We start from the raw sequence: 57,671 nt of genomic DNA on the forward strand, positions 1-57,671 counted from the left end.
GTGAGGAAAACCCAGGCGACCGTCCACCAGTACCGTACGATGAGACCCCGGAAAACCCAAGTGATAACCCACCATTGCCACATATCCCTGGCTACACACCGAAAGATCCAGACGGTAACCCATTGAAACCGGTTGATCCAGATGATCCAAGCAAGGGCTACGTCCCACCTTCTATCATCGATCCGAATGACCCAGGTAAGGATACTCCAGTTCCTTATGAGAAGGATCCAGTACCGGAAGTGAAAAAAGGTAAGGTTGTTGTTCATTACAAGGATACTAAGGGTAATACCATCAAGGATGATTACACAGATACACCAGAGTCTCCAGTCGGTACAGACTACAATACGGGTGAAAACGACAGTGAGAAGCCAACCATCATCGAAAAAGATGGCAAGAAGTACAAGCTCATTCCAGAGCGGACCGAAGGTCAGGAAACTGGTCAGGTAGGGGAAGGTACTACTGAAGTCACCTACGTCTACCGTGAGCTAGGCAGCTACCTACCATATGTTCCGGGTGAGGAAAACCCAGGCGACCGTCCACCAGTACCGTACGATGAGACCCCGGAAAACCCAAGTGATAACCCACCATTGCCACATATCCCTGGCTACACACCGAAAGATCCAGACGGTAACCCATTGAAACCGGTTGATCCAGATGATCCAAGCAAGGGCTACGTCCCACCTTCTATCATCGATCCGAATGACCCAGGTAAGGATACTCCAGTTCCTTATGAGAAGGATCCAGTACCGGAAGTGAAAAAAGGTAAGGTTGTTGTTCATTACAAGGATACTAAGGGTAATACCATCAAGGATGATTACACAGATACACCAGAGTCTCCAGTCGGTACAGACTACAATACGGGTGAAAACGACAGTGAGAAGCCAACCATCATCGAAAAAGATGGCAAGAAGTACAAGCTCATTCCAGAGCGGACCGAAGGTCAGGAAACTGGTCAGGTAGGGGAAGGTACTACTGAAGTCACCTACGTCTACCGTGAGCTAGGCAGCTACCTACCATATGTTCCGGGTGAGGAAAACCCAGGCGACCGTCCACCAGTACCGTACGATGAGACCCCGGAAAACCCAAGTGATAACCCACCATTGCCACATATCCCTGGCTACACACCGAAAGATCCAGACGGTAACCCATTGAAGCCGGTTGATCCAGATGATCCAAGCAAGGGCTATGTCCCACCTTCTATCATCGATCCGAATGACCCAGGTACGGATACTCCAGTTCCTTATGAGAAGGATCCAGTACCGGAAGTCAAGAAGGGTAGCGTCATCGTCCACTATAAGGACACCGAGGGTAATACCATCAAGGATGACTATACAGACACTACTGACTCTCCAGTCGGTACAGACTACAATACGGGTGAAAACGACAGTGAGAAGCCAACCATCATCGAAAAAGATGGCAAGAAGTACAAGCTCATGCCAGAGCGGACTGAAGGTCAGGAAACTGGTCAAGTGGTAGAGGGCAACACAGATGTCACCTACGTCTACCGTGAACTAGGCAGCTACCTGCCATACGTTCCGGGTGAGGAAAACCCAGGCGACCGTCCACCAGTACCGTACGATGAGACCCCGGAAAATCCAAGTGACAACCCGCCATTGCCACATATCCCTGGCTACACACCGAAAGATCCAGACGGTAACCCATTGAAGCCGGTTGATCCAGATGATCCAACGAAGGGCTACGTCCCACCTTCTATCATCGATCCGAATGACCCAGGTAAGGATACTCCTGTTCCTTATGAGAAGGATCCGGTACCGCAACCGACTCCGACTCCAACTCCAATTCCAACCCCAGCTCCAGCACCGACACCAGAACCAAGTTCTCAAGTTATGAAACCAAGTTCTGGTACGCAGGAACTTCCTCAGACTGGTGAAGATTCATCAGTAGCGCTTGCAGCGCTAGGAGGAGCGATGTTGCTGACTGCGGCTGGTTTGACAGCTAAAAAGCGTCGCGAGGAAGAGTAGAGAGAATCTTCGGTCGAGCGATTGAAATCTCGAGGATCTACAAGCCTTGTCCCTGATAGGGGCAAGGCTTTTTATAGAGTATAAGGAATATTAAGGGCGACAGTTGAGGGAGATTATGGTATAATAAGGAAGATTTTATAGTCGTTTAGTTTATCTTTTATTACTTCGTTAACTCACTTTGCCGTACTCTAAGTACAGCCTGCAGCTCGTTGCCTAGTACTAAAAGCAAACTAAAAGACTATACAAAGGAAGTGACAGAATGAATATTCAACAATTACGCTATGTTGTGGCGATTGCAAATAGCGGGACCTTTCGAGAAGCGGCAGAAAAAATGTTTGTGTCGCAGCCGAGCTTATCCATTTCTGTTCGTGATTTGGAAAAAGAGTTGGGATTTAAGATTTTTAGTCGCACCAGTTCAGGCACGTTTTTGACCAGACGAGGAATGGAATTTTATGATAAGGCTCAAAGTTTGGTCAAGGGATTTGATAGCTTTGAACATCTCTACTTGCAGGCAGATGATGGGGAGGTGGAATTTTCGATTTCCAGTCAACACTACGATTTTCTCCCCCCTCTCATCACGGAATTTTCCCAGCAATTCCCGGAATATCCTAAGTTTCGTTTATTTGAATCAACGACCGTCCAGATTTTAGATGAGGTGGCGCAGGGGCATAGTGAGCTAGGGATTATTTATCTAAACAACCGCAATACCAAAGGGATTATGCAAAAACTGGAAAAGCTGCGCTTGGAAGTGGTTGATCTGATCTCTTTTCAGACCCATATCTACCTTCGGAAAGGGCATCCTTTGGCGCAAAAAAAGGAGATTGAACGGGCAGATTTAGCAGGGCTTCCGACCGTTCGCTTTACTCAGGAAAAGGATGAGTACCTCTATTACTCTGAGAATTTCTTTGATACGTCAGATTCATCGGTCACTTTCGATGTGACCGATCGTGCCACTTTAAATGGTATCTTAGAGCGGACAGATGCCTATGCGACAGGCTCTGGTTTCTTGGATAGTGCCAGTGTGCATGGCATCACCGTGATTCCCTTCAAGGAGGGAAGGGGCAATCGCATGGTTTATATTAAGCGGGAAAATAGCGACTTGAGCCAATGTGCCCAAGACTTTATCCACGTGATGGAGGGCTACTTTGCCAAAAAGAAAGGATAGTATGAGAAAAATTGGATTTCCGTTAGGAATAGCAGGACTCATCGTTTTGGATCAATGGGTCAAGGCCTGGACAGTGGCGAATGTTCCCCTACATGGTCAGCAACCCTTTATTCCAAAGCTGGTCAATCTCTATCACCTGCGTAATTATGGGGCGGCCTACTCCATCCTCCAGAATCAGCAGTGGTTCTTTACCATCGTGACGGTGATTGTGATGGTAGCGGCTACGTGGTATTTCATCAAGCACATTCAGGATAGTTTGTGGCTATTAGCTAGCTTATCACTCGTGATTGCAGGTGGACTGGGAAACTTTATCGATCGCATGCGGCTAGGCTATGTTGTCGACATGTTTCAGCTTGATTTTATCGATTTTCCTGTCTTTAATGTCGCTGATATGTGCTTGACGCTAGGAGTTGCAGTCCTGTTTATTTGTATAATGAAAGAAGAAAAAAATGATGGAAGTAACAGTTGAAGCAGGAGGTATTCGCTTAGATAAGGCGCTAGCGGATCTAACCCCCCTATCACGATCGGTGGCCCAGGAGCAGATAAGGGCTGGCCTAGTTCTGGTCAATGGCCAAGTAAAGAAAGCCAAATATACCGTCCGTACAGGAGACTGTATCCAGTACGATATTCCAGCAGTAGTAGAAGTCGACTATATAGCAGAAGCCATTCCGCTTGAAATCGTCTATGAGGATGCAGATGTTGCGGTGGTCAATAAGCCGCAGGGAATGGTGGTACATCCTTCGGCAGGTCATCATTCGGGTACCTTGGTCAATGCCCTTTTGTACCATGTCAAAGATTTGTCTGGTATCAATGGGGCTATGCGACCTGGCATTGTCCACCGGCTGGATAAGGATACCTCTGGCTTATTGATGGTGGCAAAACACGATGAGGCTCACCAGAAACTAGCAGAAGAATTAAAGGCCAAGAAGTCCTTGCGTAAATATGTCGCCATTGTCCATGGCAACCTGCCCAATGACCGTGGCGTGATTGAAGCACCTATCGGACGATGTGAAAAGGATCGCAAGAAGCAGGCAGTGACAGCAAAGGGCAAGGAGGCTCTGACACGCTTTCAGGTGTTGGAGCGCTTCGGTGATTATACCTTGGTAGAATTAACCCTTGAAACAGGTCGGACACATCAGATTCGTGTTCATCTAGCCTATATCGGGCATCCGGTAGCAGGTGATGAAGTCTATGGCCCACGAAAGACCCTGAAAGGGCATGGGCAGTTCTTACATGCTAAGACCCTTGGCTTCACCCACCCACGGACAGGAGAAATCGTCACCTTCACGGCAGAAGAGCCGACTATCTTCCGTGAAACCCTAGAAAAACTGCGAAAAAGCTAGCTTGCTCATTTTTTCCTAACATGGTATACTGGTTAGGTTAATAAAAGAAGAGGAGTTATCATGGAAACCTTACCAAATTGTCCAAAGTGTCAATCAGAATATGTCTATGAGGATGGAGTATTGCTCATCTGTCCAGAATGTGCCTTTGAATGGAATCCTGCCGAAGTAGTAGAGGAAGAGGGAATCGTAGCCCTTGATGCAAACGGTAATCGTTTAGCCGATGGCGACACCGTCACCTTGATCAAAGATTTGAAAGTTAAAGGCGCGCCGAAAGACCTGAAACAAGGTACGCGCGTCAAGAATATCCGAATCGTTGAAGGAGATCACAACATCGATTGTAAGATTGATGGGTTTGGCGCAATGAAATTAAAATCAGAATTTGTGAAGAAAATCTAGTAGGATAGATTGGGAGTAAGGAATCGCATTGGATTCCGCTCCCTCTTCTTATTTTAGGAGGAATACATTGAAGTATCAAAATAAGTTGTTTTACTCGCGTTGCCTGCTGGCTCTGCTGGCTATTATCGGAACAACGCTGGAGATTCTTAAATATGGAGTCGGCATGTTGCTCTATTATACGGTGCAATCCAATCTTCTAGTAGCACTCTTTGCAACCTATATGGTCTATGCCATGTATCGCAAGCAAGACTTACAGCACCGAGGGTTTCTGCGCTTAAAAGCAGCTGTGACGATGTCGATTATGATTACCTGTGTCATCTATCATTTTATGCTAGCCCCTCTTGCGACAGATTTTTGGCGGGTGGAAAACCTGCTCTGCCACTATATCGTCCCCCTCTATTTTCTGCTGGATACCCTGCTTATCGATCAGAAAAAGCAGTACAAATGGTTCGATCCTATCTGGTGGACTGCTCTGCCAGTTGCCTATCTAGCCTTTGCCTTACTCAATGGTCTGGTCATCCAGCTACCGATTCCTGATGCCAAAGATAGCCCGTTTGCTTATTTCTTCTTAAATGTGCCAAAATATGGTTGGGCCTATGTCTTAACCTATGCCACAAAGATTTTCCTTGCCTATCTTTTGGCGGGCTATGGCCTGCTCTTGGTCAAGTCAGTCGCATTCCCAAAGAGAGAGGGAGTCAAGAGACGATTGTGAGGATGTATAGTCGTTTAGTTTATCTTTTATTACTTCGTTAACTCACTTTGCCGTACTCTAAGTACAGCCTGCAGCTCGTTGCCTAGTACTAAAAGCAAACTAAAAGACTATATCAGGAAAAGCAGACACGATTGAAAAGACAGACGAATGTCGTCACTACTACATTGGAGAGTCCGTAGACAACAATCAGAAATTGTGATAGAGTCTGCTGAAATCATAGGAGATTCCCTACTTCTAACATAGGAAGTAGGGTTTTCTTACATCTTTATGTTATAATATGCGAAAATTCTGAAAATTATTTGTATAAAAATACAGACACAGTGAATATTTTATGGTACAATACAGAAATAGACCGAGAAATCATGGTCTGAGACTAAAGAAATAGTTGAGGTAGGATTTTTATGAAAAAGACTAGCAAATTAGCTTCGTTAGCCGCAGTAACACTATTGTCAGCTTCTGTACTAGCAGCCTGTGGCAAGGGGTCGTCATCAGCTGAACAGGCAAATTTGAGCTTTCCAGGTGAAGTGACACATGATGGTTCTGCGATTAAGGGCGGACAATTTAAGTATGCTATTGTGGCAGCTTCATCAGCGACGGGTCTCTTGATTGACGAATTGACAGAGAATACGATTGATTCAACCTTTGGAGCCTTGGTCGATGAGGCAATGTTTGGTTACGACGGTGACCGTAAACTCGATGATTCAGGTCTTGCTAAAGTCGACTTTGATGTAAAGGGCAAGAAGGTCACTGTTAGTCTGACTGGTAAGGACTACAAGTGGTCAGATGGCCAGCCTTTCACGATTGATGACTATATCTTTACGATTGAAAAGATGGCGGACAAGGGCTATACAGGTGTGCGTTTTGATGAAGGATTTAAGAATATCGTGGGGATGGATAAGTTTGTAGCAGGAACTGCAGATAGCATCTCTGGTATTGAAAAAGTAGATGATTATACCGTTATCCTACATGTGAAAGAAATGACTCCTTCTATGCAGTATGCGGGTGGAGATATTCCAGCTTATGTCACACCAAAACATATCTTTAAAGACATTCCAGTAGCCGATTGGGAAAAGAGTGAGTATGCGCGTGCGACACCAAAATTTGTCGGTCTAGGAGCCTTCAAAATCAAAGAAGTGGTCAGCGGTGAGTCGGTCACCTTTGTGCCGAATGAACACTATTTTAACGGGAAGGTGAAGTTGGATAGCCTCAAGATGGATATCGTTTCGCCTGACACGATTGTCTCAGAGATGAAAGCAGGTCACTATGACTATGCAGAAATGCCAACCGATCAGTTGGATAGTTTCAAAGATGCTTCAAATATGACTGTTCTGGGAACCATTGCCTCTGCCTACGAGTATCTATCATTTAATCTAGGGAAATATGACAAGGATACAGGAAAAAATGTCATGGACCCGAATGCTAAAATGAATGATGTCAAATTGCGTCAGGCGATGGGATATGCTCTTGATACCAAGACTGCTGGTGATAAACTGTACAATGGCTTGTACCACCCAGCGACCTCACTCGTTATCTCTTTCTTTGGTGACTTGCATGATGCAGACCTAAAGGGCTATACCTACGATCCGGATAAGTCAAAAGCCTTGCTGGATGAGGCGGGTTACAAGGATGTGGACGGTGATGGCATCCGTGAAGATAAAAATGGCAAGTCATTTAAGATTACCCTAGCGGCACGTAAGCGGACAGAAGCCAATGAAGCCCTCATCCAGCAATATCAGAACTGGTGGAAGGAAGTTGGTCTAAATGTCGAACTCTATACAGGTCGGACCATGGAGTTGAATTCCTTCTATGATACGATTGGGGCAAACGATGCCAACATCGATGCCTACGTAGCGGGTTGGTCAACTGGCTATGATCCAAATCCAGTCGGACTATGGGGACCAGAAGCAAAATTTAACTACTCGCGTTACGTATCAGATGAAAATACCAAATTGCTCGAAGCACTTGGTTCAGAAGAGTCGTTTGATGAAAAGAAAAATCTTGAAAACTACAAGAAGTGGCAGGAAAATGCTGAGAAAGAAGCCTTCGCCATTCCATTGTTTGAATCTGAAAAGTTGGTTGCCGTCAACAAGCGTGTCAAATACTTTGATACCAAGTACGGTTCAGCTTCTCAATCAAAATGGACTAATATTGAGTTGACGGCTGAAACAGGAATAGCAGAGAAATAATCAATGGGAAAAGGATTGGACAAAGCGCCAGTCCCTTTCTTTATTCTAGGAAATGAGTGTATTGATTTTTCCTTCGCTTTTTGTAGCCTTTAAAAATCAAGGAAAATAGGAAAATGGGAAAATAGACGGTTCATTTTGACCTACTATTTGTCTTTTTAGAAAAAATCTGCTATACTGATGAAAATAAATCCTTTAAGGACTGTTCCGTGAAACAGGCAAGGAGTATCAGTTAAAAACAGGTTGGATGAAAGGCTCAATAATGCCTCACTCGTCAACTCTTGAACCCCAACTAATGGTCATTTGGCAGGGGATTCAGAGGTAAGGGAGGGGCTGTGGAGGACGATTCTACCCTTATTTTCTGAAATCTCCTTGTGCCAAGGAGATTTTTTTATGCTATATGGCAAGGAAGGGGTCATCATGAAAACCAAGGAAATAGTCGATGAAATGACGATGAAGCGTGCGATTACGCGGATTACGTATGAGATTATCGAGCGCAATAAAAATTTGGACAATATTGTCCTAGCAGGGATTAAGACGCGCGGAGTCTACATTGCCAAGCGCATCCAAGAACGCTTGCAGCAGTTGGAAGGTATCGAGGTTCCACTTGGAGAACTGGATACCAAGCCCTTCAGAGATGACATGAAAGTAGAAGAAGATACAACGACTATGACAGCTGATGTCAATGACCGCGATGTGATTTTGGTCGATGACGTGCTGTATACAGGTCGCACTATTCGGGCGGCGATTGATAATATTGTCTCTCTCGGTAGACCTGCTCGAGTTAGTCTAGCTGTCTTAGTCGATCGAGGACACCGTGAGTTACCGATTCGGGCGGACTATGTCGGTAAAAATATTCCGACCAGTCGAACGGAAGAAATCATCGTCCACATGGTCGAGTCAGATGGCAAAGATTCTGTTTTGTTGTTAGATACTAATGAGGCGAGATAAGAGGTAGGAGTGAGATGCCAATCATCGATGAAAAAGTGTCACTCCAGCACGTAGTGACCATGGAAAGTCTCTCCACTGAAGAAGTGATGGGATTGATCAAGCGGGGCTTGTCCTTTAAAAGGGGAGAGGCGGTCGCTCTTCCGCAAACTGGCTATGTGTCCAATCTCTTCTTTGAGGATTCAACGCGGACCCATAAGTCATTTGAAATGGCAGAGCTACGCCTCGGTCTGAGCATGATTGATTTTGATGCCAAGACCAGCTCGGTCAACAAGGGGGAAACGCTCTACGATACGATTTTGACCATGAGTGCCTTAGGAGTGGACATCTGTGTCATTCGCCATTCAGAAGTGGAGTATTATCAGGAGTTAATCGATAGTCCAACGATTACGGCTTCCATCGTCAATGGAGGGGACGGTTCGGGGCAGCACCCTAGTCAGTCTCTTTTAGACTTGATGACTATCTATGAAGAGTTTGGTCATTTTGAGGGCTTGAAGATTATGATTGCAGGGGATTTGGCCCACTCACGTGTAGCTAAGTCCAATATGCAGATGTTACAACGCTTGGGAGCCCATCTCTTTTTTGCAGGTCCTAGCGAGTGGTACACAGAAGAATTTGCAGCTTATGGTCAGCATGTCTCTTTGGATGAGATTGTAGAAGAGGCGGATGTCTTGATGTTCCTACGTGTTCAGCATGAGCGTCATGATGGCAATGAAAACTTTTCCAAAGAGGACTATCACCGCCTGCACGGTCTGACACAGGAGCGCTATGAGCGGATGAAAGATACTGCGATTATCATGCATCCAGCTCCAGTCAATCGCGATGTGGAGATTGCAGATGAATTGGTGGAGGCACCAAAATCACGAATTGTCCGACAGATGCAAAATGGTGTCTTTGTCCGTATGGCGATTTTAGAAGCTGTGTTGCACGCAAGAGCCAAGAAGTAGAGACGTTAACAAGCTCCAGAGAGAGCAGACGAGGAGGAAACGATGGCAAGAAGATTGTTAATTTTAGAAGATGGAACGATTTTTGAAGGCGAAGCCTTCGGGTCAGACATCTCGGTGACAGGAGAGATTGTCTTTAATACAGGAATGACGGGCTATCAGGAGTCTATCACCGACCAGTCCTACAATGGGCAAATCCTGACCTTTACCTATCCTTTGGTAGGAAACTATGGAGTAAACCGTGATGACTATGAATCTATTTCCCCGACTTGTAAGGGAGTAGTGGTCCGTGAATGGGCCCGTCGTGCTAGCAACTGGCGCAACCAGCTGACCTTGGATGAATTTTTAAAGGCCAAGAAAATTCCAGGGATTTCAGGAATTGATACGCGGGCGCTGACAAAGATTATCCGCAAGCACGGAACCATGAGAGCAACGCTGGCAGATAAGGGGGATTCGGTGGAACACTTGTCTGATCAGCTGCGGGCTAGCGTGCTACCAACCAATAATATTGCCCAGGTCTCTACCAAGACAGCCTACCCTGCACCAGGGATTGGACGCAATATCGTCTTAGTTGACTTCGGTCTGAAGCACTCCATTTTGCGTGAGCTATCTAAGCGAGACTGCAACATCACCGTAGTGCCGTTTGATACGACAGCTGAGGAAATTTTGAATCTGGCACCAGATGGTGTGATGCTCTCAAATGGCCCAGGGGATCCAGATGATGTACCAGAGGCTCTCGAGATGATTCGTGGTATTCAAGGGAAAATCCCTATTTTTGGCATCTGTATGGGACATCAACTGCTGGCTAAGGCAAATGGTGCCAACACCTACAAGATGAAATTTGGACATCGGGGCTTCAACCATGCGGTTCGAGAAATTGCAACGGGTCGTGTGGACTTTACCTCACAAAATCATGGCTTTGCGGTATCGCGGGAAGATTTACCAGACTGCTTGATGATCACCCATGAAGAGATCAACGACAAATCAGTCGAAGGAGTCCGCCATCGCTACCAACCAGCCTTTTCTGTCCAATTCCACCCAGATGCAGCGCCTGGACCACATGATGCCAGCTATCTATTTGACGATTTCATGGAACTGATCGATGCCTTTCAAGCGGAACAAACACGTTTGTAAGATTTAGAACCGGCATTCACAGTCTACGCTAAGTTCTATAGTGCTTGGCTGTCCATACACTAGCTAGTTATAGGGAAACGTGTTGTTTTGTGATAACTAGCTTCGGAGACTTATTTAATGCTATGCGGAGACATAGCGAATAGAAAGGAGAGAATACACGTTCAAGTAACATTCAGCTCGTTTGTTTATTTGAACACAGGCTAAAAGACTGTAAAAAGGTAGGCAGCTGTTTCGGCTTTAGCCGATTACAGATGAGATTGAAACAGTTCAGTGAACTGTTTCAACTGGTCACCCAGAAATCAGAAAGTGACCACAGGAGAACGGGGAACTGTTTCAACTGCTCACCTAGAAATCAGAAAGTGACCACAGGAGAACGGGGAACTGTTTCAACTGCTCACCTAGAAATCAGAAAGTGACCACAGCAGAACGGGGAACTGTTTCAACTGGTCACCTAGAAATCAGAAAGTGACCACAGCAGAACGGGGAACTGTTTCAACTGCTCACCTAGAAATCAGAAAGTGACCACAGCAGAACGGGGAACTGTTTCAACTGGTCACCCAGAAACACGAAAGTGACCACAGAAGCCCGAACTTATACTCAATAAAAATCAAAAGTAGACTAGGAAACGAAGACGAAGGTAGAACTCTGTTCCATCCTATTTCAAGGGAACAGGCTGAAAACCTCCACTGGAGCTTTTCACTCACCAAGGCAAGTTGACGACGTATCCTTTTGATTTTTAAAGAGTATTAGAAATTAAAATCTGTTGGCTTCTGCATTCATCTCCTATTTTTATACAGATTTCTAAAGGCCTTTTGTATCATATATTATGCCAAAACGTAGTGATATTAAAAAAATTATGGTGATTGGTTCTGGTCCGATTATTATTGGTCAGGCGGCAGAGTTTGACTATGCAGGGACACAGGCCTGCCTTGCTTTGAAGGAAGAAGGCTATAGTGTGGTGCTGGTCAATTCCAATCCAGCGACCATTATGACGGACAAGGAAATCGCAGACAAGGTGTATATCGAGCCGATTACCTTTGAATTTGTGTCCCGGATTTTGCGTAAGGAGCGTCCTGATGCGCTTTTACCTACCTTGGGTGGTCAGACAGGCTTGAACATGGCTATGGAACTGTCTAAAGCAGGACTGTTAGAGGAGCTAGGGGTAGAACTCCTAGGAACGAAACTATCCGCCATCGACCAAGCAGAAGACCGCGATTTATTTAAGCAACTGATGGAGGATTTGGGACAACCCATTCCAGAATCTGAAATAGTCAATACTGTTGAAGAAGCTGTCCGCTTTGCGAGTGGGATTGGGTATCCGGTCATCGTACGTCCCGCCTTTACCCTTGGGGGAACAGGTGGCGGGATGTGTGCCAACGAGGAAGAACTGCGTGAAATCGCAGAGAATGGTTTGAAATTATCCCCAGTAACCCAGTGTTTGATTGAGCGTTCTATCGCTGGATTTAAGGAAATCGAGTACGAAGTTATGCGCGATAGTGCCGACAATGCCCTCGTCGTGTGTAACATGGAAAACTTTGATCCTGTCGGCATTCATACGGGCGATTCGATTGTATTTGCGCCGACACAGACCCTATCGGACATTGAAAATCAGCTCTTGCGGGATGCCAGCTTGAGCATTATTCGAGCGCTCAAGATTGAGGGAGGCTGTAATGTCCAGTTGGCACTAGATCCGCATAGTTTCAAATACTACGTTATAGAGGTTAACCCGCGCGTATCCCGTTCCTCTGCCCTTGCTTCAAAAGCAACGGGCTACCCGATTGCAAAACTAGCAGCCAAGATTGCAGTTGGTCTGACCTTGGATGAAATGATCAATCCCGTAACAGGATCGACCTATGCCATGTTTGAGCCTGCCTTGGACTATGTTGTGGCCAAAATTCCCCGCTTCCCATTTGATAAATTTGAAAAAGGTGAGCGCCGTTTGGGAACGCAGATGAAGGCAACAGGTGAGGTCATGGCGATTGGACGCACGATTGAAGAAAGTCTCTTAAAGGCCTGCCGTTCGCTAGAAATCGGTGTTTACCACAACGAGATGAAAGACTTGGCTGAGGTGACAGATGATGTCCTGATTGAAAAGATTGTAAAAGCCCAGGATGACCGTCTCTTTTACGTATCAGAAGCACTTCGTCGTGGATTTACGGTGGAAGAACTTGCCAATCTGACTAAAATTGATGTCTTTTTCCTCGATAAGTTGCTCCACATCATTGAATTAGAACAAGAAGTGACAGCAAATGTCGGAAATGTAGCCGTCTTAAAGACAGCCAAGCAAAATGGCTTTGCAGATCGTAAGATTGCAGAATTGTGGCAGCAGACTGCAGACCAAGTCCGTCAGTTCCGCTTGGAAAATGGGATTCTTCCAGTCTATAAAATGGTTGATACCTGTGCAGCTGAGTTTGAGAGTGCAACTCCTTATTTCTATTCGACCTACGAGTGGGAAAATGAGTCGATTCGTTCTGAAAGAGAGTCTGTCCTCGTCTTGGGGTCCGGGCCTATTCGGATTGGGCAAGGGGTCGAATTTGACTATGCGACGGTTCACTCCGTGAAAGCCATTCAGGCCGCAGGCTACGAGGCTATTATCATGAACTCAAACCCAGAGACGGTGTCTACGGATTTCTCTGTCTCAGATAAGCTCTATTTTGAACCCTTGACGGTGGAAGATGTCATGAATGTGATAGAGCTAGAGCAACCGATCGGTGTCATTGTCCAATTCGGTGGACAAACAGCTATTAACTTGGCAGAACCTCTGTCAAAAGCAGGAGTCCGAATTATCGGTACCCAAGTGGCAGACTTAGATCGTGCTGAGGATCGTGACTTGTTTGAAAAAGCCCTGAAAGATTTGGGGATTCCCCAGCCACCAGGGCAAACGGCAACCAATGAGGAAGAAGCGATTGAGGCAGCCCATAACATTGGTTTCCCTGTCCTTGTGCGTCCCTCCTACGTTCTCGGTGGACGGGCTATGGAAATCGTTGAAAATGAGACTGACTTGCGCAGTTACATGCGGACGGCTGTAAAGGCAAGCCCAGAGCATCCAGTTCTGGTGGACTCTTACATCGTGGGACGTGAGTGTGAGGTCGATGCCATTTCCGACGGTAAAGATGTCCTTATTCCAGGTATTATGGAGCATATTGAGCGAGCAGGAGTCCATTCAGGAGACTCGATGGCGGTCTATCCTCCCCAGACTCTTTCAGCAGAAATTCAAGCGACCATTGCAGACTACACCAAACGCCTAGCGATTGGACTGAACTGTATCGGGATGATGAACATCCAGTTTGTCATCAAGGATGAAACCGTCTATGTCATTGAGGTGAATCCACGCGCCAGTCGCACAGTACCTTTCTTGTCAAAAGTGACAGACGTTCCAATGGCTCAGGTAGCCACCAAGCTCATTTTAGGTCAGACCCTAGCAGCATTAGGCTACGAGGATGGCCTCTACCAAGAATCAGCCAATGTCCACGTCAAAGCACCAGTCTTTTCCTTTACCAAATTAGCCAAGGTAGATAGTCTCCTAGGACCTGAAATGAAATCGACTGGAGAAGTGATGGGAACAGATAAGACCCTTGAAAAAGCACTTTACAAAGCCTTTGAAGCCAGCCATTTCCACTTGGAGGAGTTTGGAAATGTGGTCTTTACCATTGCAGATGAGACCAAGGAAGAAGCCCTCGGATTGGCGAAGCGCTTTGAAGCGATTGGCTACGGTATTTTTGCGACAGAAGGCACAAGTGAGTTCTTCAAGGCCAATGGGATTGAATCCATTTCGGTCAATAAATTGGGCGAAGATGGGGAAAACGACATTCCGACCCTTGTCCGTAAGGGGCAGGTTCAAGCCATCATCAATACGGTAGGTACCAAACGGGTCGCAGAAGGGGACGGACAAATTATCCGAAGTTCAGCCATTGAAACAGGTACCCCCCTCTTTACAGCCCTTGATACAGCAGACGCCATGCTACAAGTGCTTGAAAGTCGTAGCTTTACAACAAATGCCATTTAGGTTATACTAGAACATGATAAAACAAAGTGAGGTAGGATAAATGAAAGTGACTGTAATGAGTCCGATTGGACAAATGAAGCAAGTGCCTGTCGGCTTTTCCTGGACGGCTCTCCTTTTTGGCTTCTTTGTTCCCTTGTTCCGTCAGGACTGGAAATGGGCCGGCATCATGCTTGGTGTAGGGATAGTATTAGGAGCCTTGAGCAATAGCTTAAACATCCCTTATTCAGTGCTTGGAGTCGGGGTTGTCTGGGGAATGCTCTACAATAAACTCCATATCAAGGAACTTCTTGCAAAGGGATGGACACCAGCGACGGACCTCGATGCTGAGATCATTCGTACGAAAGCCAGCCTATAATGAAAGCTACAAGATGACTTCGCTGGAAGTCGTCTTTTTTGGTGCGATGATAGGTTCTATATCGGAATGGTAAATATAAGCGAACTAAGGTAAATGCCATATTAGACCAGTTACATAAAGCAGGATATGTCCACAAGGTAAAAAAATCCCCTACTATGTATGAGATAGACCAAAAATTATTGAAAGATTTAGCCTAGTATTGCTAGTCTTTTGCCCCTATTCTCTCAGGAGGTCAATCGATAGTTGGTCACTCCCTCTCTTTCTCCGATTCCAGGGTCATGTGCAGATGACTGATTTATGCTATACTAGCACTATGAAATGGATTGTTACAACAAGTCTCGGTATGGATGACAGGGTGGTAGCACGTGCCAAGGCTCTTGCCCAGTCTTTTGGCGTTGCCTATGTGGAGCGCCAAAAACATTCTATCAAAAAACTTCAGGCCCAGTATGGACATATCTTGGTGGTGTATCAGGATAAGATGGTCTTGGAGCAGCTAGGAGGGGAACGTTTCTTTTTTCACCCAGATACAGCCCTCTTACGAATCATATCAGAGCGAGATCCCTTGCTTGAATTGATTGGTAAAGACACCAAAACGATTTGCGATTGTACCATGGGATTAGCCTCAGATAGTATTGTCATGGCAAGTGCAGGCCATCAGGTCACTGCGGTAGAATCTTCGAGTCTTATTGCCCTGATTGTCAGTCAGGGATTGAAAGATTTGGATACAGGAAATAGCAAGCTAAATAGAGCGATGCGGTCGATTGAGGTGGTGGAAATGGATAGTCTATCCTTTTTGCGCCAGCAGCCCAGTCAAGCATTTGATATTCTCTACTTTGATCCCATGTTTTCCGAAGTGATCCGTGAGTCACACAATTTGTCCGGTCTGGCAGGATTAGCCAATGCTAGCCCCTTGACAGAAGAGATGTTGGCAGAAGCTAAGCGGGTGGTAAGGGAAAAAATTATCCTGAAAGCCCACTTTAGAGATGGGATTTTTGAAGAGTTAGGCTTTACCCGCTTGGTCCGCCCCAATCAGAAGTTTCACTATGGGGTATGGCGGAAGGGCTAATGTCTATCACGGTTCTAGACTTGTCTACGGCATCGTTTCCGCGTCTTGCCTGCCTCCAGTACTCCCTGTGGTTTCTTGTCCATTAAAGAAGCTGTATTCACCAGTCAAGTGCGTTTATACAAGATATGGAAGTGCTGGACTGTGAATGCAGGTTCTAATACTCTTAAAAAGTCAAAAGGGAGTAGCTCTACCAGTACCGTCGGAATGTCAGTATCCTTACAAAATACTGACATTTTATTTATTTTGCAAAAAAGAGTATAATAATATAGACAGAAAGGAGATTCATTATGGAATGGATTAAATTAGTCGGAATTGTCATCATCGTTTTAGGCTTTGTCTTAAAATTTGATGCGATTGCGACCGTTGTTGTGGCAGGTCTTGTGACTGCCCTTGTTTCTGGAATGTCACTGGTTGAGTTCCTGACCGTTTTGGGAGAAAATTTCACCTCTCAACGGGTGGTAACGATTTTCTTGTTGACACTTCCTTTGGTTGGCTTGGCGGAAAAATATGGCTTGCGCCATCGTGCCATTCAAATGATGAAGTCTATCAAATCCCTAACAGCAGGTTCTTTTTATAGCCTCTATGTCTTTCTTCGCTTGGTCTGCGGTCTCTTTTCGATTCGCCTGGGAGGTCATCCACAATTTGTCCGTCCTCTGGTTGAACCGATGGGACAGGCAGCAGCGCAAGCTAAATACGGTGACTTATCAGATGATGAAGTTGAAGAGTTGAAAGGGCGGGCGGCAGCCAGTGAGAATTTTGGTAATTTCTTTGGTCAAAATACCTTCGCAGGTGCAGCAGGAATCTTGCTGATCAGTGGAACCTTAGTCTCGTTAGGGTATGAGGATGACAAGGTGGGGCTTGCCTTGACTTCTTTGATTATTGCAGGAGTTGCCTTTGTCGTCGTTCTTATTTCCAACTATGTGTTTGATAAGAAACTACAGAGAAAGCGTCAGAAGTAGGAGGTAGTCATGGAAAAATTTGTACCAATTTTATTAGAAATTGCCTATATCATCATGGGGCTACAATTACTCTATACCGCCTATTGTACTTTTAAAGATGACAGCAATGACGTCCGCATTGGGACGAGTCTCTTTTGGGGAACCTTAGGAGTGATTTTTGTTGCAGGAAGCTACATTCCCTCCCTTGTAACCGGTATTCTAGTCGTTTTTCTTGCTATCCTTACTCTCTTTAAGCAGGTGAAGATTGGACGTTTACCGGCATTTTATGAGGAAAAGGCAGAAGAGGCTTCGCAAAAATTGGGGCTGTCTATCTTCCTTCCCGTCATGACCCTAGCGATTGTTGCCTTTTTAGTAGCAAAATTCTTTCCAAAACTTAGCGCTGTATCCTTGGGAATTGCAGCACTTGTCGCTACGATTGTCATCATCTTGATTACCCGAGCTAAGCCCAACGAATTATTGGCGGAAAATAATCGTATGATTCAGATGACTTCAACCAGCAGTATCCTGCCTCAGTTGTTGGCAGCTCTGGGCGCCATCTTTACCTTAGCAGGTGTAGGGACAGTCATTTCAAACTTTATCAGCAGTTTTGTGCCAGATGGCAACCAATTCTTTGGTGTCGTGGCCTATGTTCTTGGAATGGTGATATTCACAATCATCATGGGGAATGCCTTTGCAGCCTTTACTGTGATTACAGCAGGTGTGGGTGTGCCATTTGTCTTTGCATTAGGAGCAGATCCGATCATTGCGAGTGCCTTTGCGATGACAGCAGGCTACTGTGGGACCTTGTTGACTCCTATGGCAGCGAACTTTAATGCCTTGCCTGCGGCTCTTCTTGACATGAAGGATAAGAACGGCGTTATCAAAGTACAAGCACCCGTTGCCCTGATCATGATTGTAGCCCACATTATTTTAATGTATTTCCTGGCCTTCTAAGGTGATGGAAGGTCAAAAAGAGAAAGGAGTATCCTATGAACATCCTCGTAACAGGTTTTGATCCTTTTGGTGGTGAATCCGTCAATCCAGCCCTAGAGGCTGTGAAACAACTGCCAGCAAGCATTGCTGGTGCCACAGTCAACTGGGTAGAAATCCCAACTGTTTTTGGCAAATCTGCCCAGGTCCTGGAAGAAAAAATCGCCGCATATCAGCCAGATGTTGTGCTTTGTATCGGTCAAGCAGGTGGTCGCTTTGGGCTAACACCAGAACGGGTTGCCATCAATCAGGATGATGCCCGTATTCCAGATAATGATGGCAACCAGCCCATCGATAGTGTGATTCGTAAAGACGGCGAGCCTGCCTACTTTTCAACCCTCCCCATCAAGGCTATGGTTGAAGCCATGAAAGCAGTGGGGCTGCCAGCCTCCGTGTCAAATACTGCTGGTACCTTTGTCTGCAACCACTTGATGTATCAAGTCCTATATTTAGCAGACAAACAATTTCCAGGCTTGAAAGCAGGCTTTATGCACATTCCATTTATGACCGAGCAGGTCGTAGATAAGCCCAACACGGCTTCTATGGGGCTAGCCGACATCGTCAAAGGACTGACAGCAGCGATTGAAGCTATCGTCTCTTACTACGACAAAGAAGATGTTAAGGTAGTTGGTGGAGAGACGCACTAATGCTCTTTAAAAATCAAATTGAGTATAAATCATTGCCAGAGCTGGACAAGAAAAATCCAGAAGGTGTCAAGTTTTTTTCTTGACACCTTCTGAAAATGTGGTATAATAAAGCATGTGATACATAGTTTAGCTATTTCACTGATAAATTATAAAGAAAAGAGATTCATAGAAAATGGCAGTAAAAATTCGTCTAACTCGTATGGGTTCTAAGAAAAAACCTTTCTATCGTATTAACGTAGCAGACTCACGTGCGCCACGTGATGGACGCTTCATTGAAACAGTTGGTACTTACAACCCGCTTGTTACTGAAAACCAAGTAACCTTGAAAGAAGATCGTGTTCTTGCATGGTTGGCAAATGGTGCGCAACCTTCTGACACCGTTCGTAGCCTCCTTTCAAAAGCTGGAGTGATGAAGAAATTCCACGAATCAAAATTCTCAAAATAAAACGAACTGAGAGAGTACACTTATGGACATGATAGAAAATCTGATTATTGCAATTGTGAAACCTTTGATTTCACAGCCAGATAGCTTGACGATAAAAATCGTTGATACACCTGAATTTTTAGAATATCACTTGGACTTAGAGCAGTCTGATATTGGTCGCGTTATCGGCAGAAAAGGACGCACAATTTCTGCGATTCGGACGATTGTTTATTCTGTTCCGACAAGTGACAAAAAAGTTCGTCTTGTCATTGATGAGAAGTAAAAGTAGCGGATTTTCCGCTCTTTTTGTTGTCTTGAGAAAATCGCTCAAACGTGATACAATAGGGCATACTATAGAGTTTTGGAGAGTGTATGGATTACTTTAAAGTTGGAAAAATCGTCAATACCCAAGGACTTCAAGGAGAAATGCGGGTCTTATCTGTGACAGATTTTGCAGAGGAACGATTTAAGAAAGGAAATCACTTGGCCTTGTTTGACCCCAAGGATCAGTTTGTCATGAATGTGGAAATCGCCAGTCACCGCAAGGTGAAAAACTTTGATATTATCAAGTTTAAGGGGATGTACCACATCAATGATATTGAAAAGTACCGTGATTTTACCCTCAAGGTAGCCGAGGAAGATTTGGCAGTGTTAGAGGAGGGGGAATTTTACTACCATGAAATCATTGGTTTAGAGGTCTATGAAGGAGATGAGCTACTAGGAAGGATTAAGGAAATTTTACAGCCAGGAGCCAATGATGTTTGGGTTGTGAAGCGAAAGGGCAAGCGTGATTTGCTCCTCCCCTACATCCCGCCTGTAGTTCTTGAAGTAGATGTGATAAATGGTCGGGTTCAGGTAGAAATCCCAGAAGGATTAGATGATGAAGATTGATATTTTAACCCTCTTTCCAGAAATGTTTGCGCCTTTGGAGCATTCCATTGTCGGAAAGGCTCGGGAAAAGGGCTTATTGGATATTCGCTATCATAATTTTAGGGAATACGCAGAGAAGTCTCGCCATGTGGATGATGAGCCGTATGGAGGTGGGCAAGGCATGTTGTTACGGGCCCAGCCCATCTTTGCTGCCTATGATCAGATTGAAAAGACAGCGCCGCGCGTGATTTTGCTAGATCCTGCTGGCGAGCGGTTCACCCAAGCCTATGCGGAGGAGCTGGCACAGGAGGAGCATCTCATTTTTATCTGTGGTCACTATGAAGGGTACGATGAGCGTATCAAGACCCTGGTGACTGATGAAATTTCCTTAGGTGATTATGTCTTGACAGGTGGGGAGCTGGCAGCGATGACTATGGTAGATGCGACTGTGCGTCTGATTCCAGAGGTGATTGGTAAAGAGGTCAGTCATACAGATGACAGCTTTTCATCTGGTTTGTTGGAGTACCCTCAATACACGCGCCCCTATGACTTTCGTGGTATGCTTGTGCCAGAGGTTCTGATGAGTGGTCATCATGAGAAGATTCGCAAGTGGCGCTTATATGAGAGTTTAAAAAAGACGTACGAACGTAGAGCTGACTTACTGGAAGAGTACGAGTTAACAGCAGAGGAAGCAGAAATGCTGGAAGAAATAAAGCAGACAGTAGCCGGTAAAGTCGGCCTAGATACAGAGTAGTACCCCCCTATCATTGATGATAGGTGTATTAGCCTGCTTTATTCTTTGGTTCACTATGCTGGTCTGGGATGGGACCTTTGAGACGGAGGTTCAAACATGAGGGAGGAAAGTCCAAAGGAGTTTACCCCGTCCACACTGATTAAGGAAGGCAGAACTACAGACTAATACTCAATAAAAATCAAAAGTAGACTAGGAAACGAAGACGAAGGTAGAACTAGCGTTCACCGAGACAAGTTGACAACGTATCCTTTTGATTTTTAAAGAGTATAAAAGACTAGAACATAAGAGAAGTTGGTAGTCATACTTTCAACTTTTTTCTATCCGTTCTTTCTTATCCTAATGAACAGCAAGACAAGGAGGCTTATTGTCGGTGCTGGAAGAGTATCATCTGTCTTTTATCTGTTTTTTTAAGCCTTTTCTTGACATCTCCTTTCGATGTTGGTATATTGTTAACTGATTCAAAACCAGTTAACGATATGACTGGCTATATTTTTTCTTCATATACATAACTGGTTAACTATTTAGAAGGAGTATTGATGAACAGACAGAAAAAGATGATTGGACTTTTCTTGCTCGGCTTGGTATTTGTTTTGGGAATGACAGGGTGCGGTAAGAAGATAGGAAAAACAGGGCAGGGGATGAAGATCGTAACGAGCTTTTATCCTATTTATTCCATGGTCAAGGAAATTGCAGGGGAGGTAAATGATGTTCGTATGATCCAATCTCGCAATGGTATCCATTCCTTTGAGCCATCAGCGAATGATATTGCGGCGATTTATGACGCAGATGTCTTTGTCTACCATTCGAGGACCTTGGAGTCCTGGGCGGGAAGCCTGGTCCCCAACTTGAAGGGGTCCAAGGTCAGGGTGGTGGAAGCCTCGCAGGGGATGACTTTAGATAAGGTAGTAGGATTAGAGGATGTAGAGGTTGGAGAAGGGATAGATGAAAAGACCCTTTACGATCCCCATACCTGGTTAGATCCTGAAAAAGTAGCAGAAGAAGCACAAGTCATTGCTCGAAAATTGGCAGAAGTGGATCCAGCTCATAAGGAAGTCTATCAGAAAAATGCAGACCGGCTGAGCAAGGAAGCCCAGCACTTGGTTGAGACATATCAGCCACTATTTGAAAAAGCACCGCAAAAAACCTTCGTTACCCAACACACGGCTTTTTCCTATTTGGCTAAACGTTTCGGTTTGAAGCAGCTAGGAATTGCAGGAATTTCACCAGATCAAGAACCCAGTCCGCGGCAACTAGCTGAAATAGAGGAATTTGTCAAACGCTATCAGGTCAAAACCATTTTTGTAGAGAGCAATGCTTCGTCAGCAGTCGCTGAAACCTTGGTGACATCGACCGGTGTTGAACTAAAGACCCTCAATCCTCTGGAGGCAGATCCAGAAAATGAACAATCCTATATGGAAAACTTAGAAAAAAATATAGCCCTACTAGCAAAGGAACTAACAGAATGAAGAAAAAATATATAATTGGCAGTGTCGCTGTAATTGCTCTCAGTTTGTGTAGCTATGAATTAGGCCGGTACCAAGGAGCAACAAAAACAGAAAGCAGGCGAGTGGCCTATGTAGAGGAAGTGACGAACTCTAAGGAACAGACACAGGCGAACGTAGAAGAACTGACCCCAGAGCAGATTAGTGCGAAGGAAAATAATTCGGCAGAGCAAATTGTCATTAAAATTACGGATCAGGGCTATGTCACCTCTCATGGAGATCATTTTCATTATTACAATGGAAAAGTTCCCTACGATGCCATTATTAGTGAAGAGTTACTCATGCTTGATCCAGAGTATCAACTGAAAGACTCCGACATCGTTAATGAAGTAAAAGATGGCTACATTATCAAGGTGAATGGTCACTATTACCTCTATTTAAAAAATAAAGAACATCCAACAAATGTACGGAGTAAGGAGGAAATCGCCCAGCAACGGAACCGCCATAGTCAGGCGAAAACAAAGCGCTTGCTAGAAGAGGAAGGAGCAACTGCCAAACAAGGGGGACGCTATACGACAGATGATGGTTATATCTTTAACCCGCGTGATATTATTGAGGATACGGGTGATGCCTATATTGTACCGCATGGCAATCACTTCCACTATATCCCAAAGAGTGACTTGTCTCCTGATGAATTGCGTGCGGCTCAAACCTATTGGAATGGTCGAAATCAGACGCTTATAGCCTATCCCAATACACCACCAATACCGCAGAATCCCGGTCCTATCCACCAGCTACCTCATGTTTCAGAGCAAGCATCAGCCTCCTCTAACCGTCCTCTTTTGAGTAAGCCAAAACAGCCTGCAAAGCCGATTGTCCAGCCTACACAGTCCTCGGCAGAAGAGGTGATTCGCCTGTTGAAAGAGCTGTATGCTCTTCCACTCAGCCAGCGCTATGTGGAAGAAGATGGACTGGTATTTGATCCAGCACAGCTGACCAATCGGACCGTTTATGGAGTGGTTGTTCCCCATGGAAATCACTATCACTTTATCCCCTATCATAAACTATCAGAACTTGAACAGAAAATTGCGAAAATGATTCCGATTGGAGCTCACTTTCCGGGGCTAACAGCTCCAAAAGGAGGAGAGATTACGCGTACTCCCAAAGAGCCAAAAGTACCTGATAGCACCAAGGCAGATCAATCAGGATCAGCGCAGGCCTCTGATACCATTAGCACCACCCCTTGGAAGGAAGCTGACAGCTCTCGAACTCCGTTATTGTCTCCTAAAAAGGATGTCAGTACAGAAGATAAGGAATTCTATCAGGCTAGCTACCAGTTGATTGAGACTGCAGCCAGCAGTTTAGACCAGCAGAAAGCGAATCGAGCAGCCTATGATACACTCAATCAGTTTATCAGGGAATTAAACGAAGGTGCAAGGAGTAAGGTTGATCTGGCACGGGCTATCCTTGCGCACACCTCGCTCATTCAACATCCCGAAAGGCAAGGAAAGGCCAATGCTCAGATTGTATACACTGCCCAAGAGCTTCAAGTCGCAAGATTAGCAGGGCTCTATACCACATCAGATGGTTATATCTTTGATGCTAAAGATATCACCAGTGATGAGGGAGATGGCTATCTAGCACCGCACATGGATCATAGCCACTATATTCCAAAGACAGACTTGTCAGCACTCGAACAAGAGGAAGCGCGACGTCATGTGACGGAGGCTGGTCTAGGAGAGAAAGAGAAGGAGGTGGCTCCTCCAACAACCGGTGAAAAAGCTATTGATATTTACGAGCGGGTAGAGCCAGCTAAGATTATCCCCGTAGCAGAGATGCCCTACCGTGCAGCCTATGCGGTCGATATGAAAAATGAAAGGATTATTATTCCCCACCATAACCATTACCATAACATCCCCCTTTACTTGTTTGATACAGGACTTTATCAGGCACCAGAAGGGTATACGCTGGAGCAATTTCTAGCGACTGTTAAGTATTATGTCCTACATCCCGAGGATCGTCCAGAATCAGAAGATGGCTACGGTATTTCAAGTGACCATGGCAAATCTAAAGAAGACAGCGATCAGGATGAAGAGGGAAACTATGATCCAGATGCCTATGAACGGGAGCAGCAAAGACTGGCAGATGAGTACGGCATCCCAATGAAGGAGTTCCAAGAAAAATTACTGACAATTTCTGGAAAATACAATCTCTCCATTGAGAATTTTAGCTACCAGCCTGAGCAAAAGACCCTCTCTTTTACAAGAGAATCAGGGCAGACCGTCATCTTCTCCTTGGAGACGATGGCAGAAGTATAGTTATGGAGAAGGTAGGCAAACTGCTAATACTCTTTAAAAATCAAAAGGATACGTTGTCAATCTCCTATTTTTCAATCGCTTTTTATACGCCCTTTGTATCTTGTGTCTTGAGTATAAGCTGTAGAAAAATAGCCAATTCAGAGTGTGACTCTTATCTTGAAACAACTCTTAAAAATACTGATATAGCGGTATTTTTAAGAGTTGTATATTTTTTAGCAAAAGAAAAAGATGGAAGAAGATGAGCCGGAATGGACTTTTTCTTCCATCTGGTTATTGCCCCGCTTCTGGCTATCAGTCTCTCTTTCTGCCACTAGATTGACGGTCATACTCTAGGAAAGTCCCTTCCTATTTGAGATTGATTTTTATAAAATTTATGTTACAATGTTGTATAATCATACACTTTATAGCAATACATTTCTGCTCAATAGAGGGTCTTATCTTTGAAATAGAGAGGATGACTCGCGCGATACCTACAAATCAGTAGCGACCCAAGTGAGTTTTGAAAGCTATTTCCCCGTTGTGGTGAGGGATGAAACTCGCACAGGAGGTCGTCCCGTCCATACTAGGAAAGGGGAGTATGAAAAGATACAAAAATACCATTTAAAAATGGATAAAACTCGATAGACAGCTGTACTGTGAAACCTGACAAGAGTCTGATGTCGTTTGAAGAGCCTTTCCCAGAGTATGCTATCGTGTTTGAAGGAGTGTGGAAAATGATAGAGTTCAGACAAGAGTTAAAAAATTGGAAGCCGTATAAGCTAGAGCGTATTGCTAGCCATGATTTGGGGAATAATGAAAATCGTTTCATTGATTGGACAGATCTGCTAAAGGGACTGGAGGATAGGATTTCAGTCAAGGATCTGCTGTACTATGGCGATAATGGCTATCGAGAAGTGATAGAAAAATATGCTGCTTATGCAGGGGTTGCGACTAAGCAAGTGACAGTTGGGACAGGGTCTGACTTTTTAATCCACATGATTGTGACGACTTTCCTAGAGAAGGGAGATGTCTTTTTGACAGTTGACCCAGACTTTTTCATGTATCAATTTTACAATCAACTGCATGATTCACACTTCAAGACGTTTCCTCTGGACTGGAAAGAGGGCAGTCTCTCCCTATCTGCAGAAAAACTCTTGACCTATGCAGAACAGGTGGAGGCAAAAGTGCTGATGCTATCGAATCCCAACAATCCCTCATCTGTGGCTTTTGACCAGCAAGAGATGGAAAAAATAGTTGAGGGATTTGATGGCTTGGTCGTCATAGATGAAGCCTATATTGAATTTTCAGACAGTCCTAGTTTTGTCAAGTGGATTGAACGCTATGATCATCTTATTGTGTTACGTACCCTTTCAAAAGCCTTCGGTCTAGCAGGCTTGCGCTTGGGCTTTGCCCTGGCCTGCGAGCGCTTGATCTATGAACTAGACAAGGCAATCCCTCCTTTTAGTCTCTCCAATCTAGTTGCTAAAATCGGGTCAATTGCTCTTGACCAGCAAGAAAGGGTAGCAGGAACGATTGAAGAAATCAAGGCGACGAGACAAGACTTTTACGCCTTTTTGACCAGCCTTTCAACCGTTCATGTTCTTCCAAGTCAGAGCAACTTTGTCACCTTTACCTTTGAGGAAGCAGAAGAGTTCTATCACAAGGCTTTGACCCAGGACTTTGACTTTAAATACTATTCAACAGGTATCTTAGCAGGCTATATCCGCATGACCATTGGCCGTCCGGAGGAGATGGAGCGTGTGAAAGAGCTGATGATTGAGACTATAGGAGCCTGATGGGAATAGAGTTCCCTTACCCAGTTGCTAGCCTGCTAGCAACTGTTTTTTTATTGAGTATTCGATTAAATCTTTCCTATTTGCATTATTTTTGAAAGAATTTGATAGAAAATGATTGACAATGAAAGAAAAAGGTGTATAATAAATTTTGTAAACGATTGCAGGAGGTGAGGAATATTCTCAAATCAGAGCGAAAACAAGTCATTTTAGAGACCTTGAATGGGCAGCGCTTTGTCCGCTTAGAGGAACTGGTAGATTTGCTTCAATCGTCTGAGTCAACGATTCGACGTGATTTAGATGAGCTGGAGATGCTAGGGAAACTCCGCCGCGTCCACGGTGGGGCTGAGTGTCTTTTGAAGTTGACGGAAGAAGAATCCATTGTTGAAAAATCTATCAAAAACATTCAAGAAAAACGAGAGGTCGCCCAAAAAGCAGCTACTTTTGTTGAGGATGGAGATGTCATTTTTCTGGATGCTGGAACCACAACTGAGCTGATGATTGATGAGCTGTCTGCGAGTAATTTGACGATTGTCACTAATTCCGTTCACCATGCTGTTAAACTGGTTGAAAAGGGATTTTATACCATCATCATCGGAGGGAAGGTCAAGGAAGCGACAGATGCGTCCATCGGGGCGTTTGCCTTGGAGCAGATTCGTCAGCTACATTTTACCAAGGCTTTTCTTGGCATGAACGGGGTTGATAGTAACGACTATACGACACCAGATGTGGAAGAAGCAGCCATTAAGCGCCTAGTTCTTCAAAATGCGAGCCAGAGTTATGTCTTGGTGGACCCGTCAAAATTGGGGCATATCTCCTTTACAAAAGTGGCAGCACTCAGGCAGGCAGATTTGATTTGCCATCGATCTGACAGCAATCTTATGACAACAATAAAGAAGAAAACGAGGGTTATTGAAGTATGATTTATACGGTTACCTTAAACCCTGCGATTGACTATGTTGTGCGCCTAGAGCGTGTCGAACCAGGTACGGTCAATCGTATGGAAAGTAGCGATACCTTTGCTGGTGGTAAGGGAATCAATGTCAGCCGAATCTTAAAAAGGCTGGGCTATGCCAGTACAGCGACCGGCTTTGTCGGTGGTTTTACGGGTGAATTTATCAAAAAAAGCCTAGAAACTGAAGAAATTGGCACGCAGTTTGTGCAAGTAGACCAAGATACTCGTATCAATGTCAAACTGAAGGCAGACCAAGAGACGGAAATCAACGGTCTAGGTCCAGTGGTGACCGATGAACAGTTGCGGGACCTAGAAACTCTGTTATCAAATGTCCTCGAAGGTGACCTAGTGGTATTTGCAGGCTCAGCCCCAGCTAGCTTGGGCAATCAAGTCTATAATCGCTTGATTCCGCTCGTTAAACAAGCAGGTGCAGAGGTGGTATGTGACTTTGAAGGAGAAACCTTAATCGATTCACTAGCCCATCAGCCCCTGTTAGTGAAGCCTAATAATCATGAGTTAGGAGCGATTTTTGGCGTGACACTGGACACGCGCGAGGACATGGTGCGCTACGCGCAAGAAATTTTAGTAAAAGGTGCTAAGAATGTCATCGTGTCTATGGCAGGAGACGGCGCACTGCTAGTGACCCCAGAGGCAACCTATTTTGCTAAGCCAATCAAGGGAAGCGTAAAAAACTCGGTTGGGGCAGGTGATTCCATGGTCGCCGGCTTTACAGGCGAATATACTAAGTCCCACAATCTCCTTGAAGCATTGAAATGGGGAGTAGCCTGCGGAACGGCAACAGCCTTTTCAGATGACTTAGCTAGTATGGACGCTATTCAGAAAATGTATGAAAAAGTGGAGGTAGAAATCCTATGAAAATTCAAGATGTCTTGAGACAGGACGTGATGTTGCTTGATTTACAAGCAAGGACAAAAGAAGCTGCTATTGATGAAATGATTACCAGTCTTGCTGAACAGGGGCTAATCAGCGATTTTGCAGCCTTTAAAGCGGGTATTATGGCCCGGGAGGCACAGACCACAACAGGTCTAGGAGATGGCATTGCCATGCCCCATAGCAAGAATAGGGCGGTGAAGGAAGCGACCGTTCTCTTTGCTAAATCAAATCAGGGAGTGGATTATGAAAGTTTGGATGGACAGCCGACAGACTTGTTTTTCATGATTGCAGCGCCAGAAGGAGCAAATGATACCCATTTGGCAGCCCTAGCAGAATTATCAAAATACTTGATGAAGCCGGGATTTGCAGATAAACTGCGCCGAGTGACATCGCCAGCCGATGTCATCGCAGTATTTGATAAGGCTGAGGCAGCAGACAAGGCAGCTAGCGAGGCTCCAGCTACACACTCGGCTGTTACTGGAGCTGAAAGAGAGTTTATCGTAGCTGTCACAGCTTGTACGACCGGCATTGCTCATACCTATATGGCAGAAGAAGCGCTCAAAAAACAAGCCGCTGAAATGGGAGTAGACATCAAGGTGGAAACCAATGGTGCGTCAGGTGTTGGCAATAGGCTGACAGCAGAGGATATCAAACGAGCTAAAGGAGTCATTATCGCAGCGGATAAGGCAGTCGAAATGGCACGTTTCGATGGTAAGCCTCTCATCTCTCGTCCTGTTGCAGACGGTATCAAAAAGACCGAGGACTTGCTCAACATAGTATTAAAGGGTGAAGCAAGTATTTATCAGGCAAAAGAAGGAGCTAGTGCGGAAGAGGTAGCAGAGAAGCTGAGCCTTGGGAAAGCCTTCTATAAGCACCTGATGAGTGGGGTATCCCAAATGTTGCCATTTGTCATTGGTGGCGGTATCTTGATTGCCCTGGCCTTTCTGATTGACAATATCTTAGGAGTACCACAGGAACAGTTATCCAGTCTTGGATCCTACAATGAATTGGCGTCCATGTTTATGCAGATTGGTGGCGCAGCCTTCGGCTTCATGTTGCCCTTGCTTGCAGGCTACATCGCCTATTCTATCGCTGAAAAGCCAGGCTTGATTGCAGGATTTGTAGCAGGAGCAGTTGCAAAAGATGGTCTGGCTTATGGAAAAATTCCATTTGGTGCAGCGACTTCTGACATTCCAGCAGCGGTGTCTTCTGGTTTCTTAGGAGCCCTTGTCGGTGGTTTCTTAGCTGGTGCAGTAATCATCGGACTTCGTAAACTGTTGGCACCGTTACCAAAATCTCTGGAAGGGATCAAATCTATCCTCCTCTTACCTCTTTTGGGTGCGATGTTTACTGGATTCTTCATGTTCTTTGTTAACATTCCAATGGCGGCCATCAACACAGGAATGAATGACTTCCTTAGTAGTTTAGAAGGAAGTTCCGCCATCCTTCTAGGCTTGGTTCTAGGTGGCATGATGGCTGTGGATATGGGTGGTCCAGTCAATAAGGCAGCCTATGTTTTTGGTACAGGAACCCTTGCAGCAACTGTTGCAAATGGTGGCTCTGTTGCCATGGCAGCTGTTATGGCAGGTGGTATGGTACCTCCCCTTGCTGTCTTTATCGCCACCCTCTTATTTAAGGACAAATTTACGAAAGAAGAGCGCAATTCAGGCTTGACCAATATTGTCATGGGTCTATCCTTTATCACAGAGGGCGCGATTCCGTTTGGTGCAGCAGACCCGGCGCGTGCTATTCCAAGTTTTGTAGCAGGGTCAGCTCTGACAGGAGCTCTCGTTGGTCTGTCTGGCATCAAGCTAATGGCGCCCCACGGTGGAATTTTCGTCATCGCCCTTACCAGTAGCCCCCTTCTCTATCTTGTCTTTGTCCTTATCGGGTCACTCGTGTCAGGCGTGCTATTCGGAGCTCTCCGGAAGGTAAAATAATCCAGTGGATTGCAACAGTTCCCCGAACTGTTGCAACTGGTCACCTAAAAACAAGAAAGGGACCACTGAAGCCCGAGCCAAGAAATCGGAAAGTGAGGATAAATACTCCTAGCTTCAAAGGTATCCTATACCTTTGAAGGCGGGAAAGAGGAGTTTGCATGGTAACCTTTTGACCGCCGTTTATAAATATGCAAAACCTCTACTAGAGCTTTTCGCTCGTCGTATTTCCTATTCTCACTTTGAGTTCTTTACGATCTTTGTGTCTTGAATGAATTATTTTCTATCAATCAATCGGACAAATCACCCCACCCGTTCATCTCACGGGTGGGGTGATTTCAGATGGAGCCCTCTCCTCTACCTTGCTATTTTAATTTGTAAAGAATATTAAAACATGTCTATATGTCACTTCACTATCTACTATTGGCTCAATATCTTAAATGAACAAGATTTTTTATCTATATTAGTAAAAAATATGGTATACTATTCGTATTACCGTTTTGAGGAGAATGATATGAATGTAATTCGTGATAAAGCGCTGGTCAATCAGTATCACTTTGATGCCCGCAATAGAGAATGGGAAGAAGAAAACGGAGTACCGACCACTCGGCTAACCGTTGATTTTCAGTTGATTGAACGAAATACCCAAGAGAAGAAAACCTCAATCGTTGTCATCTTGCGCTTTATAATTGTCTTGGATTATTTTGTCATTTCAGGGGCCATGAGTCAAGGGGTGCATATTTTAGAACAGCTGGTTCAAGAAGTGGATGAATTTAGTGAGCAAGACAAGCGATTCTTAGCAAGTCCGCTACTAGACATCTTGCAACGCTTAACCTACGAAGTAACAGAAATTGCCTTGGATGCCCCGGGTGTGAATTTGGAGATGTAACATGAAATTAGCCGTGATAACGGATTCGTCTGCGGTTTTACAGGAAGCAGAGAGTCTGACCAATCTATTTGTATTAGATATTCCTGTAACGATTGGGAATACCCCCTACATTGAGGGGAAAAATTTAACTGTAGAAGATTTTTACCAGAAAATGGCAGCAGAAGCAGAGCTACCAAAGACAAGCCAGCCCAGTCTGTCTGAACTGGAAGAGACCCTTAGACACCTACAAGCAGAAGGGTATACGCACGTCATCGGACTCTTCTTATCATCTGGCATTTCGGGTTTCTACCAAAATATCCAGTATCTAAAAGATGAGTTTGAGGGGCTGACGATTGCTTTCCCAGATAGCAAGATTACATCGGCGCCACTTGGTATGATGGTGGAGAATATCATTAAGCGCTCGGCAGCTGGAGCCTCTTTCGAGGAAATATTGGAGAAGCTGGAGCGAGAAATTGAAGGGACAGAAGCCTTTATCATGGTCGATGATCTGGATCATTTGGTCAAGGGAGGCCGTTTGTCCAATGGAGCAGCGCTACTAGGGAATCTACTCAGTATCAAGCCTATCTTGTATTTCACAAAGGAAGGCAAGATTGAGGTATACGAGAAGGTTCGCACAGAGAAAAAGGCGGTGAAGCGACTGTTGGAAATTTTAAAGGAACAGACGCAAGAGGGCGCGTATCAAATTGCAGTGATCCATGCCAATGCACCGCAGAAGGCTGAAGAATTTAAGCAGTTGTTGCAAGAAAATGGTGTGGCCTGGTCCTTGCCGATCGTCTCCTTTGGTTCTGTCATTGGGACGCACTTGGGTGAGGGAGCCATTGCCTTTGGGATTTCACCGATTATTGATGAGGAGTAGTAAATGGCCATTCGCGTGATGATTGCTGGTTTTAAGGGGAGGATGGGGTCTACCGCTCTTGAGATGGTAAAAAATGATGAGGAGCTAGAGCTTGCAGCCCTCTTAGACCCCTTTGCGACTGAAACAGAGATAGATGGCGTGCCTGTCTTTAGGTCAAAAGAAGATATGAGAGGCATTGCAGCAGATGTCTGGGTGGATTTTACAACGCCAGCATTTGCCTATGAAAACACCAAGTTTGCCTTGGAGAATGCGATCGCCCCTGTCGTAGGGACAACTGGTTTTACACCAGAAGAGATTGAAGAATTGAAACAGCTTTCTGCTGATAAAAAAATAGGAGGCCTCATCGCGCCCAACTTTGCTATTGGAGCGATTTTGCTGATGCAATTTGCAGCGCAGGCAGCCAAGTATTTCCCAGATGTAGAAATTATCGAACTCCATCACGACCAGAAAAAAGATGCACCGAGTGGGACAGCTATTAAGACAGCGGAGTTACTGGCTCAAGTTCGAGAAAGTAAGCGTCAAGGACTGGCGACAGAAGAAGAACTCATGCCAGGAGCAAGGGGGGCTGATTTTGATGGTATGCGGATTCACTCTGTCCGTCTCCCTGGTTTGGTCGCCCATCAAGAGGTGATTTTTGGTAGTCAGGGAGAGGGCTTGACCCTTCGCCATGATTCGTATGACCGTAGCTCCTTTATGAGCGGTGTCCAATTAGGAATAAAAGAAGTAGTAAAACGGGAGCAACTCGTTTATGGGTTGGAACAGTTATTATGAGATTACATAAGTTGCCTTCTGAATTTCAGAAGGCTTTACCGATTTTAGAGAAAATAAAAGATGCAGGTTTTGAAGCCTACTTTGTCGGTGGATCGGTTCGTGATGCGCTGTTAGGACGACCGATTCATGATGTTGATATTGCCTCTTCGAGCTATCCAGAAGAGACAAAATCCATCTTTCCACGTACGATTGATGTAGGGATTGAGCATGGGACGGTCTTGGTCTTGGAAGAGCAGGGAGAGTATGAAATTACCACCTTTCGCACAGAAGATGTCTATGTAGACTACAGACGGCCCAGTCAGGTATCCTTTGTCCGTTCCCTAGAGGAGGATTTAAAACGTCGTGATTTTACGGTCAATGCTCTTGCTCTGAATGAAGAGGCGCACATTATCGATCGCTTTGACGGATTAGAGGATTTAAACAATCAGACCCTACGAGCCGTTGGGAATGCTACTGAGCGTTTTAATGAAGACGCTCTGAGGATTATGCGCGGCTTTCGATTCGCAGCAAGTCTTGATTTTTCCATCGAAGCGGCCACATTTGAAGCCATGAAAGAAAACGCTCCTCTTTTGGAAAACATTTCAATCGAGCGGATTTTTATCGAACTTGACAAGTTACTGCTGGCAAAGGGGTGGCGCAAGGGGATGGAGGCCTTGATTGGTTCAGGTGCTTTTGATTATCTGCCTGACATGAAAGGAAGGGCAGACCACTTGAGGGCCTTTCTTGCTTCACTGACAGATGGTTTTGCCTTTCGCACTTCTGAGCAGGCCTGGGCCTTGCTCATGGTGTATTTGGAACCGACCCATCACAAGTCCTTTCTCAAACACTGGAAAACCAGCAACGACTTTCAACGCACAGTCATCAAGTTGGCGGAGATTTACCAGTTACGACAGCAAGGTCCAGTGACCAAGCAGCTGTGTTATCGCTACGGCAAGCACCTGCTGTATCTGATGGAGGAGATCAGACAGGCCCAAGGGCTGGCTGCTGATTTCAAGCAGATTGACGCCATTGATGAGTCCCTCGCCATTCATGATAAGCATGAAATTGTCGTCAAAGGAGGCGAGATGATGGCTAGCTTTGAACTGGTGCCAGGACCCTTTCTTGGACACTTATTAAACGAGGTGGAAGTAGCGATTATCGAGGGAGTTTTGGAGAATAGAAGGGAGTCTATTATGGCCTTTATAAAGGAGAAGATAGAACATGAGTGATTTTATCGTGGACACATTATCCAAGTCGGTAGGAGATAAGACAGTCTTTTCAGCTATTTCCTTTATCATTCATCCCGGTGACCGTATCGGGATTATCGGGGTCAATGGAACCGGAAAAACGACCCTTTTAGATGTTCTCTCAGGTAAGTTAGGTTTTGATGGAGATGTTTCTCCTTTTCGGACTAAAAAAGACTATAAGATGGCCTATTTGACCCAAGAGCCGCATTTTGAAGAAGATAAGACCATTCTGGATACCGTCTTGTCCTCTGACTTACGAGAAATTCAACTAATCCGCCAATACGAACAGCTAGTGGCAGACTATCGGGACGATCACCAAGCAAGATTAGAAACAGTTATGGCGGAGATGGATGCCCTAAATGCTTGGGAAATTGAACACCAGATTAAGACCGTTTTGTCTAAACTGGGTCTGAACGATACAAGGCAGCGCGTGGGAGATTTATCAGGCGGTCTGCGCCGTCGAGTCCAGCTGGCCCAAGTCTTGCTCGGAGATGATGACCTCCTCCTCCTCGATGAACCGACCAATCATCTGGATATTGAGACGATCGAGTGGCTAACCACCTTTTTGAAACAGACCAAAAGAACCGTCTTGTTTATCACCCATGATCGTTATTTTTTAGACAATGTGGCGACACGTATCTTTGAGCTAGATCGTGCGAGTCTGACGGAATACCAAGGAAATTATCAGGACTATGTTCGCTTGAAAGCAGAGCAGGATGAGCGAGAGGCAGCCCTGCGCCATAAAAAAGAACGACTGTATCAGCAGGAACTGGAGTGGATGCGTAGACAGCCTCAGGCTCGTGCGACCAAGCAAGAGGCTCGTATCAATCGTTTCCATGATTTGAAATCGGATCTGGCTGATAAGGTGAAAGACAGCCAGTTGGAAATCAACTTTGAAACCAGCCGTATCGGTAAAAAGGTCATCGAGTTTCAGCAGGTGGACTTTTCCTATCCCGATAAGCCTATTTTGAAGGGATTCGACTTGCTCGTTCAAAATAAGGATCGTATCGGTATTGTCGGAGACAACGGAAAAGGCAAGTCGACCTTGCTCAATCTGATTGCGGGTGACGTGCAGCCAACAGATGGTCAGTTGATTGTAGGAGATACGATTCGGATCGGCTACTTTTCACAGCAAATTCAGGGCCTCGATGAAAATAAGCGGGTCATTCAGTTTTTGCAGGAAGTAGCAGAAGAAGCTGAGACCAGCTCTGGCATGGTCTCCCTTGCAGAACTCTTAGAGCAATTTCTTTTCCCACGCACGACCCATGGGACCTTGATTCAAAAGCTATCCGGTGGGGAAAAGAAACGTCTCTATCTATTGAAGATATTATTGGAGCGTCCCAATGTTCTCTTACTCGATGAGCCGACCAATGATTTAGATATTGCGACCTTGACTGTTTTGGAGCATTTTTTAAAAGGTTTTGCCGGTCCCGTCATCACCGTTAGCCATGATCGCTACTTCCTTGACAAGGTAGCCACGAAGATTCTCGCCTTTGAAGAGGAGGGGCTGCGCATCTTCTTTGGCAACTACACAGACTACTTGGATGAAAAAGCCTTTTTAGCTTCAGCCAAGGAGGGCCTTGCTACAACTAGCAAGGAAAAGCAGGGGAAGGTTCGTGAGAAGCAACAGCGCATGTCTTACTTTGAAAAGCAAGAATGGGCAAGGATTGAAGAGGATATCCTAGGGCTGGAGGAAGAAATCGCTGCTATTGAAGCCGCTATGTTGACTTGTGGAAGTGACTTCACAAAACTCTCGGATTTGCAAAAAGAATTAGATGCGCAAAATGAAGCCCTACTGAACAAATATGAACGCTACGACTACCTAAGTAGCTTGAGCGAAACCTAATCAGATTTAGAAAGAGGAGTCGAGATGAAAATCATAATGGTTGCCTACATGGGAATCTATCTACTCATCACCTTGCTGGCAGCAGCTTATAGCTATCTAAAAACCAAACGCATGAATGGTCTCTGCCTTTGTTTGACCCTATTAGCTAGCGTGTTGCTACTCATCACCTTGGTATGCTACAGCCGTGGCTACCATCCTTTGCAAATGGTGGGATTTGCCCTTGGGTTTACTTTCATCTCAAGCCTCTTTCTCTATAACGGTACGAGGGAGGGAGCGGACTTTCTCTATACCTTTTTGTTCAGTGCAGGGCGCTTTTTGCTCCATTTGCAATTTTTAATTTTTCTATATATTTTTCGGTAAATAGTAGTGAAAACCTTTGCAATGTGGTATAATAAATCCATCATGATTTAATTTTAATAAGGAGTAGCTTATGGCAAAGAAAATTATAGGTATTGACCTTGGCGGCACCTCTGTTAAATTTGCGATTTTGACAGAACAAGGGGACATTCAAGAAAAGTGGTCCATTAAGACCAATATTCTTGATGAAGGTAGCCATATTGTACCAGACATTATCGACAGTATCACGCACCATTTTGAAACGCACCAACTGACAAAGGATGACTTCCTAGGAATCGGAATGGGTTCTCCAGGTGTAGTGGATAGTAAGGCGGGAACGGTTATCGGGGCTTACAACCTCAACTGGAAAACACTCCAGCCAGTCAAGGAACAGATAGAGACCGCGATTGGCCTACCATTTTTCATCGATAATGATGCCAATGTAGCAGCACTGGGAGAGCAGTGGGTTGGCGCTGGAAGTAACAACCCTGATGTTGTCTTTATGACACTTGGAACAGGGGTCGGAGGGGGAGTCATCGCAGATGGCAACCTTATCCATGGCTTTGGTGGTGCTGGTGGTGAACTCGGTCATATCACCGTTGATTTTGAAGACCCAATTACCTGTACCTGCGGGAAAAAGGGATGTTTGGAAACAGTAGCATCCGCAACGGGTATTGTGAACCTAATCCGTCGCTATGCAGATACTTATGCAGGTGATGCCGAGTTGAAAAAACGGATCGATGATGGTCAAGATGTAACCGCTAAGGATGTCTTTGACCTTGCAAAAGCAGGAGACGATCTCGCTCTGATTGTCTACCGTCATTTTTGCCGTTACTTGGGAATCGCCTGTGCCAACATTGCAGCTGTCTTGAACCCTGCCTATATCGTTCTTGGGGGAGGTGTATCAGCAGCTGGGGATTTCTTACTAGACGGTGTGAATGAAGTCTACCTCCAAAACTCCTTCCCTCAAGTGGCTCAGACCACCAAACTAGCCCTAGCGAATTTGGGAAATGATGCGGGTGTCCTTGGTGCCGCGTCCCTGGTCTTGAAATAAGAAGGCTAGCAAGACATAAAGGAAGATTAGGCGGACGATACAGGAGCCGTCATTTGCCCCGCCCTTTAGCCTGACTTCCATAAAGACACTATCATTGCTGGAAAGGTATGGTCTACCGTTGAAGGTTGGAAATGGAAGTTTTCCTTGGCAAACTCTCAGTAACCTTTAAGCAAAGTGAAAAGCTCCAATAAAAGGGAGGCTGTATCAGCTCCCTTTTTAAGTAGGACTGGGATACTGGAAAAAGACAAAAAGATAGAGAAGTGATATACTAGATGCATGACAAAAGCAGATACTATTTTTAAAGAAAATATCCGAAAAATCATGGACGAGGGAGTCTTTTCAGAAAATGCTCGACCTCGCTATAAAGATGGCAATGTCGCCAATTCTAAGTACATTACAGGGATTTTTGCCGAATACGATGTATCAAAGGGAGAATTTCCCATTACGACCCTGCGTCCAATTCCCATCAAGTCAGCCATCAAGGAAGTCTGCTGGATTTACCAAGACCAGACCAATCGCCTTGACGTTTTAAATAACAAGTACGGTGTCACCTACTGGAACGACTGGGAAGTAGGGGATACAGGGACCATTGGTGAGCGCTACGGGGCTATTGTCAAAAAACATCAGATTATCGACACTATTCTCCAGCAGTTAGCAACCAATCCCTGGAACCGTCGTAATATCATCTCCTTGTGGGATTATGAGGCTTTTGAGGAAACAGATGGACTCCTGCCCTGTGCTTTTCAGACCATGTTTGATGTACGACGGGTGGACGGTGAACTCTATCTGGATGCGACTCTTACCCAGCGTAGCAATGACATGCTAGTGGCGCACCATATCAATGCCATGCAGTACGTAGCCCTTCAGATGATGATTGCCAAGCACTTTGGCTGGAAGGTTGGAAAATTCTTTTATTTTGTCAATAATTTGCATATCTATGACAATCAGTTTGAACAGGCAGAAGAACTACTCAAGCGCACTCCGAGTGCTTGTCAGCCACGCTTAATCTTGAATGTACCAGATGGGACTAATTTCTACGCTATCAAACCAGAAGATTTTGAGCTGGTTGATTATCACCCTGTTAAGCCCCAACTGACATTTGACTTAGCGATTTAACAGGCGAGTATGGACCACGAAACATAGTCGATTAAAGGGGGCTAGGCGATGCCTAGTCTCTGCATTTTTGAGCGAATTTTGATAGAATGAAAGTCCAAAGAAAAATGAAAAGGAAGAAGCAATGACACAGAAGATTTCAGCCATTTGGGCACAGGATGAACAAGGTTTGATTGGAAAAGAAGGCGGACTTCCTTGGTCATTGAAGGCAGATTTAGAGCATTTTAAGCAGACGACAACTGGTCATGTTATGGTCATGGGACGTATTACCTTTGAGGGTATGGGAAGGCGGATTCTTCCGAATCGCACCTCCATTATCCTGACCCATGATCGCGACTACCAAGTAGAAGATGAACGTGTAATCGTTTTTTACAGCGTAGAGGAGGTATTGGCCTGGTATCACCAGCAGGATAAGGACCTCTATGTGATTGGGGGCGGACAGATATTTACAGCCTTTGAACCGTATTTAGATGAACTTGTTAAAACAGACATTCATGGTCAGTTTGAGGGAGATACCTATTTTCCTGCAGGCTTTGACTGGTCTGCATTTGAAGAAGTCAGTGCAACGAGCTACGAAAGAGATGTAGAAAATCCAGTTGCGTTCACCATCAGACGATTTGAAAGAAAAGAGAAATAATCATGCAGAAAAGTTTATTTGGCCTCTTTACGGCTATTTTGTGTGGTATCTGTGTGCTTTGCTCCATTCAGGCCTTTCATAAAAAGCGATACGGGCTAGCGCTCCTCTTTCTCTTAAATGCAGTGACCAACTTAGTTAACAGTATTCATGCCTTTTATGGTGTATTATTTTAGATAGGGATAGGAAAGAAAATCATGGCAGTACATCATCCATCAGAGCTTATTTACTGCTCGTTTTGTGGAAAAAATCAAGAAGAAGTAAAGAAAATTATCGCAGGAAATAACGTATTTATCTGTAATGAGTGTGTAGAATTAGCCCAAGAAATTATTCGTGAGGAATTGGCAGAGGAAGTCTTGACAGATTTGGCAGATACCCCTAAGCCACAGGAATTACTGACGATTTTGAACCACTATGTGATCGGCCAAGACCGGGCAAAACGGGCTTTAGCAGTAGCCGTTTACAATCACTACAAACGGATCAATTTTCAGGATAGCCAAGAAGAGACGGATGTTGAATTGCAAAAATCAAATATTCTCATGATTGGCCCAACGGGTTCAGGCAAAACCTTCCTGGCTCAGACCCTAGCCAAGAGTCTAAATGTTCCTTTTGCGATTGCGGATGCGACAGCTTTGACAGAGGCGGGATATGTAGGAGAAGATGTTGAAAATATCCTTTTAAAACTCCTCCAAGCAGCCGATTTTAATGTCGATCGTGCAGAGCGTGGGATTATCTATGTGGATGAGATTGATAAGATTGCTAAAAAAGGGGAGAATGTCTCCATTACGCGCGACGTTTCAGGGGAAGGTGTCCAGCAGGCCCTGCTCAAAATCATAGAGGGAACCATTGCTAGTGTACCACCTCAAGGAGGGCGCAAGCATCCTCAGCAGGAACTGATTCAAGTGGATACGAAAAATATCCTCTTTATCGTCGGAGGTGCCTTTGATGGCATTGAGGAAATTGTCAAACAGCGGATGGGAGAAAAAATCATCGGTTTTGGCCACAACAATCGTGCCATTGATGAGAAAGAATCCTATATGCAGCATATTATCGCAGATGACATTCAAAAATTTGGCATTATCCCAGAGTTGATCGGGCGTTTACCTGTATTTGCAGCCCTTGACCAGTTAACGACAGAGGACCTGATTCGTATATTGACAGAGCCGAAAAATGCTCTTGTCAAGCAGTATCAAACCCTGCTGTCTTACGATGGTGTCGACTTGGAGTTTGACCAAGAAGCGCTTGAAGAAATTGCAAAACGAGCGATAGAGCGGAAAACAGGTGCGCGTGGATTGCGCTCGATTATTGAAGAAACCATGCTGGATGTTATGTTTGAAATACCGAGTCAAGAGGAAGTCAAGCGCGTGCGAATTACCAAGGAGGCCGTCGCAGGTCAGGACCAACCCATCTTAGAGACGGCATAAGGAGAGCAGATGGATATCAATACACACAATGCGACTATTTTATTGAGTGCGGTTTCCAAGGCTCAGTATCCCCAGGATGATTTGCCAGAAATTGCTCTTGCAGGACGTTCAAATGTCGGTAAATCTTCTTTTATCAATACCCTACTGGGGCGGAAAAACCTTGCGAGGACTTCCAGTAAGCCAGGTAAAACCCAGCAATTAAATTTCTACAACATTGACGATAAACTTCGTTTCGTTGATGTGCCTGGTTACGGCTATGCCAAGGTTTCAAAGACGGAGCGGGCTAAATGGGGGAGAATGATAGAAGAATATCTCACCAGTCGTGAAAACCTTCGGGCTGTCGTGAGCTTGGTTGATATGCGGCATGAACCCTCAGCTGACGATGTTCAAATGTATGAGTTTTTGAAATATTATGACATTCCAGTCATCCTAGTTGCAACTAAGGCAGATAAGATTCCTCGCGGCAAGTGGAACAAGCACGAATCTATGATTAAGAAAAGATTGGAGTTTGACCCAGCTGATCAATTTGTTGTCTTTTCATCGGAAACTAGACATGGCTTTGAGCAGGCTTGGGATAGTATTTTGGACCAAATGTAGAAAATGTAGTGAAAGGCTACATTTTTTTGTTGTGAAAATTTACGGCAATACCAGTAGTTTTGATTCTTTGACATCGTTTTCTAAATCGTATAGAATAACAATGGGGGAAGCGTGTGAGGGGAAGGAGGAAAAGAACGGAGACGATACTGGTAATACAGAATCCCTCACTAACAGATGGTCTATGGTATAAATAAGAAGGAGTGTTATTATGATAAAGAAATTTCTTATTTTAGCAAGTTGGGCATTCGTAGCAGTTCTCTTTTCTGCTGGTAATATTGTTCATGCTGCAGAGTATATGACTGAGGCTCAGATAGAGGAAATCACAGAAAATCTGAGTGATGCTCAATATGTTTTACCGACTTCAGATGGTGGAGTAATCATGAATATGGATGGAAGCGATAATTTTCCAGAAATTCAATTAGCATCGTCAGAATATAAACCCATGACAGTTCCAGAATATAAAGAGTTTTTAAAAACATTTGATATCTCTAGAGAGTCTGACTTAAAACCTTCAATAGCATTTAGAGGAGCTTATGTCCCGACCGAGGTACGAACCTTGTATGCTAATCAGTCATATCTATCAAATCCTTTTTCTGCCTCTGGATGGAGGTATGGAGAATTAGTGTTTGTTCCTGCTTGGTTTACAGGAGATTACCTTTATTGGCAGGTTTTTGGAGATTCTGGGCGCGTAGATGATAGAAAAGGTAATTCAACTCCGATTGAACCAGGGCAGACATTGCCGGTTTATAGTAAATCTGGTACTTATTTTAGAACCTATAATCCTGTGAATGGTTCTAAATATCACGTATCGAATCCTGTTTAAGGAGGAGAAGGAATATGAAAATGAAATATATGATTAGATTGGCAGTTTTTGCCACAGTGACGATTCTACTAGGAGTGCTATTGCCACAACAGAGGGCTGTCGCTTCGGAGGAAAGAAAATCTGATAACCGTACGATTCAAATCTATGCTCGTCTGCTAAAAGATGCTAGCGAGGAAGAAGTGAATGACTATTTCCAACATCACGATGATGCAACGCTTATTATCGCCGATAAAAGTGGAGGCTACTTGAGTAGCCTAACCAATGATGTCAACTCTTATTCGGAAGTCCGAGATGAAAATGGAAATCTGCTGGAGCGAGTCTCCTTTGGGGATGAAACAGTAGCGGCTACTATTGCTGAGGTTAAGGAATATCTCCGAGAGCAGCGAGAAAAATAGGGCTAGAAGGGGAAACATCCCTAACCCTGTCGTAGTAGAAGGATGAAAAATGAGTAGGGAGAGGATCCGCACGGGCCCTCTCTTTTTGAGTGCCGCATTTCTTTGAGGAAATCTAGTAAAAAATATTGTAAGTTTTTAGGTAAAATCCTTGCAAATCGAAAGAAAGTATGATAGTATGAGTAAGGTTTGAAAAAACTGACCTAAGACAGTAGGGGAGTTCAACTCATAAGCATCCTACCGAGGCACAAAACGGATAGAAACGTATTTGTACTTTCGTGTCTAGGTTTGGCGCGTTTTTTTATTGAAACAAGCTCGAACCCAAAATAATAACGGAGGTAAAACACTAATGAGTGAAGCTATTATCGCTAAAAAAGCAGAATTAGTTGATCAAGTTGCTGAAAAGATGAAAGCTGCTGCATCTATCGTAGTGGTGGACGCGCGTGGGTTGACTGTTGAGCAAGATACTGTTCTTCGTCGTGATCTTCGTGGAAGCGAAGTTGAGTACAAAGTGATTAAAAACTCAATTTTGCGTCGGGCAGCTGAAAAAGCTGGTCTTGAAGAATTGGCATCAATTTTTGTGGGACCATCTGCGATTGCATTTTCAAATGAAGATGTTATTGCGCCAGCAAAAATCTTGAATGACTTTGCTAAAAATGCGGAAGCTCTTGAAATCAAAGGTGGTGCAATCGAAGGTAAAGTTTCTTCAAAAGAAGAAATCCAAGCTCTTGCGGCATTGCCAAACAGAGAAGGTATGCTTTCTATGCTCTTATCTGTACTTCAAGCGCCAGTTCGCAACGTTGCATACGCTGTCAAAGCTGTTGCAGAAAGCAAAGAAGAAGCTGCTTAAGGCAGCAACAAGTAGCCTAGGGCTACAACTATCTATTATTTATTAACAAACAAAACTATTTGGAGGAAAATACAATGGCATTGAACATTGAAAACATTATTGCTGAAATTAAAGAAGCGTCAATCCTTGAGCTTAATGATCTTGTAAAAGCGATCGAAGAAGAATTTGGTGTGACTGCAGCTGCTCCTGTAGCAGTTGCTGCAGCTGGTGCTGCTGATGCTGCTGCTACTAAAGATTCATTCGACGTTGAGTTGACTGCAGCTGGCGACAAAAAAGTTGGTGTTATCAAGGCTGTACGTGAAATCACTGGTCTTGGTCTTAAAGAAGCAAAAGAATTGGTTGACGGTGCACCTGCAGTCGTTAAAGAAGGCGTTGCAACTGCCGAAGCTGAAGAAATCAAAGCTAAATTGGAAGAAGCTGGAGCTTCAGTTACTCTTAAATAAGAGTAACACCATCATTAGATTGCGGAATCCCTATTTACCAGTCTTTGAGAGCGATAAGCGATTGATAGAAACTGATAAATTGATTTGGTTTCCTGCCAAAAATCCTGCCAAAAATTCTTTGGCAGGATTTTTGTTTTAATAAACTTTCGGGGGTAGACACTAGATTGTCTACCCCATTTTTGCGTTTTGGAGGTAATTATGCAAAAGGAAGAACAGTCATCACGTCATATCGTGAAGAGCCATATCATGACCATCATGGGAGTTGATAATCTAAAAGCAACTCAACTGGTAAATGAAATGGAACAAACAGGTTTAATCCGATTTGATGAATTCGGGAATTTTGGACTTTTAGTCTTGGAGGGACAATCATGAAACGTATTACCGCTAATCAATATCAGACATCAGAGCGTTATTATAAACTCCCTAAAATTTTGTTTGAGAGTGAACGTTATAAGGATATGAAGCTGGAAGTTAAGGTAGCCTACGCGGTTTTAAAAGATCGGTTGGAGTTGTCTTTGAGTAAAGGCTGGATTGATGAGGATGGGGCTATTTATTTGATTTATTCCAATTCAAATCTGATGGCACTATTAGGCTGTTCAAAGTCAAAACTACTCTCTATCAAGAAAACCTTACGTGAATATGGCTTAATTGATGAAGTCCAACAGTCCTCTAGTGAAAGAGGTCGAATGGCAAATAAAATTTACTTGGGGGAATTAGAACATGAACCTACCCCAGTCTTACATACAGACGGGGCTAGTGTTAAAAAAACACTAGGGGAGTCTCAAAGAAAGACGGGGCCGGTCTTATATTCAGCCCCTAGTGAGACTGAAGGAAGTGAGACTAAATATAGTGAAACTGAAGGGAGTGACTTAGTTATGAAGGACGAGGAGGAGAGGCAGCTAGTAGATGAGAAAAAAGAAGAAAACTTTACTTCAAAAGTCGATGGCGTGACCAAGTACGATCGAGACTATATTTGGGGTTTGGTTCATGACCAGTTAAGACAGACAGGTCTATCTCAGTCTGCTAGTGACTATGCCATGATTTATTTTAGTGACCGGTATCAGTATGCATTGGAACAAATGCGATTTGCTCGGTCAGCCGAAGTAATAGCTGAATACGTATTTAATGGTGTGCTGTCGGAGTGGACCAAGCAACTGAGACGACAAGAAGTAAAAGGAGGTGAATAAGATGATTTGGTGGATACTAGGTGGAATCTATCTGATTTCTATCATCATTTTGATTGTTGAAATCATCCGTGCACCAGAAATGGATGATCATATATAAGCAAGAGTTTTACAAGTGTAAGGCTCTTTTTTAGTTGGAAAGAGAGGAAAAATGAAATTTTTAGATTTATTTGCTGGGATAGGCGGTTTTAGGCTAGGGATGGAATCACAGGGTCATAAATGCCTGGGCTTTTGTGAAATTGATAAATTCGCTAGAACATCTTATAAAGCCATGTTTAACACAGAAGGGGAAATAGAATACCATGACATTAAAGAGGTCACAGACCATGACTTTAGACAATTTAGAGGGCAAGTGGACATCATCTGCGGGGGATTTCCTTGCCAAGCATTTTCACTCGCAGGCAGACGATTGGGATTTGAAGATACTCGAGGGACTCTCTTTTTTGAGATTGCTCGAGCGGCCAAACAAATCCAACCACGTTTTCTATTTTTGGAAAACGTCAAAGGCCTACTCAATCACGACGAGGGACGGACGTTCGCCACAATCCTCTCCACGCTGGATGAATTGGGGTATGATGTCGAATGGCAGGTGCTTAACAGCAAGGACTTCCAAGTCCCGCAAAACAGAGAACGGGTCTTTATTATCGGACATTCTAGAAGATACCGTTCCAGATTCATATTTCCTCTCAGAAGAGAAGACAGCCCAGCTCATCTTGAAAGGCTAGGAAATATCAATCCCTCTAAACATGGTTTGAATGGTGAAGTCTATCTGACGAGTGGACTTGCTCCTACACTAACAAGAGGTAAAGGAGAGGGTGCAAAAATCGCCATTCCAGTCTTAACACCAGATAGACTAGAAAAACGCCAACATGGTCGTCGATTTAAGGACAATCAAGACCCTATGTTTACTTTGACCAGTCAAGACAAACACGGAGTTGTTGTCGCAGGAAATCTGCCGACTAGCTTTGACCAGACCGGTAGAGTATTTGACATTTCTGGCTTGTCACCGACCTTGACCACCATGCAAGGTGGAGACAAGGTGCCAAAGATTTTGCTGAGGGAGGAGCTGCCATTTCTGAAAATCAAGGAAGCCACTAAAACAGGGTACGCAAAGGCAACTCTTGGAGACTCTGTCAATCTGGCTTATCCAGACTCAACCAAACGTAGGGGACGTGTGGGAAAGGGAATATCCAATACTCTGACGACTTCAGACAATATGGGAGTAGTAGTTGCTGCTCTGGAATATCGACAGGATAAGTGGTATGAAGTCACAGGCATTGTCTTAGAGGGGAAACTTTATCGCCTGAGAATAAGACGACTGACACCAAGAGAGTGCTTCAGACTTCAAGGCTTTCCTGATTGGGCTTATGAAAGAGCAGAGAGTGTTTCTAGTAAGAGCCAACTATACAAACAGGCCGGCAATAGCGTGACTGTCACAGTTATTGAAGCCATTGCCAGAGAATTTAGAAGAACGGAAGAGGAAGAAAAACATGAACTTACTACATAAGAAAAGTATCCTAGATTGTACTGAATTAGAAGAACGTATTCACCAAGCTGAAACCAATCAGCTATTACAAAAGATACTGTCGCTCCCCAATTTTGATTGTGACTTTGAGGTAACTTTTGAAGATGATTACCACAAAGAGATGAATGATCCCCTATTCTACGAATCCAATCTTCATCAGATTTCGGATTTTATGGAAACTAGGGATATTAAAAATGGTGTAGATACACTATTGACGAAAGACAATCACCTGGCCTTTCGTGCCTTTGGTCAAAATTATACTGCTAGAGGAAAGGATGGCATTTTAACGACTCTAGTGACGGTCAAGTGCTTTGGTGAAGGACGGATGCCCATTGATATGAGTCGCTATTTCTCAACTCCTGAACCAACAGTTGAAAATAGCCTAACCCTATAAGGAGGTGCCTATGCTTGAGGTATATCTAGGAAATAATACCAATACAAATCAAGATTTACTAACCATTTTGACGACCTATGGAGTGGCTTATCGTTGTACAAAAGCATGTGAGGTAAACCGTGAAATCATACTGTCACTCTTTGCCAAAACCACGGATTGTTTTGAGTTGCTGTCGCCACGATTTCTTCGCTTTAAAAGTCAATATTCGATAAGTTTGAATGAGATGATTCAGCTCATTCTCCAAAAGCCAGACCAAAACCTTCGTCTGCCTCTCATTGTCTGTCAGAATCACGTCTATCCAGCTATTGGGCTAGACGAAGTACGTACTTTTCTTCCCAGACAGGTAAAAGAAGAGTTGTTTCAGGCCAGTCTGATGAAACAAGTGACAGGGTAGGTGTGAAGATGAATGAACGATTTTGGGACAATTTAGAAATCATTCTGGCTGAAAAAGACCTCACTTGGGCAGAACTAGCTCGCAAAGTATTCAACGGTCAATATGTTTATCCAAGTGAATTTAATCGCCTCTATCAAAAATTACGGCATTACAAATCTAATCGTCTGATGCCACAAATAAGATGGGTTGAGCGTATTGTTCTAGTCTTAGATATTGATTATGAAGATTTATTTAAGAGGTGACAATGATAAGGATAGTGTTGTTTTATCTAGCCATACAGCTTAACGGTCTTCTGGTGAGTTTATTCCTGAAAGAGTATCTGACAATAGAGGGTATAGTCTTGCTACAATTGGTCCTATTAAGTGTGACTTGCTTAGAGATTGCCCGTCATAAAACTGTTCCATTAAAAATTGTGGGCGTACAAAATCGCCTAAGTTGGTTGCTTCTTGGCTTTGTGGCTATGGTTGCTTTTGCAGTCTTCATCAGTTTCCTATTTCCAGTTCAGACTAGGAATCAAGCAGTATTGGTACAAGTAGGAAAACAGGTTCCTCCTATTATCTTTTTATTGTTTCTGGTCAATGCAAGTATTCTTGAAGAGATTGTTTACAGGCAATTGCTGTGGGAAAAATTGACATTCCCTTTTGAACAAATAGGCGTGACCAGTTTTCTCTTTGTTCTATCCCATGGACCTAATCAATTAGGGAGTTGGCTCATCTATAGCTGTCTTGGCTTGACCTTGGCTGTTGTTCGATTGAAAACTGATTGTATGACGGCAATCGCCTTACATTTACTTTGGAATAGTTTGGCTTATGTCGTAACTTTCTTGTGATACCAAAATCAAGAGTGCTTCCGTATTATGGAAGCACCTTATGTTTGATAGGGAATCGAAAAAAGAGGAGGCCACTATGTCATCTGAACAACAAGAACGTCAAGCGATGCAATACGTAGAAAGAAGTAGTTTATTGACAGTCAGAACCCTCTTAAAACTCTTAGAATGGTCGGCTAGGCAAGCCTTAGCTCAAGATTCAGCTTATAAGATTGGGGTTCAAAAAATGGAAGAACTCCTTCAAAGTCCTTACGCCATTGAAGCGATTGATGTTAGTAAAGACATACTGGATAAGCCAATCGATGTGGAGAAATTTAAGGAGTTGATGGAGTCAGAAAAACTGCCAATCGCAATTAGTTGGCAAAAAGACTATCTCTACTTTTATGCCAAGGATAAGACCTTGCTCGATCATCACTTGGATGAATTGTTGAAGAAACTGATGTCTAATCCAGAGAAGCTAGAAGGTTTAACCTTTGATAAAACCTTGGACCAAGAGATAGAACTGGCCAAAGAGAAAATTAGAGTGACAGAACTTTCGGCAGTAAAAACCAAGGAGGTGACCTTGTAATGTATTCCAGGCAAAAAGCATTTGTCTTTGGACTCTTGGGTCTCGCCTTTGGCTATTTCTGCCATCGTCTAACCCTACTCTATGATAGTTTAACTAATGCCCCACCTATGGAACGTATTGCCTACCTCTTAGGAGAGGGGTTAAATCAGGTTTTCAATCCTTTATGGCTATTTTCCTTTACTCAAAAATCTTTTCTTGCCTTTATCCTTGGGGTTCTAATGATGACGCTAGTCTATCTTTATGTATCGACAGGACAGAAAGTCTATCGGGAAGGGGAAGAATATGGTTCTGCACGATTTGGAACCAGTAAGGAAAAGCGGAACTTTTACAGTAAGAATCCTTTCAATGACACGATTTTGGCTCGTGATGTTCGTCTAACCTTGTTGGAAAAGAAGAAACCCCAGTTTGACCGAAATAAAAATTTGATTGTCATTGGGGGTTCTGGGGCAGGTAAGACCTTTCGCTTTGTGAAACCCAACCTTATCCAACTTAACTGTTCCAATATTGTCGTAGATCCGAAAGACCATTTGGCTGAGAAGACAGGTAAACTCTTTTTAGAAAACGGTTATCAGGTTAAGGTTTTAGACTTGGTTAATATGACCAATTCAGACGGTTTTAATCCCTTTCGTTATGTAGAAACAGAGAATGATTTGAACCGTATGTTAACGGTCTATTTTAATAATACCAAAGGAAATGGTTCTCGCAGTGATCCGTTTTGGGATGAGGCTTCCATGACATTGGTGAGAGCTATTGCCTCTTACTTGGTGGATTTTTACAATCCTCCAGGAAGTTCTAAGCAAGAGCAGGAAGCAAGACGTAAGCGTGGCCGTTATCCAGCCTTTTCTGAGATTGGGAAACTCATCAAACTCTTATCAAAGGGAGACAATCAGGACAAAAGTATACTTGAAGTCCTGTTTGAAGACTATGCTAAGAAATATGGTCATGAGAACTTTACCATGAGAAACTGGGCAGATTTTCAAAACTATAAGGATAAGACCTTGGATTCGGTGATTGCGGTCACAACAGCTAAATTTGCCCTCTTTAATATTCAATCGGTGATTGATTTGACGCAAAGAGACACTATGGATTTGAAAACGTGGGGCACTCAAAAGACCATGGTCTATCTTGTTATTCCAGACAATGATACGACCTTTCGTTTCCTATCTGCTTTATTTTTCTCTACGGTTTTCTCCACTTTGACCAGACAGGCTGATGTTGACTTTAAAGGGCAACTGCCTATTCATGTTAGAAGCTATCTGGATGAGTTTGCGAATGTCGGAGAAATCCCAGACTTCGCTGAACAAACCTCAACAGTCCGCTCTAGGAATATGAGTCTTGTGCCTATTCTCCAAAATATCGCTCAACTCCAAGGACTTTATAAGGAAAAAGAAGCTTGGAAAACCATTTTGGGGAACTGTGACAGCCTCCTCTATCTGGGTGGAAATGACGAAGAAACTTTCAAATTCATGAGTGGTCTATTAGGCAAACAAACCATTGATGTCAGAAATATCAGTCGTTCTTTTGGGCAGACTGGCTCAAGTTCTACCTCTCACCAGAAAATTGCCCGTGACTTGATGACGGCTGATGAAGTCGGTAATATGAAACGAGATGAGTGTCTTGTACGCATTGCAGGAGTGCCAGTATTTAGATCAAAGAAATATTTTCCACTCAAACATAAGAATTGGAAATGGCTTGCGGATAAGGAATCTGATGAACGCTGGTGGCACTATCACATCGATCCCCTAACCGCTGAGGAAGAAGTAGATTTGTCAGGCCATAAAATAAGGGATCTAAGCACAGAAACAAAACTACATTAATAGAAATGAGGAATGATATGAATCAAAAACTAACAGGCTTTGTTTACGGAGTGGACGCCAGCTCCATGTTCTCCCAAGCTATGTCTCTATTACAAAAAGGCTTAATTGCAGTAGGAGCCTTTCTTGTTGTTATGGGCATTATCAACCTTTCGACCAACATTAAAGATGGTGGTCCAGGTGTCCGAAATGCCATTCTAGAAATTGTTGGTGGGGTCATGGTGGGAGCCGCAGGTGCTTTTGTGACACAGATTACTATTTAGAGGAGGTCAGAACATGACATGATGATGAATTTTACGTCACCTTTTGTATTTCTAGCCTCTGAAAAAGTATCTAGCGAAAGCTTTTTTGAAGGGTTCCAAGTTGATTTAGAATCAACGGCCAACTTGGTTAAGTCACTAGCGGACTTTAATCCGACGGTGTGGTCTTACATGACAGCCATTACCAAGGGGATTATGCAGCCCTTGGGAGTAGCTATTCTTGCGGTTGTTCTCGTACTCGAATTTTCAAAAATGGCCAAGAAAATCGCAAACTCAGGTGGTGCGATGACCTTTGAAGCCATAGCACCTATGATTGTCAGCTACATCATGGTCGCGGTCGTGATTACCAATACGACGGTTATTGTGGAAGCCATTATTGCCCTTGCCTCTTATGTTATTGAACAAGTGGCAGGGCTTGTCACAAATGGTGGTACTAATTACGATACCATCTCAGGCATCAAGGGATCTGGAATTGTAGAAAAAATGATTATTGGCTTTTTTGCGATTCTCATTTGGTTGGTACGAATGGCCAGTATCATGGTTGTCAATATCTTGATTACCATTCGCTTTATCCAACTCTATCTGATGATACCTTTTGCCCCTGTTACCATTCCGACCTTCCTTAGTGATGACTGGAGAAGTGTTGGGATTGGCTACCTTAAGAACGTCATGGTCTATGCCGTGCAAGGTATTTTGATTTTTCTAATTGTATCTCTTGTTCCCTTGTTTGAATCGGCTGGAAAGATTGCCGTATCAAATGGAGCTGGAGTAATGGAATCACTCGCCATTATGTTTGGTGGCTTGGTACAGGCCATCTTGTTAATCATTGCCTTAGTTGGCAGTCAACGAACCGCCCGAAGTATTTTGGGGATGTAGGAGGAAGGGAGTCATTATCTCGCCTCCTATTTTTATAGCTTACTTAGATTGGAGAACATTTATGAACACACGTGTCTTTAAGGACATCTCAAAGGTTCAACACAGGGCATGGCTGGGATTTACAACTAGACAGGTTATTTTTGTATTTCCTTCCGTCGCCATAACCATTTTGGTATTGGGCTTGAACCTATTTTACTGGCAATTTGGAGATTGGTTTGTCTATGGTTTTGTTTTTAGCTTTACCATTCCACTCATGTTATTTGGGGTCTATCGCCCTAATGATTTACCATTTGAAACCTACCTCAAGTATCGATTTCATTATGAACTAACAGTACCAGATCGTACATTTACTGGAAGAAAAGGAGATCAACGTGAAAAAATTAAAACACTCAATGAAACCAAAGACCTCTTCAAATGACAAAAAGCAAAAGACGAAAACACAGAAGCAGGAGATCAAACCTTCTACCGTAAATACGTTAGCCTATCAAGGACTTTTTCAAAATGGACTCATGCAGGTCAGTCCAAGTTATTTCTCACAAACCTATCTCTTAGGAGATGTCAATTATCAAACAGTTGGCTTAGATGATAAAGGAGCTATTGTGGAGAAATATTCCGATTTAATCAATTCACTGGATGATCAGACCAATTTCCAACTGACCATTTTCAATCAAAAGGTCAATTTGGAAAAATTCCGTAAGAGTATTCTCTATCCCTTGCAGGAAGATGGGTTTGATGCTTATCGTGATGAATTAAATCGCATGATGAATGCCAACTTAGAGGCGGGCGAGAACAACTTTTCGGCTGTAAAGTTTCTTTCATTTGGCAAGAGCGACCAAACACCAAAACTAGCTTTTCGTTCTCTGTCGCAAATTGGGGAATATTTCAAGAGTGGCTTTTCAGAGATTGATGTGTCTCTTGGTCTGCTTGGTGGAGAGGAGCGAGTGAATGTCCTTGCGGATATGTTGCGAGGTGAAAATCATTTACCGTTCTCTTACAAGGATTTGACCCTCTCAGGTCAATCCACCAAACACTTTATTGCCCCAACCTACCTTTCCTTTAAACACAAGAATCATATTGAATTGGACGATAGATTATTACAGATTGTCTATGTTCGTGATTACGGTATGGAGCTAGGGGATAAATTTATTCGTGACCTCATGCAGTCAGATTTGGAAGTGATGATTAGCCTACATGCTAAAGGCTCTACCAAGTCTGAAACCATGACCAAGCTGCGAACCAAGAAGACCTTGATGGAATCACAAAAGATTGGGGAACAACAAAAGATGGCTCGGACTGGCATCTATTTGGAGAAGGTCGGTCATGTTCTTGAAAACAATATCGATGAAGCAGAAGCTCTTCTTCAAACCATGACCCAAACAGGAGATAAACTGTTTGACACCGTATTTCTAATTGGTGTGCTGGCGGATACTGAAGACCAACTCAAACAATCTCTTGATATTATCAAGCAAGTGGCAGGGTCTAATGATATGATTATCGATAACTTGACCTACATGCAAGAAGCTGCCTTTAATAGTCTCTTGCCATTTGGGAAGAACTATCTTGAAGGTGTCTCTCGGTCTCTATTGACGTCAAATATTGCCGTGAATGCACCTTGGACTTCCGTTGATATTCAGGACAAGGGTGGGAAATTTTATGGCATCAATCAAATCTCAAGTAATATCATCAGTATTGACCGTGGCAAGTTAAATACTCCGTCAGGGTTGATTTTAGGGACTTCTGGAGCTGGCAAAGGGATGGCGACAAAACATGAAATCATCTCTACTAAGCTCAAGGAAGTAGATAGTGATACTGAAATTATTATTGTTGACCCAGAAAATGAGTACAGTATTATCGGTCAAGCCTTTGGTGGGGAGAGTATTGATATTGCCCCAGATTCCACTACCTTCTTAAACGTCCTCGATCTATCCGATGAGAATATGGATGAGGATCCAGTCAAGGTCAAGTCCGAATTTCTCTTATCTTGGATTGGAAAGCTCTTGGACCGCAAGATGGATGGTCGTGAGAAGTCCTTGATTGACCGTGTGACACGACTCACCTATAAGCATTTTGACACACCGTCCTTGGCCGAATGGGTCTTTGTCTTATCTCAACAACCTGAACAGGAAGCTAAGGACTTGGCACTGGATATGGAACTCTATGTGGAAGGGTCGCTGGACATGTTTTCACATCGGACCAATATTAAAACAGACAGTCATTTCCTGATTTACAATGTCAAAAAGTTAGGCGATGAATTAAAACAGATTGCCCTCATGGTTATCTTTGACCAGATTTGGAATCGTGTGGTGAAAAATCAAAAACTAGGGAAGAAGACCTGGATTTACTTTGATGAAATGCAGCTTCTTTTATTGGACAAATATGCCTCTGATTTCTTCTTTAAACTCTGGAGTCGTGTCCGTAAGTATGGGGCGATACCAACTGGCATTACTCAAAATGTGGAGACGCTCCTTCTGGATGCCAATGGTAGACGCATTATCGCTAATAGCGAGTTTATGATTCTATTAAAACAGGCTAAGAGCGATCGCGAAGAATTGGTGCACATGCTTGGACTTTCCAAGGAATTGGAGAAATACTTGGTCAATCCTGAAAAAGGGGCTGGCCTAATCAAGGCCGGTTCCACTGTTGTCCCATTCAAGAATAAGATTCCACAACACACTGAGCTCTTTGATATCATGAGTACGGACCCTGAAAAAATGAGGACATGAGATGAAAGAGGATAAAAAGCTAGTCAAACAAGCCAGACAAAATTTTCGAAGCAACTTAAAATCAGCCCGTATACATTATCGGAAAGAAGTTAGAGCCTTAAAACAGACTGTTCCTAAAATAGGACGATTTCGAAAACCAGCCAAAAATTCTCTTTTTCAGGAAAAGAAAACATTGTTAAAAGAAAATCTACTCAGTAGCCAAAAGGAAGCAGAAGAGAAGTTCCTAAAGGAAATTACCTATGTGTCTCCTAGACTGTTGAAGGTAAAGGAAATCAAGAACTACCGACTTCCGCAAGCTCAAGAGCGTTTGCGGACGGCAAGAAAACATTTGTCAGAAGTGAAACTAAGTGAAAAGTCAAAATCGGTTAATCCCAAGTTTACTTTCCAAAAAGAAGATCCTTCCGTGAAGTCTCGCTTTCAATTTCACCAAGAAAAGTCATTTGATCGACTAAGTGCTGAAAAAGAAGTCAGTTCTGCCAAACGTGAGGTCAAACAACTCAAGAAAGTCCAAAAGTCTAAGAAAAACTCTACCAAAGTCAAAGTTGGATTAGGCTTAGCTGTATCTGAATCGCTTGACCTGGTAGCACAGGATGATGATTTAGATGGGCTAAGAACCTTAAAGGATACTAGCTTGAAAGCCAGACGCTATGGCAGGTTTACCTATCAAGCAGGTAAAGTGGCGGTGAAAAGTGGTCAGACTGGTGTGCGTTTTACAAAGACGAAAGTGGCTCATGGAAAGGAACGATTCCAGAACTTCAAAAAGGGAAAAGGATTCACACGCCAGAAACCTCTTAAACCACAAAGACGCTTCCAAACCTTTTTAAAGCATGCCAAAAAGCACAGTCTAGCAGGAGTTAAGGAGGGTGTCCAAGCCATTAAGGGAAGTCTGACCTTCTTTTCTGCAATTGCGGGAAATCCTTTGACTTGGATTGTCTCAGGCATTCTCTTGATACTCCTTTTGATGATGAGCTTTTTCATGAGTGTCTCAGGTAGCAGTGTCATTCAACAAGATGAGATGGAGTTGACCAAGGCCTATACCCACATGACGTGGGAAGATGCGGAACATACGAGAATCAACGAAAAAGGGATCGCCTACTACACCAAAATTGATGAGGTCATGGTTTACATGAATCATCAATACCAAGACTATAAGCTTGACGATTTCATGGAAACAGGTGGTGCGACTTATAAAGCATTTCTCAGTCAAGTGTGGACAGACTTAAACGGTGGTGATTCTATTAAATCCATGTCTGACTTGTATAAAGAACCTGCTTACAAGCTGTCTGATGAGGACCAGGAAGAACTAAAGGAGTTGACCGAAGAAGGCAACTATTTAGCCCTTCAAGAATTGGACAATCCCTTTCAGGGACAGACTGATGAAGATAGTTTAAGTATGTTATACCGATATGGTTATGAGATCATTGATGAGAAACCAACGCTTCATCACCATATTATCTTAGAAGCCAAAGAAGGCCAAGTTATTGTGGCTCCAATGGATGGCAAGGTATCTCTTGATGGAGAGACCGTTATTCTGACATCTGGTAAGGGAGTGAATAAGACTAAACTAACCTTGTTTGGCATTCATTCAGGTCGAGTGAGTGAAAATCAACAAGTCTTGGCAGGAGACATTATTGGTCAAACCAAAGACGGAACGGGTCTAAAAGTCACCTATCAGAAGGTTGATGATGACACGGATAAATTGGTCTATGTCAATCCTGCCTTTTACTTTCCAAAAGTGAATCAGGTTCAGACCACCATTCTTCCAACTATCGGTCAGTTTGGCGGCGATGAGTTCGAGAGAGCCAAGGCGATTTATAACTATCTCAAAAGTAAAGGTGCGACCAATCAAGCTATCGCAGCCATTTTAGGAAATTGGTCGGTAGAATCTTCCATTAATCCGAAGCGTGCAGAGGGCGACTATCTATCTCCACCTATTGGTGCGACAGACAGTTCGTGGGATGATGAGGGTTGGCTTTCACTTAATGGTCCAACAATATACAATGGACGTTACCCTAATATCCTCAAACGTGGTTTAGGATTAGGCCAGTGGACAGACACTGCAGATGGGTCACGCAGACATACCTTATTGCTAGAATATGCCAAAGGAAAACATCAGAAGTGGTATGATTTGGGGTTACAACTGGACTTCATGTTGCATGGGGATAGTCCTTACTACACAAGTTGGTTGAAAGAGTTCTTTAACAATTCAGGAAGTCCAGCCAGTCTTGCCCAACTCTTTCTGATTTACTGGGAAGGTAACTCAGGAGATAAGCTATTAGAGCGACAAACAAGAGCGACTGAGTGGTTCTATCAAATTGAAAAGGGCTTCAGTCAGCCAAATGGTGGAACGGCACAAAGTGATCCAAAAGCACTTGAAGCTGTCCGAGGAGACCTCTTTGAGAACTCTATTCCAGGAGGTGGTGACGGTATGGGTTATGCTTACGGTCAATGTACGTGGGGAGTCGCAGCCCGTATCAACCAACTGGGGCTGAAACTCAAAGGCCGAAATGGTGAGAAGATTTCAATCATCAGCACCATGGGTAATGGCCAAGACTGGGTGCGTACAGCAGCAAGCCTCGGTGGTGAAACAGGCACGACTCCGAAAGCAGGAGCTATACTCTCCTTTGCGGGTGGAGGCCATGGTACACTAGCAGAATACGGACACGTGGCTTTCGTGGAAAAAGTCTACCCAGATGGCTCCTTCCTTATCTCAGAAACCAACTACAACGGTAATCCAAACTATACCTTCCGAAAATTATCTGGAGTGGATAGTAGCTTGAGTTTTGCTTATACGACGAAGTCATAACCACCCGTGAAAACGGGTGGCTTGTACACCGGCTATAAGCCGTTTCTCTCCAGCGACGTCTAAAGACGTTCGCTGAACTTCGTTCAGGTTAGTGCTATAATTACTTGACTAATGCCCGTAACAACGGGCTTTTATCTCGTTCTAAAACTGCCATCTGAAAATGGATCTTCATACTCTTTGACACTCAATTTATCAAGTGCAATGTCATTTTTCTCCTGCTCGCGAATATATTTCGCAACTATCTTTTCGTTCAGCCCAACGGTACTAACATAGTAGCCTCTAGCCCAAAACTTTCGATTTCCATACTTATATTTCAAATTAGCGTGTTTATCAAATATCATTAGAGCACTTTTACTTTTCAAATATCCCATAAAATCGGAAATCGAAAGTTTTGGGGGTATCAAGACAAGCATATGAACATGGTCTGGCATCATGTGTCCCTCAATGATTTCCACGCCTTTGTATCAACATAGATGACGGAAAATATCAATTAAGTCCTGCCTTATTTTGTAGTAAATGGATTTTCTACGGTACTTAGGTGTGAAAACTATGTGATATTTGCACATCTATTTGGTATGTGATAAACTGTAACTGGTTTTAGCCATTTCTTTTTCCTCCTTTATCTAACCTGAACAATTAGATTATATCAGGAAAAAGAAATGGAAGCTCAAAGCCTTGTCAACCACCAGCTATGCTGGTGGTTTTCTTGTTTTTCTCTACGAGAAAAACTGGCTCGAAGCCATAATAGAAAAAGGATATGCTAACAAAATGTATAAATGTTAGCATATCCTTTTTAATTTTTGGGTTACTATTAATCAGAATTTATAGAAATGAGAACTGCTATGAGACGAATCATCTCATCAAGAACATCT

The 57,671-nt window shown here is 43.8% G+C and carries 56 protein-coding genes, 2 pseudogenes and 1 other annotated feature (1 of these 59 running past the window's edge); of the genes and pseudogenes, 56 read left to right on the forward strand and 2 right to left on the reverse strand.

All coding sequences use genetic code 11. The features are described 5' to 3' along the window. The 56 genes and pseudogenes from BVE84_RS04030 to BVE84_RS04300 form a co-directional block, all read left to right on the forward strand. Window positions 1-1,982: MucBP domain-containing protein (locus BVE84_RS04030; protein WP_142241938.1), on the forward strand; the 1,982-nt coding region annotated here is incomplete at its 5' end. Window positions 1,983-2,241: 259 nt separating this feature from the next. Beyond that, the gene (locus tag BVE84_RS04035; RefSeq protein WP_076995807.1) at window positions 2,242-3,147 is read left to right on the forward strand and encodes a LysR family transcriptional regulator; all 906 of its coding nucleotides are present in this window, start codon (window positions 2,242-2,244) and stop codon (window positions 3,145-3,147) included. Between the two features lies 1 nt (window position 3,148). Beyond that, entirely contained in the window at window positions 3,149-3,616 is a 468-nt protein-coding gene (gene lspA / locus BVE84_RS04040; protein WP_076995808.1) for a signal peptidase II, read from the forward strand. Next, window positions 3,600-4,490 (forward strand): RluA family pseudouridine synthase, encoded by an 891-nt coding sequence (locus BVE84_RS04045; protein WP_076995879.1) that lies wholly within the window; start codon window positions 3,600-3,602, stop codon window positions 4,488-4,490. The genes lspA and BVE84_RS04045 overlap by 17 nt, the downstream gene beginning before the upstream one ends. 60 nt (window positions 4,491-4,550) lie before the next feature. Next, on the forward strand, window positions 4,551-4,886 hold the full coding sequence (locus BVE84_RS04050; protein WP_076995809.1) for a zinc ribbon domain-containing protein YjdM: 336 nt from the start codon (window positions 4,551-4,553) through the stop codon (window positions 4,884-4,886). Between the two features lie 67 nt (window positions 4,887-4,953). Beyond that, a complete protein-coding gene (locus tag BVE84_RS04055) occupies window positions 4,954-5,598 on the forward strand; it encodes a Pr6Pr family membrane protein (protein ID WP_076995810.1) in 645 nt (214 codons plus the stop codon). Window positions 5,599-5,999: 401 nt separating this feature from the next. Continuing rightward, window positions 6,000-7,784, forward strand: coding sequence for an oligopeptide ABC transporter substrate-binding protein (locus BVE84_RS04060; RefSeq protein ID WP_076995811.1), 1,785 nt, complete (start codon window positions 6,000-6,002; stop codon window positions 7,782-7,784). A gap of 417 nt (window positions 7,785-8,201) precedes the next feature. Next, window positions 8,202-8,732, forward strand: coding sequence for a bifunctional pyr operon transcriptional regulator/uracil phosphoribosyltransferase PyrR (gene pyrR / locus BVE84_RS04065; protein WP_076995880.1), 531 nt, complete (start codon window positions 8,202-8,204; stop codon window positions 8,730-8,732). 14 nt (window positions 8,733-8,746) lie between these two features. Further along, on the forward strand, window positions 8,747-9,676 hold the full coding sequence (locus BVE84_RS04070; RefSeq protein ID WP_076995812.1) for an aspartate carbamoyltransferase catalytic subunit: 930 nt from the start codon (window positions 8,747-8,749) through the stop codon (window positions 9,674-9,676). Between the two features lie 42 nt (window positions 9,677-9,718). Then, window positions 9,719-10,807, forward strand: a complete 1,089-nt coding sequence (locus BVE84_RS04075; RefSeq protein WP_076995813.1) for a carbamoyl phosphate synthase small subunit — start codon at window positions 9,719-9,721, stop codon at window positions 10,805-10,807. Window positions 10,808-11,633: 826 nt separating this feature from the next. Continuing rightward, entirely contained in the window at window positions 11,634-14,813 is a 3,180-nt protein-coding gene (gene carB / locus BVE84_RS04080) for a carbamoyl-phosphate synthase large subunit (RefSeq protein ID WP_076995814.1), read from the forward strand. A gap of 40 nt (window positions 14,814-14,853) precedes the next feature. Next, complete coding sequence (locus tag BVE84_RS04085) at window positions 14,854-15,168, forward strand: DUF2628 domain-containing protein (protein ID WP_076995815.1); 315 nt, start codon at window positions 14,854-14,856, stop codon at window positions 15,166-15,168. A gap of 313 nt (window positions 15,169-15,481) precedes the next feature. Continuing rightward, complete coding sequence (locus BVE84_RS04090) at window positions 15,482-16,234, forward strand: class I SAM-dependent methyltransferase (protein ID WP_076995816.1); 753 nt, start codon at window positions 15,482-15,484, stop codon at window positions 16,232-16,234. Window positions 16,235-16,521: 287 nt separating this feature from the next. Then, on the forward strand, window positions 16,522-17,193 hold the full coding sequence (locus tag BVE84_RS04095) for a DUF969 domain-containing protein (RefSeq protein WP_076995817.1): 672 nt from the start codon (window positions 16,522-16,524) through the stop codon (window positions 17,191-17,193). 9 nt (window positions 17,194-17,202) lie between these two features. Then, a complete protein-coding gene (locus tag BVE84_RS04100; RefSeq protein WP_076995818.1) occupies window positions 17,203-18,126 on the forward strand; it encodes a DUF979 domain-containing protein in 924 nt (307 codons plus the stop codon). A gap of 35 nt (window positions 18,127-18,161) precedes the next feature. After that, a complete protein-coding gene (gene pcp / locus BVE84_RS04105; RefSeq protein ID WP_076995819.1) occupies window positions 18,162-18,809 on the forward strand; it encodes a pyroglutamyl-peptidase I in 648 nt (215 codons plus the stop codon). Between the two features lie 172 nt (window positions 18,810-18,981). Then, window positions 18,982-19,254 carry a 30S ribosomal protein S16 gene (gene rpsP, locus BVE84_RS04110; protein ID WP_076995820.1) on the forward strand — a complete coding sequence of 91 codons (273 nt, stop codon included), beginning with the start codon at window positions 18,982-18,984 and terminating at the stop codon, window positions 19,252-19,254. A 22-nt stretch (window positions 19,255-19,276) separates the two neighbouring features. Further along, complete coding sequence (locus BVE84_RS04115) at window positions 19,277-19,516, forward strand: KH domain-containing protein (RefSeq protein WP_067089824.1); 240 nt, start codon at window positions 19,277-19,279, stop codon at window positions 19,514-19,516. 89 nt (window positions 19,517-19,605) lie between these two features. Continuing rightward, window positions 19,606-20,124 (forward strand): ribosome maturation factor RimM, encoded by a 519-nt coding sequence (gene rimM, locus BVE84_RS04120; RefSeq protein ID WP_076995821.1) that lies wholly within the window; start codon window positions 19,606-19,608, stop codon window positions 20,122-20,124. Next, entirely contained in the window at window positions 20,114-20,857 is a 744-nt protein-coding gene (trmD, locus tag BVE84_RS04125; protein WP_076995822.1) for a tRNA (guanosine(37)-N1)-methyltransferase TrmD, read from the forward strand. The genes rimM and trmD overlap by 11 nt, the downstream gene beginning before the upstream one ends. 536 nt (window positions 20,858-21,393) lie before the next feature. Continuing rightward, window positions 21,394-22,323, forward strand: coding sequence for a metal ABC transporter solute-binding protein, Zn/Mn family (locus BVE84_RS04130; RefSeq protein ID WP_076995823.1), 930 nt, complete (start codon window positions 21,394-21,396; stop codon window positions 22,321-22,323). Next, window positions 22,320-23,997: pseudogene (locus tag BVE84_RS04135) on the forward strand (pneumococcal-type histidine triad protein); the annotation flags it as partial. The gene BVE84_RS04130 and the pseudogene BVE84_RS04135, both read left to right, overlap by 4 nt. A 1,333-nt stretch (window positions 23,998-25,330) precedes the next feature. Further along, window positions 25,331-26,392, forward strand: a complete 1,062-nt coding sequence (locus tag BVE84_RS04145) for a pyridoxal phosphate-dependent aminotransferase (protein WP_076995826.1) — start codon at window positions 25,331-25,333, stop codon at window positions 26,390-26,392. A gap of 176 nt (window positions 26,393-26,568) precedes the next feature. After that, a complete protein-coding gene (locus tag BVE84_RS04150) occupies window positions 26,569-27,312 on the forward strand; it encodes a DeoR/GlpR family DNA-binding transcription regulator (protein WP_076995881.1) in 744 nt (247 codons plus the stop codon). Further along, window positions 27,309-28,220, forward strand: coding sequence for a 1-phosphofructokinase (pfkB, locus tag BVE84_RS04155; RefSeq protein ID WP_076995827.1), 912 nt, complete (start codon window positions 27,309-27,311; stop codon window positions 28,218-28,220). Before BVE84_RS04150 ends, pfkB begins: the two co-directional genes overlap by 4 nt. Beyond that, complete coding sequence (locus BVE84_RS04160) at window positions 28,217-30,178, forward strand: PTS fructose transporter subunit IIABC (RefSeq protein ID WP_076995828.1); 1,962 nt, start codon at window positions 28,217-28,219, stop codon at window positions 30,176-30,178. Before pfkB ends, BVE84_RS04160 begins: the two co-directional genes overlap by 4 nt. A 511-nt stretch (window positions 30,179-30,689) precedes the next feature. Beyond that, entirely contained in the window at window positions 30,690-31,064 is a 375-nt protein-coding gene (locus tag BVE84_RS04165) for a DUF1149 family protein (protein ID WP_076995829.1), read from the forward strand. Between the two features lies 1 nt (window position 31,065). After that, entirely contained in the window at window positions 31,066-31,920 is an 855-nt protein-coding gene (locus tag BVE84_RS04170) for a DegV family protein (protein WP_076995830.1), read from the forward strand. 3 nt (window positions 31,921-31,923) lie between these two features. Beyond that, the gene (gene dapB / locus BVE84_RS04175) at window positions 31,924-32,691 is read left to right on the forward strand and encodes a 4-hydroxy-tetrahydrodipicolinate reductase (protein ID WP_076995831.1); all 768 of its coding nucleotides are present in this window, start codon (window positions 31,924-31,926) and stop codon (window positions 32,689-32,691) included. Beyond that, entirely contained in the window at window positions 32,688-33,899 is a 1,212-nt protein-coding gene (locus BVE84_RS04180) for a CCA tRNA nucleotidyltransferase (protein ID WP_076995832.1), read from the forward strand. Before dapB ends, BVE84_RS04180 begins: the two co-directional genes overlap by 4 nt. Next, on the forward strand, window positions 33,892-35,763 hold the full coding sequence (locus BVE84_RS04185) for an ABC-F family ATP-binding cassette domain-containing protein (protein ID WP_076995833.1): 1,872 nt from the start codon (window positions 33,892-33,894) through the stop codon (window positions 35,761-35,763). The genes BVE84_RS04180 and BVE84_RS04185 overlap by 8 nt, the downstream gene beginning before the upstream one ends. Before the next feature lie 24 nt (window positions 35,764-35,787). After that, window positions 35,788-36,123 (forward strand): hypothetical protein, encoded by a 336-nt coding sequence (locus BVE84_RS04190; protein ID WP_076995834.1) that lies wholly within the window; start codon window positions 35,788-35,790, stop codon window positions 36,121-36,123. A 70-nt stretch (window positions 36,124-36,193) separates the two neighbouring features. Then, window positions 36,194-37,153: an ROK family glucokinase gene (locus tag BVE84_RS04195; protein WP_076995835.1), complete on the forward strand. Its 960-nt coding sequence runs from the start codon at window positions 36,194-36,196 to the stop codon at window positions 37,151-37,153. 276 nt (window positions 37,154-37,429) lie between these two features. Next, a complete protein-coding gene (locus BVE84_RS04200) occupies window positions 37,430-38,269 on the forward strand; it encodes a thymidylate synthase (protein ID WP_076995836.1) in 840 nt (279 codons plus the stop codon). Between the two features lie 121 nt (window positions 38,270-38,390). Then, window positions 38,391-38,903 carry a dihydrofolate reductase gene (locus BVE84_RS04205; RefSeq protein WP_076995837.1) on the forward strand — a complete coding sequence of 171 codons (513 nt, stop codon included), beginning with the start codon at window positions 38,391-38,393 and terminating at the stop codon, window positions 38,901-38,903. A gap of 2 nt (window positions 38,904-38,905) precedes the next feature. Next, window positions 38,906-39,076, forward strand: a complete 171-nt coding sequence (locus BVE84_RS10685) for a hypothetical protein (protein ID WP_135017430.1) — start codon at window positions 38,906-38,908, stop codon at window positions 39,074-39,076. 21 nt (window positions 39,077-39,097) lie between these two features. Next, entirely contained in the window at window positions 39,098-40,324 is a 1,227-nt protein-coding gene (gene clpX / locus BVE84_RS04210) for an ATP-dependent Clp protease ATP-binding subunit ClpX (protein ID WP_076995838.1), read from the forward strand. A gap of 9 nt (window positions 40,325-40,333) precedes the next feature. Beyond that, complete coding sequence (gene yihA / locus BVE84_RS04215; RefSeq protein WP_076995839.1) at window positions 40,334-40,921, forward strand: ribosome biogenesis GTP-binding protein YihA/YsxC; 588 nt, start codon at window positions 40,334-40,336, stop codon at window positions 40,919-40,921. Between the two features lie 208 nt (window positions 40,922-41,129). Continuing rightward, window positions 41,130-41,744 carry a hypothetical protein gene (locus BVE84_RS04220; RefSeq protein WP_076995840.1) on the forward strand — a complete coding sequence of 205 codons (615 nt, stop codon included), beginning with the start codon at window positions 41,130-41,132 and terminating at the stop codon, window positions 41,742-41,744. Between the two features lie 14 nt (window positions 41,745-41,758). After that, window positions 41,759-42,139, forward strand: coding sequence for a hypothetical protein (locus BVE84_RS04225; protein ID WP_076995841.1), 381 nt, complete (start codon window positions 41,759-41,761; stop codon window positions 42,137-42,139). A gap of 181 nt (window positions 42,140-42,320) precedes the next feature. Then, window positions 42,321-42,448 (forward strand) — a sequence feature (ribosomal protein L10 leader region). A 37-nt stretch (window positions 42,449-42,485) separates the two neighbouring features. Continuing rightward, on the forward strand, window positions 42,486-42,986 hold the full coding sequence (rplJ, locus tag BVE84_RS04230) for a 50S ribosomal protein L10 (RefSeq protein ID WP_076995842.1): 501 nt from the start codon (window positions 42,486-42,488) through the stop codon (window positions 42,984-42,986). A 74-nt stretch (window positions 42,987-43,060) separates the two neighbouring features. Beyond that, window positions 43,061-43,429, forward strand: coding sequence for a 50S ribosomal protein L7/L12 (gene rplL / locus BVE84_RS04235; RefSeq protein WP_076995843.1), 369 nt, complete (start codon window positions 43,061-43,063; stop codon window positions 43,427-43,429). A gap of 198 nt (window positions 43,430-43,627) precedes the next feature. Further along, window positions 43,628-43,801: a hypothetical protein gene (locus tag BVE84_RS10690; RefSeq protein ID WP_001168336.1), complete on the forward strand. Its 174-nt coding sequence runs from the start codon at window positions 43,628-43,630 to the stop codon at window positions 43,799-43,801. Beyond that, the gene (locus BVE84_RS04240; RefSeq protein WP_000822785.1) at window positions 43,798-44,616 is read left to right on the forward strand and encodes a replication initiator protein A; all 819 of its coding nucleotides are present in this window, start codon (window positions 43,798-43,800) and stop codon (window positions 44,614-44,616) included. Before BVE84_RS10690 ends, BVE84_RS04240 begins: the two co-directional genes overlap by 4 nt. 148 nt (window positions 44,617-44,764) lie before the next feature. Further along, window positions 44,765-46,120 (forward strand): DNA (cytosine-5-)-methyltransferase, encoded by a 1,356-nt coding sequence (gene dcm, locus BVE84_RS04245; protein WP_000670052.1) that lies wholly within the window; start codon window positions 44,765-44,767, stop codon window positions 46,118-46,120. Then, on the forward strand, window positions 46,104-46,532 hold the full coding sequence (locus tag BVE84_RS04250; RefSeq protein ID WP_076995844.1) for a hypothetical protein: 429 nt from the start codon (window positions 46,104-46,106) through the stop codon (window positions 46,530-46,532). Before dcm ends, BVE84_RS04250 begins: the two co-directional genes overlap by 17 nt. A gap of 10 nt (window positions 46,533-46,542) precedes the next feature. Next, on the forward strand, window positions 46,543-46,926 hold the full coding sequence (locus tag BVE84_RS04255) for a thioredoxin domain-containing protein (RefSeq protein WP_000895333.1): 384 nt from the start codon (window positions 46,543-46,545) through the stop codon (window positions 46,924-46,926). An 8-nt stretch (window positions 46,927-46,934) separates the two neighbouring features. Continuing rightward, the gene (locus BVE84_RS04260) at window positions 46,935-47,168 is read left to right on the forward strand and encodes a hypothetical protein (protein ID WP_001005707.1); all 234 of its coding nucleotides are present in this window, start codon (window positions 46,935-46,937) and stop codon (window positions 47,166-47,168) included. A 2-nt stretch (window positions 47,169-47,170) separates the two neighbouring features. Further along, window positions 47,171-47,755, forward strand: a complete 585-nt coding sequence (locus BVE84_RS04265) for a CPBP family intramembrane glutamic endopeptidase (RefSeq protein WP_000619432.1) — start codon at window positions 47,171-47,173, stop codon at window positions 47,753-47,755. A gap of 76 nt (window positions 47,756-47,831) precedes the next feature. Then, window positions 47,832-48,320, forward strand: coding sequence for a hypothetical protein (locus BVE84_RS04270; protein WP_000093699.1), 489 nt, complete (start codon window positions 47,832-47,834; stop codon window positions 48,318-48,320). Then, window positions 48,320-50,137, forward strand: coding sequence for a VirD4-like conjugal transfer protein, CD1115 family (locus tag BVE84_RS04275; protein WP_076995845.1), 1,818 nt, complete (start codon window positions 48,320-48,322; stop codon window positions 50,135-50,137). The genes BVE84_RS04270 and BVE84_RS04275 overlap by 1 nt, the downstream gene beginning before the upstream one ends. A 17-nt stretch (window positions 50,138-50,154) precedes the next feature. Continuing rightward, window positions 50,155-50,397 carry a hypothetical protein gene (locus BVE84_RS04280; RefSeq protein ID WP_001072182.1) on the forward strand — a complete coding sequence of 81 codons (243 nt, stop codon included), beginning with the start codon at window positions 50,155-50,157 and terminating at the stop codon, window positions 50,395-50,397. 18 nt (window positions 50,398-50,415) lie between these two features. Further along, a complete protein-coding gene (locus BVE84_RS04285; protein ID WP_135017431.1) occupies window positions 50,416-51,270 on the forward strand; it encodes a VirB6/TrbL-like conjugal transfer protein, CD1112 family in 855 nt (284 codons plus the stop codon). A 61-nt stretch (window positions 51,271-51,331) separates the two neighbouring features. Next, entirely contained in the window at window positions 51,332-51,688 is a 357-nt protein-coding gene (locus BVE84_RS04290) for a PrgI family protein (protein WP_076995846.1), read from the forward strand. Beyond that, window positions 51,642-53,993 (forward strand): VirB4-like conjugal transfer ATPase, CD1110 family, encoded by a 2,352-nt coding sequence (locus BVE84_RS04295; RefSeq protein ID WP_076995847.1) that lies wholly within the window; start codon window positions 51,642-51,644, stop codon window positions 53,991-53,993. The genes BVE84_RS04290 and BVE84_RS04295 overlap by 47 nt, the downstream gene beginning before the upstream one ends. A 1-nt stretch (window position 53,994) precedes the next feature. Then, window positions 53,995-56,799: a phage tail tip lysozyme gene (locus BVE84_RS04300; RefSeq protein WP_076995848.1), complete on the forward strand. Its 2,805-nt coding sequence runs from the start codon at window positions 53,995-53,997 to the stop codon at window positions 56,797-56,799. 131 nt (window positions 56,800-56,930) lie between these two features. On the opposite strand, the pseudogene tnpA reads toward BVE84_RS04300, so the two are convergent. Next, window positions 56,931-57,365: pseudogene (tnpA, locus tag BVE84_RS04305) on the reverse strand (IS200/IS605 family transposase). A gap of 245 nt (window positions 57,366-57,610) precedes the next feature. After that, window positions 57,611-57,671 carry the 3' portion of a nucleotidyl transferase AbiEii/AbiGii toxin family protein gene (locus tag BVE84_RS04310; RefSeq protein ID WP_076995849.1) on the reverse strand. 785 nt of this gene lie beyond the right edge of the window, so the window shows 61 of its 846 coding nt (coding positions 786-846); the start codon falls outside the window, past its right edge — the gene reads right to left on this strand; it ends in the stop codon at window positions 57,611-57,613.

The organism is Streptococcus azizii, from assembly GCF_001984715.1.
GTDB classification, from domain to species: Bacteria; Bacillota; Bacilli; order Lactobacillales; family Streptococcaceae; genus Streptococcus; species Streptococcus azizii.

What these genes read in the sequence shown, in the direction of transcription:
- BVE84_RS04035 (WP_076995807.1), top strand. Translation starts at nt 2,242, where the DNA reads ATGAATATTCAACAATTACGCTATGTTGTGGCGATTGCAAATAGCGGG.
- BVE84_RS04290 (WP_076995846.1), top strand. Translation starts at nt 51,332, where the DNA reads ATGAACACACGTGTCTTTAAGGACATCTCAAAGGTTCAACACAGGGCA.
- BVE84_RS04190 (WP_076995834.1), top strand. Translation starts at nt 35,788, where the DNA reads ATGAAAATCATAATGGTTGCCTACATGGGAATCTATCTACTCATCACC.
- BVE84_RS10685 (WP_135017430.1), top strand. Translation starts at nt 38,906, where the DNA reads ATGCAGAAAAGTTTATTTGGCCTCTTTACGGCTATTTTGTGTGGTATC.
- BVE84_RS04200 (WP_076995836.1), top strand. Translation starts at nt 37,430, where the DNA reads ATGACAAAAGCAGATACTATTTTTAAAGAAAATATCCGAAAAATCATG.
- BVE84_RS04070 (WP_076995812.1), top strand. Translation starts at nt 8,747, where the DNA reads ATGCCAATCATCGATGAAAAAGTGTCACTCCAGCACGTAGTGACCATG.
- carB (WP_076995814.1), top strand. Translation starts at nt 11,634, where the DNA reads ATGCCAAAACGTAGTGATATTAAAAAAATTATGGTGATTGGTTCTGGT.
- BVE84_RS04095 (WP_076995817.1), top strand. Translation starts at nt 16,522, where the DNA reads ATGGAATGGATTAAATTAGTCGGAATTGTCATCATCGTTTTAGGCTTT.
- rplJ (WP_076995842.1), top strand. Translation starts at nt 42,486, where the DNA reads ATGAGTGAAGCTATTATCGCTAAAAAAGCAGAATTAGTTGATCAAGTT.
- BVE84_RS04160 (WP_076995828.1), top strand. Translation starts at nt 28,217, where the DNA reads ATGAAAATTCAAGATGTCTTGAGACAGGACGTGATGTTGCTTGATTTA.
- yihA (WP_076995839.1), top strand. Translation starts at nt 40,334, where the DNA reads ATGGATATCAATACACACAATGCGACTATTTTATTGAGTGCGGTTTCC.
- BVE84_RS04265 (WP_000619432.1), top strand. Translation starts at nt 47,171, where the DNA reads ATGATAAGGATAGTGTTGTTTTATCTAGCCATACAGCTTAACGGTCTT.
- rimM (WP_076995821.1), top strand. Translation starts at nt 19,606, where the DNA reads ATGGATTACTTTAAAGTTGGAAAAATCGTCAATACCCAAGGACTTCAA.
- BVE84_RS04090 (WP_076995816.1), top strand. Translation starts at nt 15,482, where the DNA reads ATGAAATGGATTGTTACAACAAGTCTCGGTATGGATGACAGGGTGGTA.
- trmD (WP_076995822.1), top strand. Translation starts at nt 20,114, where the DNA reads ATGAAGATTGATATTTTAACCCTCTTTCCAGAAATGTTTGCGCCTTTG.
- BVE84_RS04270 (WP_000093699.1), top strand. Translation starts at nt 47,832, where the DNA reads ATGTCATCTGAACAACAAGAACGTCAAGCGATGCAATACGTAGAAAGA.
- rpsP (WP_076995820.1), top strand. Translation starts at nt 18,982, where the DNA reads ATGGCAGTAAAAATTCGTCTAACTCGTATGGGTTCTAAGAAAAAACCT.
- lspA (WP_076995808.1), top strand. Translation starts at nt 3,149, where the DNA reads ATGAGAAAAATTGGATTTCCGTTAGGAATAGCAGGACTCATCGTTTTG.
- BVE84_RS04250 (WP_076995844.1), top strand. Translation starts at nt 46,104, where the DNA reads ATGAACTTACTACATAAGAAAAGTATCCTAGATTGTACTGAATTAGAA.
- BVE84_RS04060 (WP_076995811.1), top strand. Translation starts at nt 6,000, where the DNA reads ATGAAAAAGACTAGCAAATTAGCTTCGTTAGCCGCAGTAACACTATTG.
- pfkB (WP_076995827.1), top strand. Translation starts at nt 27,309, where the DNA reads ATGATTTATACGGTTACCTTAAACCCTGCGATTGACTATGTTGTGCGC.
- BVE84_RS04050 (WP_076995809.1), top strand. Translation starts at nt 4,551, where the DNA reads ATGGAAACCTTACCAAATTGTCCAAAGTGTCAATCAGAATATGTCTAT.
- BVE84_RS04185 (WP_076995833.1), top strand. Translation starts at nt 33,892, where the DNA reads ATGAGTGATTTTATCGTGGACACATTATCCAAGTCGGTAGGAGATAAG.
- BVE84_RS04085 (WP_076995815.1), top strand. Translation starts at nt 14,854, where the DNA reads ATGAAAGTGACTGTAATGAGTCCGATTGGACAAATGAAGCAAGTGCCT.
- rplL (WP_076995843.1), top strand. Translation starts at nt 43,061, where the DNA reads ATGGCATTGAACATTGAAAACATTATTGCTGAAATTAAAGAAGCGTCA.
- clpX (WP_076995838.1), top strand. Translation starts at nt 39,098, where the DNA reads ATGGCAGTACATCATCCATCAGAGCTTATTTACTGCTCGTTTTGTGGA.
- pyrR (WP_076995880.1), top strand. Translation starts at nt 8,202, where the DNA reads ATGAAAACCAAGGAAATAGTCGATGAAATGACGATGAAGCGTGCGATT.
- BVE84_RS04240 (WP_000822785.1), top strand. Translation starts at nt 43,798, where the DNA reads ATGAAACGTATTACCGCTAATCAATATCAGACATCAGAGCGTTATTAT.
- BVE84_RS04165 (WP_076995829.1), top strand. Translation starts at nt 30,690, where the DNA reads ATGAATGTAATTCGTGATAAAGCGCTGGTCAATCAGTATCACTTTGAT.
- BVE84_RS04285 (WP_135017431.1), top strand. Translation starts at nt 50,416, where the DNA reads ATGATGATGAATTTTACGTCACCTTTTGTATTTCTAGCCTCTGAAAAA.
- BVE84_RS04145 (WP_076995826.1), top strand. Translation starts at nt 25,331, where the DNA reads ATGATAGAGTTCAGACAAGAGTTAAAAAATTGGAAGCCGTATAAGCTA.
- BVE84_RS04100 (WP_076995818.1), top strand. Translation starts at nt 17,203, where the DNA reads ATGGAAAAATTTGTACCAATTTTATTAGAAATTGCCTATATCATCATG.
- BVE84_RS04280 (WP_001072182.1), top strand. Translation starts at nt 50,155, where the DNA reads ATGAATCAAAAACTAACAGGCTTTGTTTACGGAGTGGACGCCAGCTCC.
- BVE84_RS04275 (WP_076995845.1), top strand. Translation starts at nt 48,320, where the DNA reads ATGTATTCCAGGCAAAAAGCATTTGTCTTTGGACTCTTGGGTCTCGCC.
- BVE84_RS04225 (WP_076995841.1), top strand. Translation starts at nt 41,759, where the DNA reads ATGAAAATGAAATATATGATTAGATTGGCAGTTTTTGCCACAGTGACG.
- BVE84_RS04130 (WP_076995823.1), top strand. Translation starts at nt 21,394, where the DNA reads ATGAACAGACAGAAAAAGATGATTGGACTTTTCTTGCTCGGCTTGGTA.
- pcp (WP_076995819.1), top strand. Translation starts at nt 18,162, where the DNA reads ATGAACATCCTCGTAACAGGTTTTGATCCTTTTGGTGGTGAATCCGTC.
- BVE84_RS04205 (WP_076995837.1), top strand. Translation starts at nt 38,391, where the DNA reads ATGACACAGAAGATTTCAGCCATTTGGGCACAGGATGAACAAGGTTTG.
- BVE84_RS10690 (WP_001168336.1), top strand. Translation starts at nt 43,628, where the DNA reads ATGCAAAAGGAAGAACAGTCATCACGTCATATCGTGAAGAGCCATATC.
- BVE84_RS04220 (WP_076995840.1), top strand. Translation starts at nt 41,130, where the DNA reads ATGATAAAGAAATTTCTTATTTTAGCAAGTTGGGCATTCGTAGCAGTT.
- dcm (WP_000670052.1), top strand. Translation starts at nt 44,765, where the DNA reads ATGAAATTTTTAGATTTATTTGCTGGGATAGGCGGTTTTAGGCTAGGG.
- dapB (WP_076995831.1), top strand. Translation starts at nt 31,924, where the DNA reads ATGGCCATTCGCGTGATGATTGCTGGTTTTAAGGGGAGGATGGGGTCT.
- BVE84_RS04170 (WP_076995830.1), top strand. Translation starts at nt 31,066, where the DNA reads ATGAAATTAGCCGTGATAACGGATTCGTCTGCGGTTTTACAGGAAGCA.
- BVE84_RS04045 (WP_076995879.1), top strand. Translation starts at nt 3,600, where the DNA reads ATGGAAGTAACAGTTGAAGCAGGAGGTATTCGCTTAGATAAGGCGCTA.
- BVE84_RS04255 (WP_000895333.1), top strand. Translation starts at nt 46,543, where the DNA reads ATGCTTGAGGTATATCTAGGAAATAATACCAATACAAATCAAGATTTA.
- BVE84_RS04260 (WP_001005707.1), top strand. Translation starts at nt 46,935, where the DNA reads ATGAATGAACGATTTTGGGACAATTTAGAAATCATTCTGGCTGAAAAA.
- BVE84_RS04300 (WP_076995848.1), top strand. Translation starts at nt 53,995, where the DNA reads ATGAAAGAGGATAAAAAGCTAGTCAAACAAGCCAGACAAAATTTTCGA.
- BVE84_RS04180 (WP_076995832.1), top strand. Translation starts at nt 32,688, where the DNA reads ATGAGATTACATAAGTTGCCTTCTGAATTTCAGAAGGCTTTACCGATT.
- BVE84_RS04075 (WP_076995813.1), top strand. Translation starts at nt 9,719, where the DNA reads ATGGCAAGAAGATTGTTAATTTTAGAAGATGGAACGATTTTTGAAGGC.
- BVE84_RS04115 (WP_067089824.1), top strand. Translation starts at nt 19,277, where the DNA reads ATGGACATGATAGAAAATCTGATTATTGCAATTGTGAAACCTTTGATT.
- BVE84_RS04195 (WP_076995835.1), top strand. Translation starts at nt 36,194, where the DNA reads ATGGCAAAGAAAATTATAGGTATTGACCTTGGCGGCACCTCTGTTAAA.